This window comes from Syntrophales bacterium (genome assembly GCA_030018935.1).
In the GTDB taxonomy this organism is placed as follows: Bacteria; Desulfobacterota; Syntrophia; order Syntrophales; family CG2-30-49-12; genus CG2-30-49-12.
In genome coordinates this window covers 1-57,671 of sequence record JASEGZ010000006.1, presented here as the reverse complement: position 1 = coordinate 57,671, position 57,671 = coordinate 1, and the positions used below count along the sequence as shown (strand labels likewise).

Genomic DNA, 57,671 nt, shown 5'->3' with positions numbered 1-57,671 from the left:
TCATGATCAATATTACCTTGGGAACACCGACCTTCACCAGGTTCCTGAGAGCATCCATCGTCCTCTGGAAAGACCCTTCCCCTCTATTCCAGTCATGATTCTTTTCCATACCATCCACGCTAATCTTTACCTGGGAAAGACCAGCCCTTGCCAAATCCCGGCAGAGACGCTCATCTAAAAGATAACCGTTACTGTTCATCGCCACACGTATCCGGCTGGATGCATATCTCACTATCTCAACCAGATCTTCCCTCAAGGTTGGTTCCCCCCCGGCAAACATCACTATCTCAGTGCCCGCTTCGGCAATATTATCAATAATACTAAATACCTCTTCTGTACTCAATTCATGATGAGGGGGGTCTGGGGAACCCGGAGGATAGTACTTGGCATCGGTAAAACAATACTTGCAGTTCAGGTTACAGGCATCGGTGAGACTAAACCAGGCAAAGAGGGGCTTACACTCCGCCACTGCCCGGTAAAACTTCTCCCGCGTGATATCTACAAAATTGCCTCTTTCATCTTCCATCTGGCTTGCTCGGTCAGTAAAAATTTGAGGCAAGGGGCTATCACCTATCGCCTCTGGTGAAAATTCGCGGTCTTCCGTAGAGCACAAACTACTGGTTATCCGGCCTTACATCCAGAATCTGTACCTCATAGTGAAGTTCCATTCCTGCCCATGGTACTCTCCAACACCCTTCCGCTCTGGTCCTTCAGGGTAAGATGCATACTAACAACGGTGCTCTCCCCAATCACCATGGCCTCACCACCACCTTAATGCAAGCATTCAGCCATCAGCGATCAGCAATCAATAAATTGTAGCCGCAGGCTTTAGCCTGCGCCTTAACTTACGCAGGAAAACTTGCCCCCGGAGTTGTGGACTTCCCCTTGTATCTTTCTGCTTTTGCTGATAGCTGATAGCTGAACGCCTATTGATTGCTAATGTTACTTCTTTAAGAGCCTGTCCCGAAAAAGATTTTCCAGACCTTCCGGTAAGTTCCGAATGTCATCCATCAGATAAACCGTCCCCCGGGGATACCGTTCCAGTAGAAACTGTCTTGTCTGGAGATTACACCCGCACCCGATAGTTATGAGTTCGATCCTGTTTTTCTGGCAGTACTCCAGGGCATCAACCACGTTCAGCCCGCAATTTGCAGCCCCATCGGTAATATGAATGATCAACTTTCTTTTATCGTTCCTTTTCATGAGCATGGCGGCGGCTATGATTGCCTGACCCGTCGGGGTCTGGCCTGTAGGAATTATGGTGTATAATTCACCTCCCTGGTATAGCCGTACGAGATTGCACTGGCGGGTCTGTTCCTGATAACCGAAAACCTCCAGACGATTAAAGAAACCCTTTGCCGCTTCCGTAAGGGAGACAAAGGTCTGCTCCGCCACCGTCCACGCTCTATCGGTTATTCCCCTTCCTGCCATGGAGGCTGAGGCATCTGCTACAATACTGATGTTCCATGAGTAGTCAGAACCTGAAATGTCTTTCCTTTTAAATATCTTACCATCCAGAGGTACTCGATATAGTCTCCGGGCATCTATCTTTCCCATATCCACGCCCCTTATAATACCTTTTATTCTCGCTCTTCTGATCAGGGCCTTCTGTCTCTGGAATATTCTCTTTAAACGTTCCACCTGTGATTGATCTGCACTTACATTGCATTTGGCAACTGCCCGGGTGAAGCTTGTATTCATTGCCTTTGCCTGAGGATCCTCAACAGCCACCGATATATGCTGGGTTAAATCAGACTCTCCCTCATCCAGCTTGAAACTGATCTGAGCGGCAAGTTCCTCATCAAGCCCCGCTGGCTCCTCTTCTTTATTATCATCCCGGTCAGGATTCTCTTCCTTTTCTTCTCTCAAGGCCTCGGGCGTTTTGACCTTGGGGGCGGCCTCATCCTGAATATTCACCCCATCGGGAGAGGGGACAAACTTTTCCCACTCTTCAATGATCGAGCAAATGCGGTCCCACATCTCAAGGTATATCTCGACTCTTCTATTTCTCCTCTCGGCCAGTGTGGAAAGACCCTTTAGCTCTCTAATGGTCTGAGAATATTCCAGCAAGATTTCTATCAGATCGTCATAGTAATGGTGAAGATTATCGGGCAAGGTTTGAAAGAACACCATTCCCCGCCAGATACTCGCCAGACTTGCTGCGGTTGGCGGGAGTGAAGGATCCCTTTCCCTTTTGCGGATAAGAAATCCCCAATATTTTGAGAGGTAAAGGTGCCAGACGGTGGGGCGGACCAGTTCAGCGATGTACAGGTCTTCCACGACAGAGATAAAACTACTCAGATAATCTTTTAGCCCTTCCGGTAATGGGGAGCGCCGTTGTTTGACCTGGTCTTTTACCCAGTCACCCCATTCAATACACCCAAAGGCCTCGCGGACAACCTGCCCCACCAGAAGGTCAATTTTTCGGAAAGGAACGGGATACATTCCCCTGACTTCAGCCGGCTCCAAGACAATAGAATTATCTGGAGAAGCGGACATGCCCCGCCAGAAAACAGGTTTGACATTAATGCCGATGTGACCGGCTACCTTGCGCATGGCAGTCAGAACTGTAGCCAGCTCAGTAGCCTCATGACGGGAATAATTCTTCCGCCAGTATCTGGAGTACGCCTTTTGAGGGCCTTCTGGAGCTATGTAATTCTTGGCTGGTGCATTATTACTCTCGGCAATTTTGATATTCACCGGTATCAACCTCCCTGCGACGGAATATAGCCTGGTGGAACATATCGTTCGTAACGACGGGGTTCTACCTCCGTATCACCCGTTTCCACATGGATGGAAAGGAGCAACGATTCGAGGATATCCATTGATATCTGAAGGCTATAGATAATGGCCTCCCGTAAAGGCGCCCCCGTGGCGGCAAGTTCCGCAATCATCAGGCTGTGCCTTATAGAGATATCAATAGGTGACTGTTTGTTGCTTCTCAATTTATTCACTATGTTGAGAATGTCACCCGCCACAGACGGGGAAACGCCAGTTTTAAGGACAAGGATCTCCTTTTCTATACTTACAGGAGGGTATTCAAGACGGATGCGGTAAAACCGGTCCTTCAGGGCGGCATCCAGTTCATCCGTACCTGAAAATTCTACACCTTCATTCATGGTGGCAAAAAAGATCACCCGGGGAGCTACCTCAACAAGGCCAAGCTCATCAATCCAGATGCTTCGCTCCTCTGACAGTACCGAAAAGAGCTCATTCAAGGCATGGGGGTTCTCAGACCTGTTGATCTCTTCCAGATGGATGACACACCCTGGGACACGAATGACCCTGGGAAATAAGAAACTCTGATAAAAGGTTTCACCATCTTTCAACCTCTGCTGCCCAAAAAGCTGCCCGGCCTCTAAAAGGAGCCCTACCTGAAAGATGGCCATAGGTCTCTGATAATAACTGGCAAACTGTCTTATTAGAGAGGATTTACCGCACCCCTGATTACCAGTTATGAGGATGTTAATCGGATGCCTCTCCGAGAGCTTCTCCAGCCTGTCCATGTTAATCCTGTCCTCCTCGAGGACAAAAAAGTAGGGGTCCAGTGATGGAACCTTCAACTGTTTTGCAAAGTCAACCATGTTCCCTCCCTTAAGATTTCAAATACCACACCGTTTATCTTCACTGTGCCCAAGGGGAAAAGATCTCGTCGGGGTGATCAAAAATATAACCCAGGCTTGTTCCTGCATCCTCCCGGGTAGCCCTGGCCTCCTCTTCATCGAGATTCATTGAGGCAATCCACCGTTCCAACAGTACTCCGCCGGGTTTCCACATCTCCATCGTCTCCCGTTCCGAGACCCAGGCCTTGATCCTTACCCCATGCTGCCGGAGTATCTGCCAGATCTCCTCACTTTTGCGCCTGTCGCAGTACACCATCATGACAGCTTCTGCCAGACCAAGGTTCACAGAAGGGTTGCGATCATATTTGATACAGGGGATTACCTCCTCTTCTACGTACCGGTCAAGCTTTCGGGCCAATTCATCAAGCCATGGCCTTTCTCCCAGGACAATCCACTTCCCCCAGTATTGAAGAACCTCACCGTTGGTGAGCTCTTTGCCCTCATATACCGTGTACTTCTTGCCCTCGAAGATTTTTGGGTGGAAGACAAAGATAAAATGGGACTCCGGTTTGTCTACAATCATCTTTTTTTTATCACCCCCCTGCCGCAAAAGGAATAATGCTTACCTCATCGCCATCCTTCACAGGAGTGGCCAGCCCGTCCAGTGATCGGAGGTTCTGTCCATCAAGGAAGATCATGACAGAACTACTGATCCCCCCTTTTTCATCAACCACTCTGCGTCTAAAGCCGGGGAATTTACTGTCAAGATCATCAATGCACTCCCCCATGGTTTTCCCCTCACAGGTAGCCTGATCACTGCTACCGAACCAGTCTTTCAATGAACCCGGAATTATTACCGTAATGCTCATTTTCCTTCACCATAATTCCAAAATGTTATTAGCCATAGCGCCTGTCCCCAGAATAGTTGCACCCGTCTATCAGACGAAATAAAACTATTAAAATTACTCCTGCTTTTTCTGAATTTTCAAGCAATAAATCATACGGCGTTTAATTCTTTATAAGCTGGAGCCTCTTTTGAACATTGGCTGCTTTTTCCATCTCTTTTTTTGCTTCGTAGATGGACTGAAGCTTTTCGAGATAGGCCACGAGGGCCTTCTTCCACCCGTTCGCTGAAGCCGTATCGGCAGCGACCTGCAAAATCATCTCAGGGCACCTGTGATGTCGCACAAGCAAACCGGTGGCAATGAGTTTCGAGAGGGGATCCTCTATGTTGGCAATTTCCTGTTCCATTGCACCCTCCCTCCCATGCCTGAGAGTCTTGAGGAAATTCCTGTACTCCCCGGGAAGCAACCTTTCATCAACCTGATCAAAGACACCTTTTAAAAAGTTGTAAAAGTTCTTGTTCTTAGGATCATGTTGCACAGAGTCTATCTGTAAATAATCACGATCATCGAAATCCTCAAGGACAGCGACGTTTACGGCGTATTTTGTCAGGTAAGCCATGGCCAGGATGTTCAGATCGCCGCTTTTCTTTATCTCTTCTATGGCTTTAGAGAAGTGGAGTTCGGCGATCCTCACCTTGCCGATTAAATAGCTCTTTTTATAACTTTCCAGTTGATGGAAGCTCACATTTTTCCAGTTAGGGACAGGCTTTGCTCCGCACCCGACAAGCAAGATAGAAAAAGCGAATAAACATAAAAATATCTTCATGGAAGTTTTATCTCAGGTTTCTCTTTAAAGGGTATCTTTCTGTTCAATTCCTTTACCATGTCGTTAATAGAATTCACGGTCGCCTCGATCTCGCTTCTCAATAGTCTAAGATCCGTTGTGGCGTCAGCCGTATCAGCGCTGATCTTGACGACATTATCAAGGGCGGCATCTATTCTCCCAAGCTTAACAAGCAAGTCTTCAAGGATTTTGCGCACCAGGGACAGAAGTCCCTCTTTCCCGTACATCGTTTCATCAGTCTTTGCCGCCATCGTATCCACCTTTTGAAGGATGGAATCAACCCGGACGGTGACTTGCTCGGAGTTTTTCAAAATTTCTCGCACATCGTCTTTAAGGATGGAATCAACTTGAGCGGTGATTTGCTCGGAGTTTCTCAGAATTTTCCGCACGTCGCCCTGGGGATCAGCCAGATTCGCCGTCACTTTTTCGACATTTGCCGTTATCTTATTCACTTCTTCAAAGATTGGCTGGAGTTTCTTTATCGCCTCGTTGATGTCACTGGCTGTGGTCACCTCTGGCACTTTTTCCTTTGACAACACAGGACTGCCCAAGTCATCCGTCAAGACGACAATACGGGAGGAACCGATGAAAGGTTTATTGACGATGAACCTGCTGTCTGACCTTATCCACTTGACGTGACGTTCCGGTACCCTGATCTTGATAATAACACTTCCGTTCTCACTGAGCTCTAAGCTATGGACAACACCTATCTTGAAACCCGCAAAAACGACGGGCATCCCCTCTGTCAGTTCTTCGCCCGATTTCGACGAGAGGGTAAAGGTATGTACTTCCTCAAAGATTCCCTTTTTATAGGCTACATACCCTAAGGAGCCAATGATCAATAGTGTCGTCACAATGATAAACAACCCAACTTTGAATTCAATTTTTTTAGCAGGCATCACTCATCCTGTAACGGTCTTTGTTCCATGTATAGTCGAAAATATGGCACTGTGTAAACAGATCGTCGCTCGTTTTTATGGCCTCGTCAATAAAGGAGGCATCTTTAAGATCCGGTATTATCGTAAAAGGTCTGTCAATCACGATGACGGCATCCGCGACCATCGCGGCCCTCAAAAGCATCGCACAAAACCGCTCTCTGTTAGTTAAAGCAGAGTTTCTTTTATATGCCGTGTTTTCCATGCCATATCTTCGCAGATATTCAAAGACCATATCCTCCGCTTCCGTTCTCGGTAGATTCTGGTGATACTCCCTGATCAGGGCAATATTGATCCATACATCAAGGTTCGAGATGAGAGGCGCATCAAGGGAAACCAAACCCAGCCGCCCTTTGTTTTCTGTGATAAATTCTTCCAACTCTCTGTTGAGTATATCTCTGTCTTCAAAGAGCCTTAAATAGACCTTGCGATTAATGTCAGCACCTCAATGATCACGATAGAGATAAAGACCTTTACCATCCCATTTAAGACCGAAACGGGGATACTTGTCAACTCGTTGGAAGCAGTCATACCGCATCGTATGGGAAGTAATGTAATAAAAAAGCCAAAGGTGGCACATTTTAAAATGAGAATAATTATATCAGAAAAATCAACCGAAGTTAATAGAACACGGGTATAAGCGTCCAGACTCATCCCCAGTATAATCCTGGAGAATAATAAACCGCTTGTCAAAACCACAATGGAAAAAAGGCTGCTCAATAAGATAAGTGATATCATACCATTGATGATCCTTGGTAAGAACAGGTAGTTGATAACATCAATATTAAACACTTCCAACGTTTTTAATTCCTTATTGACTTTCATCACGGCAACTTCGGTATTAATGGCAGAACTTGACCGCAGGGCAATCAGCATTACAGTAATAAAGGGGGACATTTCTGTAACCACAAAACCCATCAAGATGCGCCCTAAGTATTCTACCAAACCCAAATCTTTAATAACTTTAAAAACGATGCCGGTCAAAAGTGAACCAAAGATAACCGAAGCAGTTATAAATAAAGGTAAAATCTGGACAGAGGTAAAATATATCTGATCGATGAGAACCATCTTCATGGCGCTGTTGTAAGTTTTTCTGTCAAACATCCTTAAAATGACCCGCATGGCAAAGGAAATGGTATCCCGTAATGATCTGGTTGTGTTGAGAGAGGCATCGCCTAAACGTTCTATGGCAGCAATCATGATGATTTCGTAAAATTCTGGTTTACAAAGCTTAGTTGATAAATTTAAGAAATAGAGAACAGCTTATCACCGGAAATTATGAAGGCATAAGCGGTAAACTTGCCGTCATGACTTAGACTGATATCAATCCCGGCAGGCTTATCTTTTAAGTATACGAAGGGGGGGCCTAAGGCGCCTTCGGAACGCCGTATCTCAATTTCTTCTGGAGTCCGATTCAGAAATACCGAGAGATGTCTTCTGATAGTTTCACGCAGAAAGGCCGATTCATCTTCATATTCCGCTATAGCTTCCGCGACTGGAGGAAGAAGGTCTACCTTCCAGACGACTGAATCTATTCCTCCTGAAAGATCCATGGTTCCGATACAGTGTATGTAATCGCAGGTAATGAAGATTCTTATTGTAACTTTACCCCACGGTGTATCAGTAATTCCAGGAATATGGTCATTTTCGAGGGGAAACCTGCCTGCCCTTTTACAATTTTCTGGGCAGCTTACTTTATAAAGTAACGGTATGAAAGGAGCGCCAGAGATAGATTTTCTTATAATCTTATACGCAGTTTCCTTACCGGCCCACAAAGCCCAGAGTACGATATCGGGATGCGAAGAGTCAAATATTTGCCTCTGCTCATCTGGAATAAAAACGCGGTTGACGAAGCGTATATTCCGGCTCTTTCCCCTCGCACCGGCATCGGTCAAGTCCACTATATCGTTGCCCACGTAAGACAAAGTAATCTTCCTCCAGTTGCGCCAAGCGTTTTATAATTTCCTCGGCATAGTATCGTTGCGCGCGGAGACCACTATGCTCCGTCTTTTGTGGTTCGAGGACACTCACGAGCGCGGTAAAACGTTCACCAAACTTAGGAATTGTCCCGTAGGTCTCCTGACCGTCACCCCGGAGATAAATACACATAACCTTACAATTATCAACATCCTTGATAAAACGGCCCACGCCGTAAGAGAAATTTTCCGCATCCACACGGCCGGTACGGGAACGCCCCCCCTCCGGGAAAATCATCAGAGGCTGCTTCTTCCTCAAGAGGTAGGCACACTTATCGAGTGTCTTTTTCATTTCTTTGCGATCGCCGCCGCGATTGATAGGAATACATTTGGCCAGGTAACAGAACACCGTCAGGAAGATGCTCCGCTGAAAATTATCCCGTTCCGGTAAATTCCACGGAAGCACTCGATAATGCCTGAGGTGGGTGCATAACGATGCAATTGAATAGGTTAAGAGCATAGAATCAACCATCGTCAGGTGATTGGCACAGATGATCCATGGACCTTCATGCTTTTTGAGTTGCAGGGAAAATTCCCGCCTGAGTTCCTTGAGGCCCCTCACCCGGTATCTCATCAGTTTGATGGCAGTGAAATATAGTGGGCCAAGGATAAAGATTGCCATCCAACCCAGAATATATTGAAGTTGTAAAAGCCCTTTGGTTACACTTGTCATCATCACCCATTCTCCGAACTTATCGGAAACAAACTATCCTTCAAAGAATTATGATACCTGCTTAATAACATTTTTGGAGACATCGAAAAACTTTCGCCTTAATTATACCCTGATATTAAGCAGTCACTTCTACTTTACCCTTTATAATCTCCAGTGCATCTCCTATGGTTCTTATTTTATCCGCCTCATCGTCTTCTATGCTGATACCAAAAACATCCTCGCATTTGATAATAACATCTACGAGACGTGCGGAATTTACCTTGAGATCATTTAAGATATGGGTATCTCTCGTAGCTTTTTCAAGCTCTTCTGGATTTTTTGCGTAAAGTCTCAAAATATTTGTTAATTCTTCATAGATTTTCTTTTCGTCCATACTTTTCTCCTCGTAAAAATTTTTTTAAATTATCCTTCCCATTTCTTAAAAATCAAGCAACTGTTGACATCACCAAAACCGAAAGCCGCCTTGGCAATGATTCGCAACGCTGGAAACTCCATACATGTCCGCGGTACCTTCTCCGAGAAAGAAGCGATGTCTGGGTGGATATCCTCACAATTAAGTGATGGATGAAGGAATCCTTTGTAAAGCTGCAAAACAACCGCCACACTTTCTATAGCCCCGGCTGCTCCCAGGCAATGGCCGATTACTGACTTGGTGGCATTGATATAGGGAAAGTCTCCGGGGCCGCGTCCCAGGACCTCTGACCAGTTCTTCACCTCGAGGGGATCGGCAAAGGTGGCAGTCAGGTGACCGTTAATACTGTCTATCTGACGGGCATCAATGCCTGCATCAGCGATAGCGCCTCTGATACAGCGCCTTACCCCATCTGGATTGGGAGCTGTCATAGAACCACCGGTCCTCTGTCCGCCACAGTTAACATATCCTCCAATAACCTCTGCGTATATGCGCGCCCCACGCTGCAAAGCGCACTCTAATTCTTCAAGCATAAGAATAGCCGCCCCGGCGCTGGGGACAAAACCGTTTGCCGTTGCACTCATGGGTCGTGAAGCCTCTTGCGGCCGGTCGTTAAACTTGCGGGCGATGACGCGCATCGCATCAAAACCGGCCCATATATAGGGAGACGCCCCTTCAGATCCGCCGGCCAGGATACGTTTGGCCAACCCTACACGGATCCTCCACGTGGCATCTATTATCGCCTCGTTTCCTGTACTACAGGCGGAGGAATTTGAGGTTACCTGGTTTCCCAATGCCAGTAAGCCGGCAATACGGGCGCTGGTTCCGCTGTGCATGACCTGTTCCGCAACGGTGCTTCCCAGACGGCGGCTCTTACCCTCGTTAACCATGGGAACAAGTATCTTGGCAATCGTATCCATGCCGCCGATGCCGGAGCCGACGATTACACCCGTGTCCCAATCCACTACTTCACCTTCAGGGTCGGGTACGATAAGACCTGCATCATTCCAGGCATCCACGGAGGCAACGGAGGCATACCCAATATTGTCATTCATCGAGAGCAGTTTTTCCTCGTCAAAATATCTCTGCCGGATACTCTCAAAATCCTGGGGAATACCACCTATCTGACAGGAGAAATTTAATGCCGCAAGCTCCAGCAAAAATCGAATGCCTGAGCGACCCTCCCGGAGAGCCGCCTCAAAGTTATCTAAACCATGGGCATTGGGGGCCACAACCCCCATGCCTGTTACGACAACTCTGTTTCTCATCTATAAATAACTCCCTAACCCGGACAAGCCGGAACCAAATCCTCAGCCACCGTACAGCCCCCCGTTTACATGGATAACACTACCGGTAATGTAAGAGGCGCCTGTCGCGAGAAAGGCTACCACCTCGGCCACTTCCTCGGGACGTCCCATACGGCCCAGAGGGATGCCGGCAAGGACCCTTTCCCGCACCTCTTTCGGCAGATGTTCCGTCATGCCCGTATCAATAAACCCCGGAGCAACTGAATTTACCAGGATATTGCGCCCGACCAACTCCTTGGCCAGGGATTTTGTAAAGGCATCGAGGGCTGCCTTTTCCATCGTGTAGGGGATCTGACCGGCGTTACCCGTGTGTCCCACGACACTGGATATATTTATGATACGTCCCCTGTTCTTCCGGAGCAAGAATAAACGCAATATTCGTTTGGTAAGGTACCAGACGCCCCGTACCATGGCGCGTTGCGCGTCGAATTCCGCAATTTTCATCCCGTTGATTGCGCTATTGATGGTAATTCCCGCATTGTTGACTAAAACTTCAACCTCCTCTGATGCCCCTTTTAAATGGGAAACCATCGCTTCCACCTGATCGAGATCTGTCAGGTCTGCCTGGAGAAGAAAACTATCCCTGACTTCAGAAAGAACGGCCTTTGCCCCCTCCTCATCCTCACTGCCCCGGTAGTGAATGCATACCCGGAATCCCACCTTTCCAAGGGCTCGACAGCATGTAGCGCCGATACCCGTGCCACCGCCGGTTACAATGGCGACCGGTTTCTCGCTCATAAACCACCTCCTATTGCGTCTCTTCTTCCACCCTCAGCATTAGAGGAGACCAGGAAAGTCCCGCTCCTACCACAATAATGGCGATATAATCCCCGGGGCGGAGTTCATGCCAGTGTTGGCTCAAGACACCGGGGGCGCCGGCCGCCGCCGTATTGCCGAAATCCACCACATTGGACCAGTGATTATCTTCCTCGATACCCGTAAGCTCACAGACAGTACGCAGCATACCCCAATTTGCCTGATGGCCGATAAATTTTAAGCGCTCCGCCTTTACAGGAAAAGACGGTAACAACTGACGTAACAATTCCGCCGTCTTACGAATGGCAAATTTCTGCACTGCATTCCCGTCCTGCCGGAAGTAGTCCAGCCGGGGGACATTCACCTTGTCCCAGTCTGAGGGTTTCGCACCAAAATCAGATGTAATACAGGCTATCCGTGAAGGGACGGTAGTGGATACGACAGCAGCGGCGCTCGCATCACCGAAAAGCACGGCGCTACTTCGATCAGAATAATTCATACAAAGAGTGCTGGTTTCCGGGACAACCACTAAGGTGAAAGGGGGCAACGCCTCCGGCTTCATCTTATTAAGGAAATTGATCTGCATGCCGAAAGTCGAACAGGCCGAGTGCATATCAAAGCCGGGGACTTCGATTTCCAATTCCGCCGCGATGACAGATGCCTCTGCAGGGGAGACATTATCGGGAGCGGAACTCCCCGAGATGAGAAGCCCGATATCTTCTTTTTTGATTCCAGCCTGCTCAAGGGCCATCCGGGCAGCAGCGGCTCCTATCTGGGCATGATTATACATGCTGGCTTCAAGCGCCGCCCGTATATCGCGGTTTTTTGTCATCTTTATATAATCCAGAGGAAGAACCGTGTGGCGGGTGCGGATACCGACCCTCTCGAGAATCCACTCATCGGTCGTTCCTATATCCAGCTCTTCGAGAAACTGATTGGTAATGATGTTTTCTGGGAAAAAATGACCTAGACCATGAAGATAGAGCATAAATTACACGATCTCCCTTCCGATGATCATATCTTGGACCTCCCGGACACCCTCATAAATATCAATAATATGAACATCCCTTGCCAGTTTTGAGATCTCATATTCTGAGATGAAACCATAACCGCCATGGAGATGGAGACCCTCGTTAGCACAGAAGAGGGCTGCTTCTGCGGCGACATTCTTGGCAAAAGAGGCGTAGATACCTCTGTCCGGGGCATTTTCCTGAACCTTGCAGGCTGCCCTTATCAGCGCCAGATCTGCCAGTTCAACTTTTTTCCACATCTTAACTAAAGTATCCCGTGCGATGGGCAGGTCACAGATCCTCTGTCCAAATTGTCTTCGTTCTTTTGTGTATGCCAGTGTGATGTCCAGGGCCCTCCGGGCAAGGCCTGCACCAATTGCCGCTACCATTGGCCGGGCGTAGTCAAGAACATCTATGATATACTTGAACCCCAATCTCCTGTCGCCTATTATCTGGTCATTCTCGATGACAACATCTTCAAAGGTCACACTGGCAGTATTTGAGAGACGCTGACCTAATTTATCTTCCGGTTTGCCGATGAGTATCTTCCCGCCATAGGGAAGAGCGATCTCTTTACTTTCGAGAACAGGGGAAGTTGCATCATGGCGGGATGTTGGTGGTAAAGGAACGATCGCACAGGCCATAAAATTACCGGTAGGCTTCCCGACTTTGCACAAAACGGTGAATTGTGAGGCATAGGAGGCATTGGTAATGAAGCATTTTGCACCGTTGAGGAGGTACGTCCCCTCGTCCCTTTTCCTGATGAAAGTCGTCATGGCAGAGTTATCGGAACCGGCCCCCGGTTCTGTCAGACAGAAAGAGGCAAGAAGGGGACTCTCCACAAAAGGTTTCAGAAAAGCCTCTTTTTGTTCATCCGTACCATGTTGCGCAACAACCGCATTTGCCAGATCGTTACACATTACTGATGTTGCGATACCTGTATCTCCGTAAGACAATTCCTTGACAATCATTGCGGTGGAGATAACATCCACCTCATATCCCTTGACGGACTCAGGGATGGAGAGGTTCATGATCCCGATCTCCCACGCCTTGGCGATGATCTCCATGGGAAATACATGATCCCTTTCCAGGACCATTGCGCAAGGGATTATCTCGTTCCTGACAAACTTACTTACCAGTTCGACATACATTTGTTGGCTATCCGTGAGATTGAAATCCATCTGGCCCCCTGAAATTAAGTCGTAAGTCGTAAGTCATAAGTCATAAGTCATAAGACGTATGACTTAATATCTTATTCCCTATTTTCCTCAAACAATCGCTCTGCTGCGGAAAGGGTCGTCACTGATGAACAGGTTACATTGATTGTCCGGAAAAACTCCCGGAGAGGACGGCCGGGACCAACCTCATAGATCGTATCTGCTTGCCGGGCAAGTGTCTTCATGTTTTCCTTCCATTGGACGGTGTTACTTAATTGAGACACCATGCTTCTTAGGATTTCCTCGTGATGGGCAGAATGAAATCCCCCCTTATAATTGGAGGTTACCTTCCCTGCCTTTTCGGGATTTAAACCCCTTCCATAAGTCCGGAACGCCTCCTCAAAGGGCCCCTCAATCGGTTTCATAAAACGGCTGTGAAAGGGGGCGCTCACATTGAGGGGAACGAAGCGAAACGGCCGATCCCCGCCCAGTGTCTTCCGTAGCCTTGCCTCCGCCTCGGGCATGGCTTTTAGTTTACCACTGATCACTACCTGATTGGCGGAATTGACATTCGCCACATCAAGCGGGAGCTCCACCAAGGTACGACGGATAATATCTACATCTAAATCCTCCGCAATAACCGCCGACATACCTCCGAGACCTAAAGGTACCGCCTCCTGCATCAAACGACCACGAATCTGGACAATCCGTAAGGTTTCCGCCAACGGAAGGACACCAGCACAGACCAGGGCGGTAAATTCACCGAGACTGTGACCCCCGAAAAGAGCCGGTGAAAAACCGTAAAGGGCATACAGGCCACGAACCATGGCAATTTCAGTTGTAAGGATACAGGGTTGGGTATATTCAGTAAGATTGAGCCGCTCATCTTCTCCAAAGCACATGGCAGCCACATCCCACCTTAGGGCATCGGAAGCCTCCCGGTAAGTGTCCCGGCTGACTTGAATATTATCGTGAAAGTCTTTCCCCATGCCGGGTCGTTGAGACCCCTGACCGGGGAAAACGATCGCTGTACCCTTCTCTTCCATAATTTTGCTGTTCTCTAATATCACAGTTCAACGAAAAATCAAGAGAAAATGCTTGTCTCATAAATAATATGATGTTAGGTATAATAATACGACTTATGACTTATGACTTATGACTTATGACTTATGACTTATGACTTATGACTTACGACTTATGACTTACGACTTATGACTATTATTTGCTCAGGAGTACAATCATGAAATTGATTCGCTTTCTCTCCGAAGATGATCAAGTATTATGCGGGCTCTATGAACCAGAGCTATCGGGAAAGGCCCGAATCATCAGGGGGGGCCTGTTTGGTGATTTTGACGTCACACCAGAGTCGGCAAGGATAAAACATCTCCTGTCTCCCCTTTTACCCTGTAACATTTTAGCGCTCGGCCTCAACTACAGAAAACACGCCGATGAGACAAAGACTTCATACCCTGCAATCCCTGTGATTTTCATGAAGGCTACGACCAGTGTCATAGGACACATGGCGCCGATCCTGCTTCCCATGGCAGGTCCCGATAAGGTTGATTACGAGGCGGAACTGGCCGTGATTATCGGTAAAAAGGCAAAAAACATCTCCCCCTCTGATGCCATGAACTATATCCTGGGATATACCTGTGCTAACGATGTCAGTGCACGAGACTGGCAGATTGAAAAACAAAAAAAGCAGTGGGTCAGGGGGAAGAGTTTTGATACCTTTTGTCCTCTTGGTCCATGCTTAGTTACAAGGGATGAAATTCCAGACCCTCATAATCTGCGTATCCGTACAATCATCAATGGTATTACCCTCCAGGATTCCAACACATCCGACATGGTCTTCGATATACCTGCAATCGTCAGTGATTTGAGCAGGTCTATGACGTTGCTGCCCGGCACGGTGATTTTAACAGGTACCCCGGAAGGTGTTGGCTTTACAAGAGAACCACCCATATTTCTCCGGGAGGGTGACATGATAACCATCGCCATTGAAAAAATAGGCCAACTGACCAACCCTGTAAAAATGGAGGAATATGACACAGGATAGCGGCAGGACCCTCTTTACGATCTGAGTTCGCAGGAGTGATCACAGTTTTTGGTATTGACAATAACGCCTTGATGTTTAAAATGAGTTACAAGAAATTTTAACACGGTGAGGATAAAAATATGGAGGATTATATGAAAAAGGAAAACAGAAAAACTTTTATCATGTTTCTGCTGGCTTTTTTAATCGGCTTTTTCGTCGTTTCTCTCGTAGAGGTGTTACGTTCCTCTTTTAGCCCTGTAGGACCGGATATACAGATGGCCTCGGCTGTTTCTTCAACGGGGGGAAGCCTGCCTGCCCCTGTCTCGTTTGCTGAACTTGCTGAGAGATTAAAACCTGCAGTTGTAAACATCAGCACTACCAAGACAATTCGGGCAGGTGGTGCATTCAGGTCCCCCTTTGGTGGAGGTTCTCCCTTTGATCGCTATTTTGGGGGAGACGATTTTTTCGAGAGATTTTTCGGCGATGTACCACGGAGGGAATTCAAGCAGAAAAGCCTCGGCTCCGGTTTTATTATCAGCCATGATGGTTACATCTTTACAAACAATCACGTGGTGGAACGAGCTGAGAAAATACTGGTAAAACTCTCCGATGGAAAAGAATATGAGGCGAAGATCATCGGTAAGGATGCGAAAACAGACATCGCCCTGATTAAAATAAAACCGGACAACTCTCTACCTGTAGTAGAGATCGGTGATTCAGAAAAATTGCGTGTAGGTGACTGGGTTCTTGCCATTGGTAATCCATTCGGACTCGAACAGACGGTTACAGCCGGCATAGTCAGCGCCAAGGGTCGTGTGATTGGCGCAGGTCCCTACGACAACTTTATTCAGACAGACGCCTCCATCAATCCAGGAAATAGTGGTGGGCCGCTATTCAATATGGAAGGCAAGGTGATAGGAATCAATACCGCTATTGTTGCCCAGGGACAGGGCATCGGATTTGCCATCCCGGTCAACATGGCTAAAGATATTCTGCCCGACCTGAAGACAAAAGGAAAGGTGTCCCGGGGCTGGATTGGTGTTTCCGTCCAGGAGATCACAGAAGATATTGCCCAGAGCCTTAAACTGAAAACTAAAAATGGCGCCCTGATTGCTGAAGTCTTCGAGGGGGATCCTGCCGACAGGGCCGGCCTGAAGACAGGTGACATTGTGATCGAGGTAAATGGCAAAAAGACAAAAGATACCCACGAATTATTAATGATTATCGCCTCATCTCATGTGGGAGATAATATCTCGGTAAAAGTCCTGCGCGATGGCAAGGAAAATACTTTTCAGGTTGTCGTGGCAGAAAGGAAAGAACAGTCAGAATTAGCGGCGGTAAGGGAAAAAAGTGAAGGCTTCGGGATGACCGTCCAGGAGATCACACCGGAAATTGCCCGACATCTCGATGTTTCCCCAAAAACCGGCGTTATTGTGGCGGAGGTGCAAGAGGGAAGTCCCGCGGATGAGGCCGGTATCCGTCCCATGGACATCATCCTCCAGGTCAACAAAGTGAAAATATACTCCCTAAAGGACTATTTCCGGGAAATATCAAAGGGAAAGGCAAAAAATGGTATCCTGCTTTTGCTCAAGCGAGGGAAGGCAACTTTTTTTGTACCCCTCCGTAAATAAAGTCCCCTAGGCAACAAATTAAACTTCCTACCATCTGATAGAGGGGACTTTCCGGCAGGTAATATGGCTGATGCGATTGTGCCCCGTGAAATCATCTGGAAGCCTGGATCTGTATGTACGCACGTACTGTCGGTCAATGCCTATTTTCGCTCTATGATTCACTAAATATTTACTTTGGTGATCTGCACTGGTGGCCTGGTGAGTCTCCTTTCGAGGTGATTGTTGGTGCAATACTAACCCAGAACACGGCCTGGCACAATGTTGAAATCGCCATAGATAAGCTGAAATCAAAAGGACTTCTCCATCCAGAAAGGATTCTGGAGACAGAGAACGAGATTCTGGCAGAACTCATCAGACCTTCAGGATATTACCGTATCAAAACCAGAAGACTAAAGTCTTTTGTCCAGTATCTGCATGAGGAATACGATGGAAGCCTTGAGAGGATGTTTTTGGAAGACTTCCGGCACCTGAGAGAGAAACTGTTGCGCGTCAAGGGTATTGGAGAAGAGACGGCGGATAGTATTCTCCTCTATGCAGGGGAAAAGCCGATATTTGTCGTTGATGCATATACGCGAAGGATTCTGCAGAGGCATGATATCATCTGTGAAGGTGCAAGCTATGGAGAAATTCAGAAACTCTTCATGACACATCTTCCCCACAGCGTTCCTCTGTACAAGCAGTATCACGCCCTCCTGGTCAATACGGGAAAGACTTTCTGTACCAAAACCCCTCGCTGTGAAGGGTGTCCACTCCACAAATTTAATTATACGAATATGGGAACAGAGAAGCCGAAATGTTTCACGTGAAACACATCCCCGGTTAAACCGCATATTCAGAGGAGATTGCTCCTATGATCAAACGCCTGGCCATAAAATTTGGCATTATACCGTTCCTCTATTACCTCATCCGTTTATACTTCTTGCTGGTCAGGATCAGTGTGCGGGATGAGGATTGGCTCGTTGACCATCTCAACGGCGGGGGCAGGGCGATCATTGCCGCGTGGCACCAGCGTATTTTCCTGTTCATGAGCTATGCAAAGAGGCTCGGTGTTTTTTCACCTTCCGTAATGATCAGCCAGAGCCGTGATGGAGAAATGATTGCAAGCATAATGAGCCGTCTGAATATTCGGCCTGTCAGGGGGTCCAGTTCCCGTAATGGTAGGAAGGCCCTTGCCGCCATGGTGACAGACATAGCACATCATCAGCTTGCCGCTCATGTAGTGGACGGTCCCCAGGGGCCGAGGGGAGTGGTTAAGGAGGGGCTTATTACGATGGCTCAGTTGTCCGGGGCAGCGATTTTCCCACTCTACGCATCTGTTGACCGAGCCTGGATCCTGAAGAGCTGGGATCGTTTCCTGATCCCCAAACCTTTCAGCCAGGTTCTCATCCGCTGGGACAGACCCCTTTACATACCGGAACACCTGGATGCGGAGAGCTTTGAAACTATCCGGCTCCAGGTGGAAGAGCAGATGAGGGAAAACCAGGACGCAGATGATCGCTGTTGGGGATGGGCCGAAGGCCTGTTGCAGGACACTCCTGTACCCTCCTGACCCTTGAATCGCGCCCATCGCCCATAGCCTATCACCTCTTGCCCATAGCCTATGTAGTGACTCTTCATCACGCCTCATTCCCCGTGGAGAACACCTTCACCGTTTCGCCAGCATCCATAGGTATACATCTTGGCCAGGGCCTTGACTGCCCGTTCAGGTGTGAGAAAGGAAACTCCTTTGTAAGGACTTCCCTCGATGTCGGTTATCGTTCGGCTAGTTTCGTCGGAAATCATACTCACGCCCACCACAGGCTTTTCGTACTTTTCCATCATTCTCACCACATGTTCGATTAAACTCCGTTCCACTCGAGCCTGCTGCCGGGGGAGATTTTCGAGGGCGGCAAGGTCATAGTCTTGTTCAACAATCCTCATCGAGTTGACCTGCCACCTGACAAAAAAAACATGTCCCAGAATCCCCATGTAAATAAGGGCATCACAACCATCCCACTTTAACAATTCTTCTATGACCATGATCGGGATCTTGGGATCACGTTCCCCCACCAGATCAATGGGATTAGAATGACTCCAGTAAGGGGGGAGGATCTGATTGATCTGTGAGATGATTTCTGACGACAGGTCAGGCACTTCCAATCCATATTCGACACACAAGTCGGCGGTAACGACCCCCCAGCCGCCACCCATGGTCACAATGGCTACCCTTTTACTCTTCAATAACGGCAAGGAAGTAAAAGCGGCAGCCAGATCCAGGAGATCCATTGGTTGTTCCACCAGGACAATCCCCGCTTGACGGCAAGCGGCCCCAAAGACCTTGAGGTCGGAAGCCAGCGCCCCCGTATGGCTGGCAGCAGCCTGTTCTCCTGCACGGGTGCGTCCTCCTTTGAGCACCACAACAGGTTTTTGGAGACCTACTCGGCAGGCCGTTTCAAAGAAGCGGCGGCCATCTTTGATACTTTCGATGTATAAAACCACCGTCCTCGTCAGATCATCCACGTCAAAAGCGTCCATACAATCTTCTATCGTGACCATTGTCTCATTTCCCGAGCCACAGAAGGCGCGTATACCGATTCCTTCTCTCTCGGCAAAGGCCAAAAGCTGCACCCCCAGATTACCGGATTGGGTAACAAGCGCCATTGAGCCGGGCTTCGGACGCACATGGGCGCCCGTAGCGTACAGGCTGTAATGGGGGTTACAGATCCCCATCGTGTTTGGTCCAAGCACCAAGATACCCGCCTCACGGGCCTCCCTGACAAGTTGCTCCTCAAGATGTCGGCCCTGTTCACCGGTTTCACTGAAACCGGAGGTAATGACGAGCATACTTTTAATACCTTTTACCTTAAGCTGCGGAATTAGTTCCAGTACCCTGTCGGCGGGAATCATGACGATCGCAAGATCAACCTGACCCGGAATCTCAGTAACAGATTTGAACACATGTCTCCCGGCGATCTTGCCACCCTTCGCGTTAACAAGATAGAGTTCCCCTTTAAAATCCCCTCCTGCAATATTGGTAAAAATCCTGTGTCCCCACTTGCCAAATCTGGGAGATGCACCGACAATAGCGATAGAGTTTGGATAAAACAGATCCCGCATTGCCCTTGCTCCCACAGGAGGATAAACGGTCTTTGTACCGGTTTTTTCACCAAGTATGACCAGTGCATCTACAGCTCTCACTTTACCATCCGGACTGATCAGCAGGGGATTGACATCAACTTCCGTCACTTCTGGATAGTCCAGCCCCAGGCGAGACAAGCCTAACAGTGTTTGGACAATCTGCTCTCGTTCAACTGCCCGCTCACCACGAAAGGGACCAAGGAGAGGAGCAGCACGAAGTTCATCCAGCATATAAGCGGCATGAACCTCGTTGAGGGGAGCCAGGCGGAAAACAACGTCATCCAGGGCCTCGGTAAAGACACCACCTAAACCGAACATGACGACCGGTCCGAATTGGACGTCACGAAACAGGCCGGCCACAAACTCCCGTCTTCCCAAAAGCATGGGCTGGATAAGAAAGCCTTCGAGGTCATCACCAGCAGCATCCAATATCTCCCGTGCAGCGCTACGGACATCATCTGTATCCTTCAGGTTAAGTCTTACAAGCCCCCGCTCTGTCTTGTGTGTCAGCCGAGAGCCAAGCCCTTTCAGCACCACAGGAAAGCCTGTGATCCGTGCCTGCGCCACGGTATCATCGAGAGTTTCTACAACAGTTTCCTCCACCACAGGCACACCGTAACATTTCAACAACTGTTTCGCTTCCGCCTCGTTGAGAGCCGTCCTTCCCTCCGATTTTGCCCTCTCTATCAGTTCAACTGCTTTCATCGGAACTCCTCTCATTTGTTTAAGATTTTGGTACGTTTATCACACGTTAAAACTGAATGCAAACAACAACCCTACGGTTTGGAACGGGTCAACGGCTTTTCATATTGACACAGATTTCCCATCGTGTTAGGTAGCCGTTGAAAATGGAAAACCTAAGATGAGCGATTCCCCCTCCTTTTTTTTATTCCGGTTCCTGAATTCTGGCTCCTGAGAGAGCTTTGCAAAACTGAAAATTGGCTTCGTGAAGGGCGAAGCAAAGATTTTTTCGGGGAGGGGGGCTCTGCCATCGCAGCGAAGCGCCCGCCAGGGCAACTGTTTGAAGGCGAAGCCTGAGTTTTGCCCTGGCAGCGAAACTAAATGATGCATGGTCGAAAAAAGATTTTGAAGCCCTGATGAAGGCAATTTTCAAAGCTCTCCCTGAGTAATTACAAATCGGCTCTGATCGTACAAGAAGTGGCACATTTGTGAAGGGACTGACCATGTCGCGTAAGCGTTTTATTGATCTCAGTATAGCTATTGAATCAGGCCTGCCCAGCGATCCTCCTATGATGATCCCAAAGATAGACTACCGTGACCATATGGAGGGTGCCGAGCAGATGAAGGATTTTTTCCCGGGGATCAAAAAGGAACAGTTGCCGGGAGGTCTCGGATGGGCATTTGAAATGCTATGGCTTACTACTCACTCGGGCACACACCTCGATGCCCCCTACCATTATCACCCTACGATGGATCATGGCAATCGAGCCTTGACTATTGATGAGATACCTCTGGAATGGTGTTTCAACGATGGGGTGGTCCTCGATTTCCGCCACATGGCGGACGGCGAAAGGATAAGAGTAAAGGACATAAAACAGGAACTTGAGCGGATACAGTACACCATCAAGCCTCTGGACATAGTGCTTATTCAAACCGGAGCTGACGAGGCCTGGGGGGAAAGAGGAGTATCTTGTGAAGGGGGCGGGGATGGACAGGGAAAGCACCCTCTTTCTTGTGGAGCAAGGGGTAAAGGTGGTGGGGATAGATGCCTGGAGCTGGGACCGTCCACTTCCGTATTTGGCCAAGGAGTTCCAGTATACAGGCGATCCAAAGGTCGTCTGGGAAGCGCATTTCGCGGGAATTGAGGCCTGTTACTGCCATATGGAAAAGATGGCGAACCTGTCGGCCATCAACATGCCTTTTGGATTCACCGTTTGCTGTTTCCCGATAAAGATAAAAGGGGCCAGTGCCGGTTGGGTTCGTCCCATCGCGATCGTGGATGAGGAATAACTCGCGGTAACTATGAAGGAAAGAGATACATCATGGAAAAACTGATTATTACAGCCGCAATTACCGGCGGGGCTACCGTGCCCTCGCTAACCCCTTATCTGCCGATAACACCAAGGCAGATTGCCGACTCCGCAATCGAGGCGACAGAAGCGGGAGCGGCAATTGTCCACATCCATGCCAGGAGGCCTGCCGACGGTCTTCCTTCCTCTGATCCTGAGCACTTTCGGGAGATCATTACCCCCATCAAAGAAAAAAGCGATGCGGTCGTTTGCATCTCCACAGGCGGTTCCGCACTCATGACCATTGAAGAACGGGCAGCCACCATTCCTCTCTTTAGGCCGGAGATGTGCTCCTTCAATTTGGGTTCCATAAATTTTGCCCTCCATCCTGTACTCCCTTCCATAAAGGAGTTTAAATACTCATGGGAACAAGAGTACCTGGAGATGAGCAAGGATTTTGTCTTTAAGAACACTTTCAAAGACCTGGAATATCTTTGCTCGATCGTAAAGGAGAATGATACGAAGCCGGAATTGGAGGTCTACGATGTAGGGCATCTTTACAATCTTGACTACCTGGTACAGAAAGGCCTGATGAGTCCTCCATTTCATATCCAATTTGTTATGGGTGTTCTGGGAGGGATTCGGGGGACACCTGAGGATCTGACCTATCTGAAAACAAAGGCTGATGTCCTCTTCGGGGAGGCCAATTATTCATGGTCTGTAATCGGTGTGGGAGTTGCAGAGATCAACCTTTCCACCATGGCTATCCACATGGGGGGACACGTCAGGGTTGGTCTCGAGGACAACATCTATATAAAGAAAAATGTATTGGCGAAGAGCAATGCCGAACTGGTGGAAAAGGTAGTAAAACTGGCAGAGATGTTGAACCGTGATGTTGCCGGACCCGATGATGCACGTAAAATCCTCGGCCTGAAGGGAAAAACAGAGACGGCTTTTTAAAAACCTCTTCCTTAAGTTACGAACTACACGATGCCGGAAGCTGGTTTGTTCCCGATCGCATAAGACTCATGAGAATTGTAGGGTTTGTCAAGAGAGGTTTTCTGTTACAGCCTTTATCTTACCATTCATCTGTTTAAGATTCTGATAAGCTGACCGCAAGCGGTCAGCTTATCGTCGGCTGTTGAGCCCTTTGGGCTCTAATGCCCTTGAGGCGTCGCTCGCGCTCCGCCTATCAAGGGCGTTAGAGCTGAAAATTCTCTGGCTTGATGAACTACGTTCATCCCGCCTCCGAATTTCCGCTCAACAGCCGACGTTAGCTGGCAACCTTCGAAGAATCTCGCTCATCTGCTTGAAAGCGACCACAAATCCTTTACCAGGAATTGCTGAAAGTCATATATTTGCTCGCGTAGCCGTTCATTGGTAACCATTTCTGGCCTGGGGTCAACGTAATAGACGCCATCCAGTTTGTTCAACGCGACCGTATAGCCCAAGAAGTGGTTACTCTTAAAGGTGGAGTTAATCCCGAAGATACTTTTCCCTCTACGGGCACGCTGAACGTCATGCAGGAAGATTCCCACTACAGGTACGTCTCTACCGAGCAGCTTCGTCAAGAGGTACTTATCGAGGAACACTTTGTCTATCCGGTCTTTGCTCGTGGTCTTCACTGAGCCGACGATCTCTGAGACGTGTATGAACTTGGTCTCAGAAGCCACAATTGCCTTATTGTGAGAGAATACCAAATCCAACTCGTAGGACATTTCATAACCAGGATATCCAGGGATTGGGATACTGATAGTGCGTGGTTCACACACCAAACCCACTTCTTGGATGATGAGTTTGACCAGCGTCTCGAAGAGTTGCCCCACCCGCTTTCTGGACTGATTGGGGCTATCGAAGGAGTCACCGACGGCACCAACAGCCTGCTGGACAGTATAGACGACTTTATTGATTTCTTTCGACTCAATATAACTATTGCGGCCCCTTCGGCCAGCGGCTGCTTCCTGGTTCTGCCTTAGGTCGGCAAGAAAGGCGATGAACCTCTCAAACGCTACCCTGAAATCGCCGGCTGACTCGATGAACAGATCAACGTTCAGAGGACGGGTGATTCTGTGAGCGTAAGTTTCATCGTACTGGTAGAAAATGTAATTCTGGTGCGAAGGTGAAACAATGCGCGTGGGCTGCGTGCTTTGGACGAGCCTGAGAAAGGCCTCGCATAAGGTAAAGTAGTCGGATAGAGTGCCAAAGGCCGATCTATCCTGGACACTTGCTTGCAGGTCTGCTAATGTAACTTCTGTCATCGAATGGACTTCCTTCGTTCGGCGTTCTCAAGGTCGTATTGGATCCATTTCTCAACCGGCCAATCCTCCACGAGTTCAATTCTTCGGGCAGCCCATTGACAGTATTCAAGGGAGATGTCGCACCCTTTCCACTTTCGACCAAGTTGCTCAGCCACGACAGTAGTCGTTCCCGACCCGAGGAACGGGTCGATCACCGAATCGTCCTCGTTTGATGATGCCAGGACGATCCTTCTCAAGAGCTCTTCAGGCTTCTGAGTAGGATGAGGCGTCTTTTCGTGCATTCCGTTGCACGTCGTGGGGATTTCAATCACATCTCTGGGCTTGGCCCCTTTAGGATGTGGCCGCCAAAGCCTGTCCTTACCGCTGTGGCCTTTCCCGTATTGGCTGGTCTCAGCCTGCGGATGTTCGGGGTATTTCAATGTGTGATTGCCGTAGGGAAGCCGCACATCGTCCACATTGAAAGTGAACTGTTGGCTCTTTCTGAAGTGGAGAATGCTTTCATGTGAACGTCCCCAATCAGAACCAAGGTTGGCTTTGTTCTTGTAGTGCCAAACCAGCCACTTGCATCCTTTAAAGAAGCGTGACGCAGGAAGTTTCATATCGGCCAGGATTTCGGAGAACCCACAGACGTAGAGCGTGCCGGTTGGCTTCAAGGCGCGTGCTGCTTGTTCTATCCACTGCAACGACCACTTAACGTACTCTTCTTGTGACTCGAAACTATCCCACTCTGCCTTCTTGATGTTGTAAGGTGGGTCAGCAAAGATCAGGTCAACCGACTCACTTTTCAGAGAGCGAAGCCAGGCAACAGCGTCTCCGATCCAAATTTCCCCGTTCGGATGTCTGTAGAACAAAGTTGGAATATCTGGGGCCATTTGAGCGGCATCGATTTGAGTAAAAGAACCCTTGACCAACGGCTGGCCAAAGAAAGTCGGAATGTCCTTGTTGCGGGCGTACTCTCCCGATGGTTCCCGAACTTCTAACTCCTCCGCCATGGCTTCATGGCTCGGGCGTTTCCTCTCGATCACCTTTTACCTCCCATGTGATTTTGTGTTGCCAGCTAACCCGCCGTGCTTTTCACGGTCGGCTTGAGCCGGTGGTTGAACAATGGATTGAAAACGACCTTGCAGGTCGTATCAATCCTTATAGGTTAGGCGGCTTTTAGACAGATTTAATCTCACTCTGAAATGTAATTATAAGCCTGCATTATCAGTATCATGGCGTAGTCAAATTCTTCCTTTTTCGATAGCTCAAATTGGGTATTGAGAAGACCATACCCATAAGTAGATGGAACTGCTTTGCATATATTCTGAGGGTCATTAGCCTTTTTATTCCCCATCTTAATCAGGATTTTTAACTTTTGTTTTTGAACTTGAACGCTAGTGAAAGTTGAGATGGTACGATAATCACAATAGAATGCACCCACCTTTTCCCATACAGCCTCTGATATTCCGAGAATCCTGTCCCTTAATGTCGAGAATAACTCGCGAATCTCTGGACTAGCTTTCTTCATTAATGCTTCAACTGTATATTTTTCAACTTCAGTTTCTTCTAAAGTTGCTTTGGGAACAGATTTACTTTTGATGATATTCACATTCTCAATATTGAATAAGCCTTCATACAAGGAATATTTGATAAGTTCTACACTTGGTCCCATCTGGTTTATAGCAGCCAATTCCTTGATGTCAAAAACTTGAGCAATGATAAGCAAACGTGGCTGAGTTGACCAGTTCACATTTACGTCTTTTCCCAGTTTGTCTTTTACAATAGACTCGAAGGGTCTTTTATTTTGCATCACCCAATCCAAGTAAAATAGACCTTGGACAATGGCACTCAAATCTTTTTTCCACTTATATTCGATGATAACTGGAATTTCATCCTCATCAAGGCCCAGAGTATCAATTCTCCCATTTGGAATTGGGTATTCGGTAGCAATTATTCTAATACCCATCACATACATGAGATTCTTCTCGATCAAACGATGAAGTTCTTCTTCATTGTCAAACTCCTGGCGTTCAATCTTTTCTAGTATCAGATCTGAAAGGACTTTAAATAACGGCATAAACTATCTCATGAATATATACAAACCAGAAAATTTGTTGACATATGATCCAGGCAACTACCCCACATGTGCCGAGGGCAATCGGCATATGTCTACGGTTCTAATGTCAACTATTTTATTGGACTCCATATAGTTGTTATCCTGAATATGGGCGGAAATTTATGCAAATGCGCTCCTACTATCGAGGAACCCTTGTTTATCAGGCCGATATGCCCTGATAAACCACTTATTAGATTGAATGATTTTTCTGGTAAATTTGCCCCACTCCTGTTATCAATAAAACGCAATTATTTTAACAGGGGACAGGAACAGATGTCAACAGCAAAAAGACTTAGGAAAAATTAAAAATTATCTCTTCCATGCAAAATTCAATTTTTACCGGAGGCTTAAGTTGACCTTTCAGGAATTGATCTTTGCCCTCGAAAAATACTGGGCCAGCCAGGGATGTATCATCCAGCAGCCCTACGATATTGAGGTAGGAGCGGGCACCTTCAATCCGGCAACGTTCCTCAGGGTTCTGGGACCGGAACCATGGAATGTGGCTTACGTTGAGCCATCCCGGAGACCCACAGACGGCAGGTATGGCGAAAACCCGAACAGGTTGCAGCACTACTACCAGTATCAGGTGATCATGAAGCCCTCACCCCCGGACATTCAGGATCTTTACCTCGACTCCCTGAAGAGCTTCGGCATAGACCCCCTTGATCACGACATCCGTTTTGTGGAAGACGACTGGGAATCACCGACACTGGGCGCCTGGGGTCTGGGCTGGGAGGTATGGCTCGATGGGATGGAGATAACGCAGTTCACATACTTCCAGCAGGTCGGTGGATTCGATCTCAATCCCGTGTGTGTTGAACTGACATACGGTATTGAGCGTATAGCCATGTATATCCAGGAAATAGATAATGTATTCGACCTGAAATGGAATGATAATATCAGATACGGGGATGTCCACCACCGGAGTGAGGTGGAATTTTCCACCTATAATTTTGCAACAGCGGATATTGAAATGCTGCGGGATCTCTTTGGGATGTATGAAAAAGAATCCCTGAGAACAGCCGAAAAGGGCCTTATCCTGCCCGCCTATGATTATTGCCTCAAGTGTTCCCATACCTTTAACCTTCTCGATGCGCGGGGGGCGATCAGTGTCGCCGAGCGCACGAGCTATATCGGGAGGGTGAGAAATCTGGCCAGGATTTGTGCGGAAGGTTATCTCAGGCAGCGGGAGGAAATGGGATACCCCTTGAGAGAAAAAATCTTAGGGGGCGCAAAATCATGATCTTCAACCTGGAGACCTTTGATGGCCAAGGACTTGATACTTGAGATAGGAACGGAAGAAATCCCCGCCGCCTTTTTACCTAAGGCGATGAGAGATATGGATGAAATGATCCGGAAAGAGCTTCTCTCCCAACGGCTCCGACACGGCAAGGTCGTCACCATGGCCACACCGCGGAGGCTTTGCCTCTATGTTGCCGATATTTCGGAAAAGCAGGAAGACCAGATTGTCGTCAAACTCGGACCGGTCAGGGGTGTTTCTTTCGATGACCGGGGAAACCCCTCGCAGGCCGCCATCGGTTTTGCAAAGAATCAGGGAGTTACCATTTCGGAGCTAAAGATGGTTACCACGGAAAAAGGTGAATACATCTCTTCACGGAAGGAAATCCCCGGTGAGGAGACAAAAACCCTCTTGCCCCATATCTTATCGGAATTCATCACCTCCCTCCCCTTTAAAAAAACGATGCGCTGGTTGAATCTGGAACTTCGCTTTGCCCGGCCGATTCACTGGATACTTGCCCTTTACGGCGGCCGGACGGTGCCGTTTAAAATCGGAAATATAGAAAGCGGCAACAGGACCTGCGGCCATCGCTTCATGAGCCCCGCTTATTTTGCCGTGGGGAACATGGATGAATACCTGACAAAAACAAGAGAAAACTTTGTGATTGTAAACCATCAGGAACGAAAGAGGACCATCATCGAAGAGGCGGAAAAGATTGCAAGGTCTCTTTCCGGGCGGGCCCTCCTTAACGACGAACTTCTCGAGACAGTGACCTTTCTCGTTGAATATCCGACAGTTGTCAGCGGTAGCTTTGACCGGGAATACCTGAAACTCCCCCAGGAGGTTCTCATCACCTCCATGATCTCCCATCAAAAGTACATCCCTCTTGTAGATGAGAAGGGTGAACTGATGCCCCATTTTATCGTCATTAACAATACCCTGGCCCGCGATCCAACAGTTGTTAGCAGGGGAAACGAAAAGGTTATCCGTGCCAGGCTGGCCGATGCAAAGTTCTTCTTCGATGAAGACCAGAAGATTTCCCTTGCGCGTCGCGTCGAGAATTTGCAGTACGTTGTATTTCACACCCTCCTCGGCACCTCTTATGACAAGGTACAGCGTTTCCGAAAACTTGCCGCCTATATGGCAGAGCAGATAAATCCTGCCCTTAAGGAAACGGTGGACCGCGTGGCTGTCCTTGCCAAGGCCGATTTAGACACCCAGATGGTCGGTGAATTTGCAGAGCTTCAGGGGGTCATGGGCCGGGAATATGCCCTGCTTGCCGGTGAAAATCCTGTGGTGGCAAAGGCGATCTATGAGCATTACCTCCCCGTGGCAGCCGGTTCCGACCTGCCGGAAACGGATGAGGGCGCCATCGTCAGCATGGCAGACAAGATGGACACCATCGTGGGGTTCTTCGGTGTAAACCTGATCCCCACGGGAGATACGGACCCATACGCCTTACGACGTCAGGCCCTCGGTATTATTAACATTATTCTCCATAAGCGTTACTCCTTCCTGCTGGAAGAGATGGTCAGTGAAAGCCTCTCGCTTCTCGGCGGTAAACTAAAAAGACCCTCAGAGACAAAGGCCGATGTCCTGGAGTTTTTTAAGGGAAGATTGGAAAACCGGCTCCTCTCCCAGGGGTACCCCTACGATGTCGTTGATGCCGTCCTCACCTCGGGTGTATCAGACATAGTCAGGTCTGTAAAAAAAATTGAAGCCCTGAAAACATTCAAGTCTCACGCAGATTTTGAACCACTGGTGATTGCCTTCAAGCGGGTGGGTAACATTATCGGAGATTTTAAAGAAGGTTCCGTAGACCCTGCCCTGTTTGAGATGGATGAAGAGAAGAATCTCTACGATGCCTTCCTGAAAAGAAAGGAAAGGGTACTCACCTATACTAACAGCGACGATTATCGTCCCGCGCTGATTGAACTGGCATGCCTGAGAAAACCGGTGGACGATTTTTTTGATTCTGTATTGGTCATGACAGAGGACGAAAAGACAAGGTATAACCGGCTTTCCCTCCTCAGAGAGATATTCATGCTGTTCCACAGAATCGCCGATTTCTCTAAAATTGTCGTAGATGCATGAGGGGTATTTGTATGTCCCGTACTAAAAAACCCCCCATACTCTGTCCGAATTGCCGGAAGCTGATCAGCACAGATGAACCTGTCTGTCCTTACTGTGGCCTATCCAGGCCTGGCTTGCGAAGAATAATCCATTTCTTCAGCGGTTCTTCAGGCAAAAGAGGATCAGTTGATATTGTGAGGGCCATTATTTATACCAATATCTCCTTCTACATCCTTTCCCTTCTCTTAAGTTCTTCTGCTGTTGGTCTGTCGGCAAATCCGCTGACTTTTTTATCCCCCGGGAGCAGGAGTCTTTTCCTCCTGGGGGCAACGGGAACCATACCCATAGCCGGATTTAATCGCTGGTGGACCCTTGTTGCGGCTTCCTTTCTCCACGGTGGCATCCTCCATATCTTTTTTAACATGGCCGCCCTGGGACAATTAGGGCCGTTTGTATTACGTGAATTCGGGTTTTATCGTTTTGTGATCATCTATATAGCCACCGGCATAGTTGGATTCTTTATATCCTGCCTGGTTCAGATCCCTTTCACCATCGGGGCATCCGGTAGTATCTGCGGCCTCATCGGCGCCATTCTCTATTATGGGAAAAGCAGGGGAGGTTTGTACGGACATGCCATTTACAGGCAGGCTATGGGGTGGGTTGTAGGACTTGTTATCTTTGGCCTGCTGGTTGCGGGAATCAATAACTGGGCACATGGGGGAGGTCTTGTCTCCGGTATTCTGCTCGGTTTCTTGATGGGCTATCGTGAAAAGAAGGGAGAAACAATCATTCACCAAATGCTGGCCATAGGGTGCATTCTTTTAACGGTCGCCATTTTACTCTGGGCTATCATTGCCGCAATATACTACCATTTTCTCCTCTCCCCTTTATCTTAAAATCGCATTGACAGATAGTCCAACTTACCCTAAGATTATTGACAAAATACGCATTCATCGGTGTTAAGGCGCAGGCTAAAGCCTGCGGCTACATCAGGGTATTCCCTGCAATTGTAAAAAAGAGTAAGCGTTCAGCTATCAGCCGTCAGCTTTCAGTAAAGACAAAGGCTTACCCCGTCAGATGTTTACTATCTATAAGCATTCAGCTTCTTCCTGACCGCTGAACGCTTACAAAAAGGAGAGGAGCATTATGTCGAAGAGTGTTCAGCAAATAGCAATGATTTTTATCAGCATCCTGCTGATTGCGGGCTGCGATACTGCCTTCGTGGTGGGTGGCAGAACCGTCGGGATCAGTTCGGGACAGTTCATTTACACAGACGGGCTCTTAACGATGGAGTATAACCTTCCCTTCGAGGATATCTGGAAGGCCTGTGAAAAAACCCTCGCCGACATGAAGGCTTCTGGAGTGGAGACGAACCGGAAGATCGCTACGGGCAAGATAACGGCGACTGTCGAGGATGAGAAGGTTGTCATCTCCATTGAATACGTCTCCAGAGAGACAACATTGGTATCCATACGGGTTGGTGTCGGGGGAAACAACCTTGCCTCCCAGCTCATCCACGAAAGGATTGGCCGTAACCTCTGGAAAATTAAGAAAGATAGGGGAGATACCTTATGACCGACAGTCAGTTTGATAAACCACTTTCCCAAGAACTGAAAGAACAGACAGGGCTGTTAGAAAAAAATTTTAAGGAGACGCTCATTGAGGATGAGGAGCTGCATAAGATTCTGATGATCAACTCCCCGATCGGCATCTATGTAGTCCAGAATGGTAGATTTAAGTTCGTGAACCAAAAGTTTAAAGAATATAGTGGTTTCAGCGAGGAAGAATTATTGGGCAGGGAGGCCCTAAGCCTCATCCATCCTGAAGACAGGGAAAGGGTCAGGCAAAATGCCATCCTGATGCTGAAGGGAAAGACTTCGGCATTACGGACGGCGCCGAGAACGATTCTTTCAAAAAGCAGTCTTAAAAATTTAAAGTTCCTTTCCGAAAAATCCAATCAGCAGGAGGAAAGATTACCCCTAATGTATGCAGTGATCATGGCCGGTGGCAAGGGCACACGGTTCTGGCCGAGAAGCAGGGAGTCGAAGCCAAAACATCTATTAGACATCATCAGTGAAAAGACCATCATTCAAGAAACAGTGGACAGGATAAGACCTCTCGTTCCGGTGGAGAACATCCTGATCGTCACAGGTCGAAGCCATGCCGATGAACTGATGAGACAATTGCCCGAAATTCCAAGAGAAAACATTATTGTTGAACCAGTGGGCAGAAATACCGCCCCCTGTATCGGTCTCGCAGCGCTGCATATCAAAAAAAAGGCCGGGGAAGACGTCATGGTAGTTCTGCCGTCAGATCACCTGATTGCCGATGAAGAACGTTTCCTTCACACCTTAGTCGTTGCTGCCAAGATGGCACAGCAGGGAGATTATCTCCTCACCATCGGCATCAAACCAACCGGGCCGGAAACCGGTTATGGCTACATCGAACAGGGTGATTTGAAAGCCACCATAGGAGGAGAAGATATTTATGAGGTCAGGTCTGTCAGGGAAAAACCCTCTTTTGAATTGGCAAAGACTTTTCTTGAGGATGGTGGTTTCTTCTGGAATAGTGGTATGTTTATCTGGAAGGTCTCCACAATTCTTGAGGCCATTAAACAATGGCTTCCCGATCTCTACCGAGGTCTTCTCCATATAGAAAGTGCCGTGGGGACAGACAGGGAGGGTGATATTACCGAACAGGTGTACCGAGAGATCGTCCCTATTTCCATTGATTATGGTGTCATGGAAAAGGCCAACGATGTCCTCCTCCTCAAGGGGGAGTTCAGATGGAACGATCTGGGGAGTTGGGATGCCCTTTGGGAGATAGCGGACAAAGACGAAAGGGGAAATGTGATATGGAGACGGGAAAATTTTATCGGCGTGGATACCAGAAATTCCCTCATCTATAGCCCCCAAAAACTGGTTGTCCTGGTGGGGGTGGAAGACCTGCTGGTAATAGAGACGGAAGATTCCCTCCTGATCTGTAAAAGAGGCTCTTCACAGAACGTCAAGACGGTGGTGAAAACCATCGAGGCAAAAAACATGAGAGAATATCTGTAATACAGGATGAGTGTCCCTTACCTGCACTGGAGGCGTAGATACATGGACCTCTTTATCAACATGGTTGGATTGTTGGCAGCCCTTTTATCAACCATTTCTATGGTGCCACAGGTGGTAAAGATTTATAAAACAAAAAACACAAAAGACCTGTCTCTCATGACGTTTGTCATTCTGTCCTCCGCTATTTTTCTATGGTTCATTTACGGCCTTTTAATCAGGGCCTTCCCGATCATCATCGGAAATGCCATTGGCTTCATATTAACTGCCTTTATCGTGATGATGAAGATCAAAATGGATAAAAAATAAAAGAGGGGTAGGGGAATGGGGATCGTCGCTGCGGGAAGGTTCATCTTAGCCTCTGCCTCCCCCCGTAGAATTGAGCTTTTGAAACTTACGGGATTACACTTTGAGGTCATACCAGGTTGTGTAAATGAGACATACCTGAAGGGCGAAACCCCGGGGGAACATGTTTTAAGGCTATCAGAGGACAAGGTACGGGTCATTGCCAGCCGACATCCCGACGCCTGGGTACTGGGAGCAGATACCATTGTCATCATCCATGGTGAAATATTGGGCAAACCCAGGACAACTGCTGAGGCAAAAGAGATGCTGGGCAAGCTCTCCGGACAGGAGCACAGGGTCTTTACCGGTTTTACTATCGAAAGGAAAACAATAGACGTTCTCATCAGGAATGTTGTCGAATCTCTGGTAATTTTTAAGGAAATCCCGGAGGACGAACTGGCGTGGTACGTAAGATCGGATGAACCGTACGACAAGGCAGGGGGATATGCCGTCCAGGGGATGAGTGCTCTTTTTATTAGGGAGATCCATGGTTCCTATACGAACGTTATGGGTCTTCCCCTCTGCGAGGTTGTGGAAGTACTGAAAAGTATCGGGGCTATTGAATTTTCCTAAGAAAATCATGGAGCGGACAGTCAAGGCTAACATCGAGAAAATCCGAAGCAATATTGCCGAGGCAGCTCTTAGGACCGGACGACATGCCTCTGAGATCAGGCTCATGGCTGTGACCAAAACGGTAGACGAAAACCACATTATGGAGGCTATCGAGGCCGGGGTGGATATTATCGGCGAGAACTATGTCCAGGAGGCAAAGAGAAAAATGGAAAAGTTGGGTAAACCTATCGAGTGGCACATGATAGGCCACCTCCAGACCAACAAGGCCAAATATGCGGTGGGACTTTTCGATATGATCCATTCCTTGGACAGAATGGACCTTGCCATTGAGCTCGACAGAAGGTCAAAAGCCTCAGGGCATCTCACCAAGGTCCTGATCGAGGTCAACATAAGTGGGGAGAAAACGAAAAATGGCGTTTCCCCGAAAGAGGCGATTGATCTGATCCGAAATGTGGCTACCCTTGAGAATCTGTTGGTTTATGGACTGATGACCATGCCTCCCTGGTTTGATGATCCCGAAAAAACAAGGCCGTATTTTGTGGCCCTGCGGAAATTGAGAGACAGGATTATTGAGGAACAAATTGAGCGCGTGGAAATGCGGGAACTCTCCATGGGGATGTCAGTAGACTACCGGGTGGCTGTCGAAGAGGGGGCGACGATCGTAAGGATTGGAAGAGACATCTTCGGGGAAAGGATTCCGGTTCTTTAAAGCTTCCCCGTTTTTCAGGAAGAACTAAATGAAATCAGGGAAAGGAGTACGTACCGATGGATTACGCAAAATATGAGAGAATTTTAACCCGAAGGGACGGAAAGGTTTTGACTTTAACCATGAACAGGCCAGAACAGTTGAACGCCGTGGATGGCCGGTTACATTATGAGCTGGCGGAAATTTTCCGGGATGTCCAGCACGATCCAGAAACAAACGTTGTTGTTCTCACGGGAGCGGGAAGAGCTTTTTGTGCCGGCGGCGACCTCGACTGGCTCAAGAAAATATCCGATAAAGTTATGTTGGGACAGATGCTTTCCGAAGGGAAAAAAATAATTAATGACCTCCTTGAATTGGAAAAACCTATCATCGCCAGAGTAAATGGCCCGGCGATGGGGTTAGGCGCTACCCTAGCGCTTTTCTGTGACATTATCATCGCCTCGGAAAAAGCTAAATTTGCCGATCCGCATGTAAAGGTCGGGATCGCGGCAGGAGACGGCGGCTGCGTGATCTGGCCACTGCTTGTTGGTATTTGCAAGGCCAAGGAGTTATTGCTGACAGGGGATGCTATTTTGGCCGGAGAGGCCGAAAGAATGGGACTGATTAACAGAGCTGTACCCCCCGAAGAACTTGACAAAATAGTTTATGAACTCGCCCAGAGGCTGGCCAATGGGCCTACTCAGGCAATTAATGCCACAAAAGTTGCCATTAACAAAAACGTAAAGTTTTTTACCAACCTGATTCTCGATACTTCGCTGGCACTGGAGGGACATAATTTTTATACCCAGGACATGATTGAAGCAATCAATGCTTTTAAGGAAAAGAGAGAACCATCGTTTAAGGGATTTTAGAAGTCTGCCACGCCCTCCTCAGGCGGAGGGAATTGCCGACCACAGAGAAGGAACTCAAGGCCATGGCCGCGGCGGCAAACTCAGGATTTAAAAGGATACCGGAGAAGGGGTACAATACCCCGGCGGCGATAGGGATTCCCAGGATATTATAGATAAATGCCCAGAAAAGGTTCTGTCTGATCGTCTTCATTGTCCTATGGGAAAGTTTGATAGCTGCCGGCACCGACCGCAGGTCATTGTTTATAAGGGTGATGTCACTCGCCTCTATAGCGACATCTGTCCCGGCCCCGATGGCGATGCCGAGATCAGCGGTTCCCAGAGCAGGCGCATCATTGATGCCGTCTCCTACCATCGCCACGACCTCTCCCTGCTTCTGTATACGTCTGATCTCATCAGCCTTGCCGGCAGGTAAGACCCCCGCCACGACCTTATCAATACCAAGCACCGTCCCGATGGTTATAGCCGTACTGGCATTGTCTCCTGTAATCATGGCAACCTTCAGTCCCATGTCCTTTAAGGTAGAAACAGCTTCCTTCGCCGATGGCCTGGGTACATCGGCAAGGCCGATAAGTCCAATGGCCTGATTCCCCTCAGCGACAAAAACACAGCTCTTCCCCTCACCGGATAGCTGCTCGGCCTCCCTATCGAGATCATTCATCTGTACACCCTCCTTCTCCATAAGCTGCAGGCTGCCCAGTAAACACGGTTGACCTCTCAGGATCGCTTTAGCACCGAGGCCTGACAGTGCCTCAAATTGCTCGGTATGCCCAGGAAGCACCTGCTCACGGCGACCCCTTTCCAAAATAGCCTGAGCGAGAGGGTGTTCAGAAGTGGCCTCTATGGAAACGGCAATGCTTAAAATCTTATCCTGAGAAAAACCCTGTGCCGGAATTACATCTGTAACCCCCGCCTCCCCCTGGTGAGGGTGCCGGTCTTGTCAAATACTACCATCGTGAGTTTGTAAGCTTTTTCAAGGCTCTCCCCACCCTTGATCAGGATACCATTTTCTGCTCCCAGACCCGTACCAACCATAACCGCTGTAGGCGTTGCCAGACCAAGAGCGCAGGGACAGGCAATCACCAGCACGGATACAAAATTCAACAGGGCACGGCTAAAGAGGGGAGGGGAAACAAAAAAGTACCAGACCACAAAAGTGAATATACCAATAATAAATACGGCAGGTACGAATACGGAGGCAACTCTGTCTGCCAGTCTCTGGATTGGAGCTTTAGATCCCTGGGCCTCTTCAACAAGACGGATAATCTGAGCCAGGGTAGTCTCGGCACCTACCTTTGTGGCCTTAAAAGTAAAACTTCCAGTCTTGTTCAATGTAGCAGCGAATACCTGTTGTCCGGGTTCTTTAGTCACCGGCATACTCTCACCGGTCAGCATGGACTCATCTACCGTTGAGGCCCCGGAAACAACTATCCCGTCGGTAGCAATCTTTTCCCCTGGCCGGACGATAAGCAGATCCCCTTCCCTCACCTCATCAATCGGAACATCCATCTCCTGCCCATCCCGGATAACACGGGCTGTTTTGGGTCTGAGTCCCATCAGGCCCTTGATCGCCCGAGAGGTTTTTCCTCGGGCCTTCGCTTCCAGCAAACGCCCGAGAAGGATCAGGGTAATAATCATGGCGGCACTGTCATAGTAACTGTGGGCGGCCATATCTGCATCTGCAAAGACCTGGGGGAAAAAGGTCGCTAAAATAGAGGAGAGATAAGCGGAAAGTGCCCCCACTGCCACCAGCGTGTTCATGTCTGTGGTCTTTTGTCTCAAAGCCTTGATGGCACCAATATAAAACTGGCTTCCCACCCAGAATACCACGGGAGTTGTGAGTACAAACATGGTAATCAGCATGACCTGTCTCGGGACGGCCATAAGAAACGAAAACCAGTGTTGCATGGAGCCTATAAATATGATGATGCTGAGCACCATGCCAAAGCTGAACTTGATTTTTAATTCCTTAATCTCTTTCTCCCGGGCTGCTGTAATGGGATCTTCAGGAACATCGCCAAGAACACCCAAGAACTCGTAGCCATGTCCGGTAATTGCCCCTTTTAGTGCTTCAATACCGGCCCAGTCCCTGTCATGCACAACCGTTGCCCTTGCAGTAGCAAGATTTACAGCCGTATCTCTGACACCAGCAACCGCCTTTAACGCCAGTTCCACCCGCCGAACACAGGCGGCACAGGTCATTCCGCCAATGTGAAGGACCACCTTCTCAGACAATATTGTATCCTGCCTTCCTGATACCTTCATGACACAGGCAATGGGTGATGGGATATTGCCCCTTGCCTCTCGCCTATTGTTTTCATGTTATCCTTTCCCTCGTAAATATTTCTTTAAAAAAATCTTATTTTGTGGTATTAACAAAATTAACCACAATAAGAAACACTAACCCATTTAATTACGACATAAACTTTCGCAGATACACACAAATAGCTGTTTTTCTGGTATTTATCTAACACCTATGAGACCTTTGAAAAACTGAAAATTGGCTTCGTGAAGGGCGAAGCAAAGATTTTTTCGGGGAGGGGGGCTCTGCCATCGCAGCGAAGCGCCCGCCAGGGCAACTGTTTGAAGGCGAAGCCTGAGTTTTGCCCTGGCAGCGAAACTAAATGATGCATAATCGTCAAAAGATTTTGAGCACTTTCGAAGACAATTTTCAAAGGTTCCCCTATTTAATCGTTGCTTTTAATTTAAAAGCTTAAGTTAAATGGTCTGATCGTCTGTGCTCATCATGTCGAGAGAAATTCCTACACTGTTATGCGTAAAATTATCTGTATAGCCAATCAAAAAAGGGGGGGGCAAGACAACAACCGCCCTCAATCTATCTGCGTCCCTGGCAACAGCGGAAAAGAAAACTCTCCTTATAGATTGCGATCCCCAGGGCAATGCCAGTAGTGGCATGGGGATTAACAGGGACTCAGCTCGAGAAAAAAATCTTTATCATACCCTGATCGGTAAAGTTCCTCTAAGGGAAGTGGTTGTAAGTACTATGATACCATATCTCGATATGGTACCGGCCAACCAGGATTTGATCGGAGTAGAAGTTGAATTCATCCCACAATTACCAATACAATCAGGTTGTTAAAACTTCCTTCGGAAGTTAAGGATGCTTTGATTTAGAAAAAAATTACCGCCGGTTATGCAAGACCCCTCCTCACCCTGAATTCGGGGGAAGAACAGATTAGAGTGCTTAGGCTAGGCTAATCGTCGAAAGGGACCTCAGCGTAAGAGAAATGGAAAAATGGGTTAAAAAGATAAAAGAAGGTCCCCCTAAAGGGAAAGCTGTTAACAAGGATTTGACGATTATAGCTTTGGAAAAGGAACTGTCGTCAAAATTGATGACAGTGGTCTGCATAAACCAGAGTAAAAGGGCGGGGAAGATTGAAATTAAGTTTGCCACAAAAGAAGAATTAAACCGGTTGGTGTCAATTTTGATGGTAACTAAAGACTAATTACTGTTGATAAGCCTGTTTATAAGGTGTTTAAATTTGGATATACTCTGGGAAAAAAGCATTAAAATTATTCAAGAAAAGGTTAGTCCACAGAATTTTGAAACCTGGATTAAGCCTATTAAGATCGCTTCTCTTGATAAGAACAATATTAGTTTATCTGTGCCAAATAAGTTTTTCAGGGATTGGGTTGTGGAAAATTATTTTTCTGTAATTAAAACTTCTCTCACCTCTGTTGCAGGTATGAATTTTAATGTTGAGTTTACAATAGAGCCACATGGCAGCGGGAAGGACCAGAATTTAACAGGTCAGACCAGGAATCATGGGCAACAAGTTGATGTTTCTCTTAAGAAGACCCGCAAAACAGGAACTCATCCGTCCCTTAATCCAAACTACACTTTCGATAGGTTTGTAGTTGGTCCATGCAATCGCTTTGCCCACGCAACATCTCTAGCTGTAGCGGAAAAACCGGCGAAGAACTACAATCCTCTGTTTATCTATGGTGGTGTCGGTCTAGGAAAGACACACCTACTTAACGCCATCGGTCTTCTGACACTTTCCCTCCACTCAGAAATGAATGTAATTTATATCTCGGCAGAAGCATTTATGAATGAGCTGATCAACTCAATCAGATATGATAAAATGCAAAAATTCAGGGAAAAATTTAGAAATATTGATTGTTTTCTTATTGATGATATTCAATTTATCGCTGGAAAAGGAAGGACGCAGGAAGAATTTTTTCATACTTTCAATACCCTTCATGATTCAGGTAAACAAATTGTTGTTACAAGTGACAAGTTTCCCAAAGATATCCCGGATCTTGAAGAAAGATTACGATCCAGATTTGAATGGGGTCTCATCGCTGATATACAACCACCTGAAATAGAGACCAAAATCGCCATTATTGAAAAAAAAGCCCAGGAAAATAACATTTCTCTATCGAGTAATGCAGCACATTATATTGCCTCAATTACTCAATCTAGTATTAGGGAATTAGAGGGTTTTCTCATCAGGATCAACGCTTATTCTTCCCTAACTGGTAGAGTAATTAATATAGACCTTATAAAAGAGGTTCTTAGGAAGATACTCAAACAAAACAAAAGAGAAGAAATAACGATTGATGAAATTATCAAAGCAGTAACAGGTAACTTTAACCTTAAGATATCAGATATTAAATCACAAAATAAAAATAAAAGTCTTGTTCTACCAAGACAGGTTATTATGTATCTCTCAAGAAAGCTAACCAATACCTCTTTTCCAGATATTGGGAGAAAAATAGGAGGACGAGATCATTCAACGGTGATTTATGCAAATAATAAGATAAAGAGGTTAATTGAGATAGATGTGAATTTTAGAAAGATTATTGAGGATATTGAGGATTCTTTAAGTAAAGGGAGTTAGGAAATGTTCGGCAAATAACAAATTGGTTTTTAATTTAAATTATTTAGGTCATCTTTTATACAAGTAGTAAACAAAATTGTTCCTTTTATGTAATTATAATTACTATATGATTTACGTGTTTTCACTTATCAACAATTACTATTACTATTACTATAGTTTTTAAAATCTTGAAAAAGAAGTAATAGAATTTGTCTGATGTTAGTAGAATAATTCTTTCATAAAGTCTCAATATGGATTATGTTATTCTATGGGTTACCCCGTATTAAGTATAGGGCTATAGGCAAGAGGTAATAGATTTTAGCCCATAGCCTTATTATTTTACTGGCTACAAAAATATAAAAATTAAATTAAAAGGGAGTGTATAGAATATGGAATTAAGCATACGGAGGGATACTTTCTTGGGTGGGGTTCAAAAAACACTTGGTGTAGTTGAGAAGAGAACAATTCTACCAATTCTCAATAATGTACTTATTAGGGCAAAAGGGGATAAGGTCAGGATTATTGCGACAGACAGGGAAATTAGCTTGATAGCGGATTATGATGCAAAAATTATAGTTGAAGGTGACATTACACTTTCTGCCAGGAAATTATATGAGATGATCAGAGAGCTTTATGGAGATATGATTTATTTAAAAAAGGATGAGCATAATACGGTGACAATGACTTGCGGTAAGGTAGTTTATAAGATACCTGGTGTGCCGGCTGATGATTTCCCGAATATTGGAGATGAGATAGATGTTGGATTATTTAGGATTGAGGGAAATATCCTGTATGAGCTTATTCGTAAGACATTTTCTGCAATGTCTACCGATGAAAAGAAGGGGAACTTAAACGGAGTTTTCTTTAAGGTTGAAAAGGATGGAAGTGCCTGTGTGGCTAAAATGGTAGCGACAGATGGATTTCGGTTGGCTATTAGTTGTGTGGGTGGGGTCTTTGAGGGGGTAGAATTTTGTGAGCTTGATAAGGGAATAATTATACCGCGGAAGGGAGTGGTTGAGATTAGGAGACTTGTTGAGGATGAAACCGGTGGTGTTGTGATGGGGGTTCATCAAGATATGTGTGTTGTTAAGACGAGCAGTGCGACGTTAAAGGTTAGTCTGGTTAATGATGAGTATCCAGATTATCGTAGAGTTATACCAGTAGATACGGGGGAGATAGTTTGCTTTAATAAGGATGTAGTGTTGCGTGCTTTGAGGAGGATGAATGTTGTATCGAGTGAGGGGTGTGATGGGGTTATGATCAGGTTAATAAAGGACATGATGGTGTTTAGTTTAAATAATCCGGATGTGGGTGAGGCAAACGAGGAGATTCCCGTGTCATATAAAGGGGGAGAAGTTGGGGTGGGGTATAGTGTGAATTTCTTGATAGATGCTATAGAGGTTATTGATGAAGACATGGTTAGTTTTGATGTTGGTGTTGGGGTAAGGCCCGGTATTATCAGGCCTTTGGGTAATGATAATTATATCTGTGCTGTTATGCCGCTTAGGTTTTAAGGGGTAAGGCAAGGGGAGCAGCCCATAGCCTATAACCCATAGCCTAATGTTAATATTTGTACGAAAAGGGTAATTATAGGGAGCAGTATGATAGACGATTATGGTGCGGATAGTATAAAAATATTGGAAGGTCTCGAAGCTGTGCGAAAGAGACCTGCTATGTATATTGGTAGTACCGGTAGGGATGGTCTCCATCACATAGTTTACGAGGTTGTTGATAACAGTATTGATGAGGCCTCTGCCGGGTTTTGTGATACTATTTCTGTGTGGATAAGGGTGGATAATAGTGTTGTTGTGGACGATAACGGTCGTGGCATACCAGTAGATATTCACAAAATAGAGGGGGTATCGGCGGTCGAAGTGGTGCTTACCAAGCTTCATTCAGGGGCCAAATTTTCTGATGATAATTACAAAATGTCAGGCGGTCTCCATGGTGTAGGGGTTTCTGTTGTTAATGCCCTCTCAAGTTATCTTGAGTTGGAGATCAGGAGAAACGGATTGGTATATGCGCAATCGTATGTTCGTGGTACTCCCAAGGCTCCTTTGGAGGTAGTCGGAAGGACAGCGGGGAGGGGTACAAAGATCACTTTTAAACCGGATGAAGAGATATTTGAGGAGACCGACTTTAGTTTTGAGATTATCTCTAACCGGCTGAGGGAACTGGCCTTTCTTAATCCTGGTGTCAGGATTAATCTGATTGACGAAAGGACGGATAGGAAAAGCGAGTTTTTTTATCGGGGAGGTATCATCTCGTTTGTTGAATACATTAACAGGAATAAAAAGGTGCTCCATGAAGATCCTATCTATGTGAGTGGTTGTAAAAATGATGGTCATATTGAGGTAGCTTTGCAGTATAACGATACGTATACTGAAAACCTTTTTTCTTTTGCCAATAGTATAAATACTACAGAGGGGGGCACTCACCTGGTCGGTTTCAAGTCTGCTCTAACGAGGGTTTTTAATAACTATGCCATCAGTAACAATATCTTAAAGAATGGAAAAGAGTCCTTGAAAGGTGAAGACTTACGAGAGGGTCTGGCATGTGTTATCAGTGTTAAAGTCAAAAACCCTCAGTTTGAAGGTCAGACCAAGACGAAGCTCGGCAACAGTGAAGTAAGAGGGTTGGTTGAGGGGATTGTCTATGAGAAACTAAGTAATTACCTGGAGGAGAATCCTTCTATTGCCAGGCAATTGTTGGGTAAGTGTCTGGAAGCGGCCAGGGCCAGGGAAGCAGCGAGAAAAGCCAGGGAAATGACACGGAGGAAGAGCGCCCTTGAGGTTGGTTCCTTGCCCGGTAAACTTGCCGATTGCCAGGAGAGAGATCCGGCTAACAGTGAATTATATCTTGTTGAAGGGGACTCTGCCGGCGGTTCCGCCAAGCAGGGACGGGATCGAAAGAATCAGGCTATCTTACCATTAAGGGGAAAAGTATTAAATGTTGAAAAGGCAAGATTCGATAAGATGCTGCAAAATGAGGAGATCAAATTTATCATCACAGCTCTCGGCACAGGTATCGGTAAGGACGATTACGATCCCAGTAAATTGAGGTATCATAAGGTAATTATTATGACCGATGCCGATGTTGATGGTTTGCATATCAGGACGCTTCTCTTAACTTTTTTCTTCAGGCAGATGAGAGAGTTAATAGAGAGGGGACATCTTTATATTGCCCAGCCACCACTTTTTAGGGTGAGTAATCACAAAAATGAAATTTATATTTATGATGAAGAAGGGCTGAAAAGCTATATCCTGGAAAGTGGCGTAAAGAAGGTACTTCTTTCCACGGGAGATGGAAGTGGTTCCACACTGACCGGTAAACGGCTTTTGGAACTCATCAAAAAGGCCATCAAAGTTGAAATGATATTAGACAAGTTTGAAAAGGAGGAAAAGAATAGGGAAATTATAAGGATCCTTGCAGAGGATCCGGTATTTGTGATTGATGATTTTAGAGAGAAGCAGACCCTTGCGTTAGTGGCTGAAAGGGCCACCACGGCGATGGGGGAGGAGCGGCTTAGTTATGTCATAGAGACAGATCAGGAACATGGTGGGTACAACCTGGTTTTTCGCATCAAAAGAAACGGCAATATCCTAATTACCTGTATTGATAAGGATACATTAAAAGCTCCAAAGTTTATGGAAGTAAGAGCTCTTTTAAGGCAGATCGGCACCCTCGGCAAGGTACCCTTTAGAGTTGTTATAAATGATGCAGGGGATGCGAAGGTGAGGGAGACTGTAAGTTTAAGCACCATGGCAGCTCTGATAGATTACGTGATCAGTATGGGTAAAAAAGGGTTTTCCGTGCAGCGATACAAGGGTCTTGGTGAGATGAATCCCGAGCAATTATGGAAAACAACTATGGATCCCGAAAAGAGGACACTCCTTCAGGTTAAGGTTGAAGATGCCCTGCTGGCTGATGAGATTTTTACCACCCTTATGGGAGACCATGTCGAACCCCGTAAGGATTTTATTTATAAAAACGCCCTGTTTGCCTCGAACCTTGATGTATAAGTTAGGAAGACTGAAGGCTGAAGAATTTTAAAATAACCTTCAGTCTTCAGCCTTGATTACAAGGACAGCTTTATGGATCAACAGCGTTATCACCATAAGAACATACCGGTTAATATTGAAGATGAGATGAAGAAGTCCTATCTTGATTATGCGATGAGCGTCATCATCGGCAGGGCTATTCCCGATGTTAGAGATGGTATGAAGCCGGTTCATAGAAGGGTACTCTACGCCATGCATGAGATGGGAAACCGGTGGAATAAACCGTACAAAAAGTCGGCAAGGATCGTCGGTGATATAATCGGTAAATATCATCCCCATGGGGATGTGGCGGCCTATGACACAATAGTCAGAATGGCCCAGGATTTTTCTATGAGATACCCCCTCGTTGACGGGCAGGGAAACTTCGGTTCTATAGATGGTGACCCACCTGCAGCCATGAGGTATACAGAAGTGAGAATGGATAGGATTGCCGAGGAGCTTCTGGCCGATCTGGAAAAGGAGACCGTTGATTTCGTGCCGAATTACGATGAATCTTTGCAGGAACCGACCGTCTTACCGTCCAGGATACCTGTGATTCTCTTAAATGGCAGTTCCGGTATCGCTGTAGGTATGGCCACCAATATCCCCCCCCACAATCTCCGTGAAGTCATTAACGGAACAATTGCACTCATGCGAAACCCGGATCTAACAGTAGAGGGACTGATGCATTACATTCATGGTCCGGACTTCCCCACTTCCGGCTTCATCAACGGGAGAGAGGGCATCATCTCTGCATATAAAACAGGAAGGGGGATCATCAGGATAAGGGCAAGGGTCCTGATTGAGAAGAATGAGAAAAAGGAAAGAGAGAGTATTATCATCACCGAACTTCCCTACCAGGTCAACAAGGCTAATCTCGTAGAGAAGATTTCCGAACTTGTGAGGGAAAAGAAGATAAGCGGTATTGCTGATCTAAGAGATGAATCAGACAGGGAGGGTATCAGGGTTGTCATTGATCTGAAGCGGGATGATCCCGCCGGAGTGGTCCTTAATCAACTTTACAAATATACCCAGATGGAGATTACCTTTGGGGTCATTATGCTGGCTATCGAACATGGTCAGCCGAGGGTTTTTAACCTGAAGGAAATCATAGAGAGTTTTGTCAATTTCAGAAAACAGGTGGCTACCCGGAGGACCTCATTCGAACTGGGCAAGGCCAGGGAAAGGGCCCATATCCTTGAAGGACTTATTACGGCTCTCAACCACATCAATGCAGTGATAGAAGTCATCAAGGGCTCAAAAAATCCACAGGAGGCCGCCGTTGTTCTCTGTGAAAAATTTAATCTCAGTGAGGTGCAGGCCAGAGCTATTCTTGAGATGAGGTTACAGCGTTTGACCGGTCTGGAGCGGGAGAAGATTGATGAGGAATACACCGGTGTATCTGAGACGATTGTAAAGTTACAGGGTATCCTCGATGATCCCCGCAAGATTCTGGATGTGATCGTGGCAGAACTTGAGGAGATCAAAGCACGGTACGGTGACGAGAGACGGACGGAAATCATTGTTAGTTCTGAAGATATTGATATTGAGGACCTGATTGTCGAGGAAGATATGGTAGTTACGGTATCTCATTCGGGATACATTAAAAGAAACCCTGTGAGCCTTTACAAGAGTCAACACCGCGGAGGACGCGGTAAGATGGGCATGGGAACTAGAGAAGAGGATTTCGTCGAGAGGATATTTATTGCTTCCACTCATGCATATGTCCTGATCTTCACGAAACGGGGGAGGCTGTACTGGCTTAAGGTGCACCAGATTCCCCGGGCAGGAAGAGCAGCAAAGGGAAAGGCCATCGTCAATTTGATAAATATATCAGAGGGAGAGCGCATCGCTACTATTGTCCCTGTCAGAGAGTTTACCAATGATAAATCGGTGGTTATGGCCACGAAGAAGGGGATCGTCAAAAAGACCGATCTGGGAGCTTATTCCAATCCAAGAGCGGGGGGAATTATTGCTATCGCTATTGATGAAGATGACGAACTTATTGATGTCCAGCTCACGACGGGTGATCAGGACATTTTTCTTGGCACCAGAAAAGGAAAAGCCATCCGGTTTAAGGAGACGGATATCAGATCTACCGGCAGAACTGCCAGGGGGGTCAGGGGTATCCTGATAGATGCCGACGATGTGGTAGTAGGAATGGAGATACCAACGGAGGGAAGTTCCATTCTTACTATTTCCGAGAATGGCTTTGGCAAGAGGACGGCTGTAGCGAAGTACAGACTTCAGAGCAGAAGAGGCAAAGGGATCATCAACTTCAAGACAGTCCGCAGGGTGGGATACGTTTCCGGAATTCTTCAGGTAAGCGGTGATGAGGATGTTATTCTGATCAGTGATACCGGCAAGATTATACGGTTAAAGGTGGAAGAGGTGCCTCTTATCCACCGTGTTACCCAGGGTGTAAAACTGATTGATCTGGAACCTGAAGAAAGATTGGTCGGTCTTGCCCGGGCCGAGAGGGAGGCTGCATCAGACGAAACTTTGTAGCCGCAGGCTTTAGCCTGCGCCTTTTTTTCAAAGGTCTCAGAACATGAAGAGGTACAGGGTGTTTGACCATACGGCGGATTTAGGGGTGGAGATATATGGCAAAACCGTGGAGGAACTTTTTGTCAATGCCGCCTTTGCCATCTTCGATCTGATGACAGATCTGCAAGATGTCAAGATAACCGAGGTACGGGCAATCGTCACTGAGGGAGCAGACTGGGAGGATCTCCTGGTAAACTATCTACGAGATGTCCTTTATCTATTCAATGGAGAGGGTCTGATCCTTAGCGATTATGCAATTGCGGAAATAAACCCTCATCACCTAATGGGGGAGGTGAGGGGAGAACCTTTTGAGCCTAACAGGCACAGGATAAAAACGGAAATCAAGGCCGTGACCTATCACCAGGCATTGATTAGAGAAAATGGGGAAGGATGGGTCGGAAGGGTAGTTTTCGATGTCTGATATTGTGCTGAAGAGGATAGACGAATATCGCTGGATGATTACACCGGTCGGAGGAATGAGGGTCCCGGGAATCATTTATTCAAGCGAGGAGCTTATCAGAGAAATGGGCGCAGGGGAGAGCCCGAAACAGGTAGCAAATGTAGCACATCTACCGGGAATTGTTAAGTATTCTCTTGCCATGCCTGATATGCACTGGGGTTATGGGTTTCCCATAGGGGGGGTCGCAGCTTTTTGTATGGAAGAGGGGATTATATCTCCGGGTGGGGTAGGCTACGATATCAACTGTGGCTGCCGGCTGATGACAACCCGGCTTAGCCTTGATGATATACAGGATTGTCTTAAGGAACTGGTGGTCACCCTATTTCGGGATATTCCCACTGGTGTCGGATCAAGAGGTGTCCTTAAGCTTTCCGAAAGGGAGGAGAAAAAGGTCCTGGAGGAAGGGGCAAAATGGGCTGTAGATCAGGGATATGGCACACCTGATGATCTCACGGCAACGGAAGACGGGGGGAGGATGGAAGGGGCTGACCCGGAAAAGGTCAGTACAAAGGCATTGGAACGGGGGCGAGAACAGCTCGGTACTCTCGGTTCAGGGAATCATTTTCTCGAGATTGAGATTGTGGAAGAGATATTTGACAAGACTATTGCTGCTGCCTTCGGACTCGAAAAAGATCAGATCGCGGTCCTTATTCACAGCGGCTCCCGTGGCCTTGGTTATCAGGTCTGTGATGATTACCTGGCAAGGATGGTAAAGCATAGCGGTGAGTTGGGGCTTTCCCTTCCCGACAGACAACTGGCCTGTGCCTATCTGAATTCGGCTGAGGGCAGGGATTATCTTTCCGCCATGGCCTGTGCCGCCAATTATGCCTGGGCCAACAGGCAGATGTTGATGCACTGGACAAGAGAAACATTTGAAAGGGTCCTCCACAAAAGTCCCCGCGAGATCGGGATGCGTCTGCTCTACGATGTCTGTCATAATATTGCCAAGATCGAGACGTTTCCTGTAGACGAAAAACAGGTAAAACTCTGTGTCCATCGGAAGGGTGCCACACGGGCCTTTCCCCCTGGTCACCCATCACTGCCGGAGCGGTATATCAAATGGGGGCAACCTGTCTTGATACCGGGAGATATGGGGACAGGTTCCTACGTGCTGGTTGGTACAGATAAGGCATTTAATGATACCTTTGGGAGTACCTGTCATGGCGCCGGGCGAGTGATGAGCCGTAACCAGGCCACAAAGGCAAGCAGCGGCAGATCAATTGCAAAAGAGATGGCTGCAAAGGGTATCATCGTCATGGCCAGCGGGAAGGGGACCCTGCGGGAGGAGATACCGGAGGCATATAAGAATTTGGATCAGGTTGTCCATGTGGTACACGAAGCTGGTATCTCTAAAAAGGTGGCGAGGCTGCGTTCCCTTGGGTGTATCAAGGGTTAGAGGTGTGTATCTGTAGAAGGAATGAAGCTGACAATAAACACCAAGTTGCTTTTAAGTTATCTGGCCATGGCCTTGTTGACCGTGGTGGCAAGTGCCTATGCCTTTATAAGTCTGCAAAATCTCAATAAATTGGCCTATGCCATCATCACCCATGATTTTATCGTCCTGGATACCAGTAAGAAGATGATAGATACCCTTCTCGCCCAGGAAAGTGTGGAAAAGAAATATCTTATCCTTAAAGATCCTTCCCTTGCCGCGATATTCTGGACACGAAGTAGAGAATTTAAGGAAAGCCTGAAGGCTCTCGAAAAAAATCGGATTGGCGGCCAGGAGAAGACGCTATCCCGGGTATCGTTGCTGCACGAGCGGTATGGCAATATCTTTTCCCGGGAGATATCGCTAATTCAGGAAAATCTTACCGAAGAAGCCAACACCCTGTCGGAGAATTCCGGGAAAAAAAACATAGAAGCTATAGCTTCGTCTCTACATGCTATCGAGAGGAATGCCCAAAAGAGCATTGATACCCGGATGAACCTGATTAAGGCACAGAGTATAGAGGCATCCAGGATAACAGTTATTCTCAGTTCGGTAAGCCTCATTGTAGGATTTTCTCTTGCCCTACTCATTACCTATAATATTGCCAGGCCCCTCAGGAAGTTAGAAAGGGCAACGGCTCTTATTGCTGAGGGGCAGTTTGATCATAGCTTCAACATGAACCACCCGGATGCAATTGGCAGCCTGGCCCGCGCTTTTCTTATTATGGGTGAACGTCTCAAGGCGCTTGAGGTTCTAAACCTTGATGCGAGCCCATTGACCGGTCTTCCTGGCAATATGGCGATCGAGAGAGAGATTGAAAGACGGCTGTCAGAAAAAATTGTGTTTTCCCTCTGCCATGTTGATCTTGATAATTTTAAACCTTTTGCCGATAAATATGGATATGCATGGGGTAGTGAGGTCATCAAAGAAGTAGCCGATATCCTGATGAGCCATCGTGGGACATCAGGTCAGGACCAGGAAGACGCATTCATCGGCCACATTGGTGGAGATGATTTTGTGATTATTTCCGAACCCGGGCGGGCAGAACACCTGAGCAGGCAACTTATCGCAGATTTTGATCGCCGTATTTTAAAGTTTTACCGTGAAGAAGACAGACTGAATGGATTTATTATGGGGAGAGACAGGAGGGGTACCCAACAAAAATTCCCCCTCATTACCTTGACCGTTGCCATCGTGACCGACGATGGGAGACGTTTTAAAAGTCCTCTCGAAATGGCGATGGCGGCTGCAGAGTTAAAGGAGTATGCGAAAGAACTACCGGGCAGTAACTGTGTTAAGCAGGAAGACATAGATAAAGAGAACAGAGATACTTAAAGCAATGGGCTGCTATATGAAGAGAATACAGAATTTTATCCTCTGGCTGTTTATTGTCCTCTTGGGAGCCTGTGCCCATACTTTACCCCCCCCTATTGATAGGACATCTCCTCCGGGCATCATTTCTCCGTTAAAAGAAAAAACAGACTCAGCCCTCTTTAATGAGGGGATGTTTTATTTAGGTGGTCTTGAGCAGATGGCTGACTATACGAAGGCCAGATCAGCATTTGATGCATTACTGAAGGTGCATCCTGAGAGTAAATGGCGTAGTCTGTCTGAGGTTTTGCTCCGTCTCATTGATGAGATGCAATTATGTAAGGCGAAAAATGTCTCCGATCGGAAGCTGATCGAAAAGGCCGATGCTGATATAGGGAGACTTCGTGGGGAGAATGAACAGTTGAAGAGGGAGATTCGGTTGCTGGACGATAAGTTCCAGGCGGAGATGACGAAACTCCGTCAGGAGAATGAACAACTGAGGAAAGATATCCAGCTCTTAAAAAATTTGGAGATTCAACTGGACAAGAGAGAAAAGATGCTCCGGTAATGAGTATTGCAATCAATGGCCCTGATCATTTCCGATTACCAGGGGTACACCGCATTTGCGATATTGTCAAAAGTTTTATGAAAAAAAGGGAAGTTGATATAAAAGATGAAAGTTTATCAATTCCGGTAGGACAGGCGTCTCGCCTGTCAGATATGAACTCTTTGCTGTTGTTGTATTAAATGATCATGTTCATATGATAATAAACCCTATGGATGCATTACCAAAAATAATGCACAGTATCAAAAGCTTTAGTGCACATCAGATTAACAAAATATCAGATAGAAAGGGCAAAGTATGGCAAGATGAGAACTATGACAGGGTTATAAGGGATGAAGGGGAATTTTTGGAGAAGCTTGGCTATATAGCGAATAATCCTATGAAGGCGAATTTATCAAGAGAATACGGAGATTACAAGTGGTTATACATACAAGGCTGGATAGACACCGATAACATGACAGGCGAGACGCCTGTCCTACCATAGGGGGGAGGTAAGTAAAATATACACAACATATTAAAAATCAAGAGTTTTAGGCATTTTTGTTTAAAGACTTTTGACAAAACCAGATTTAGGTTACAGATAATCAATGATCAATAAAAAAGATATGAGGTAAGTGATTATTCATTTAAGGAGGCACTTAAATGGCAAAGATTGATTTAATGGGGCTCCCAAAAAAAACTCTCGTCGATCTTTTAAAGACCTATTCTAAAAATTCCATGACTGTCGATGGGTTATGGTTCGTGAATGTGGAGGAGAAATTCGGGTTGGATACGGCAATAGAGATAGACACAAAAGTCTGGGAGAGATATGGTGCAACAGAGGCGAGGAGAATAAAGAAGGCATTGCATATCACTGATGGGGGTATTCCCGCCCTTGCAAAGGCCCTCAATTTTCAGATATGGGTTCCAGGTATGGATTACGAATTCCCTGAGGTTACGGAGAAGAGCGTAGTATTCAATGTAACTGATTGCACTGTCCAAAGGGCACGGATAAGAAATAACAGACCAGAGTTTAAGTGCAAACCTGTTGGAGAAGCCCTATTTGCTCCTTTTGCAAAGGCAATTGATCCTAGATTAGAAATGGAGTGTTTAATGTGTCCCCCTGATGAGCATCCAGAGGATGTATGGTGTAGCTGGAAGTTCCGGCTCAAAGATGAACCTACTACAGAAATTAAGGGGGAGGCCAAAATTGATTACTTCGATCTTCCAGAAGGAATACTTGTAGAACTAATAAAGATGTATTCTAAGAATATAATTACTATAGATGGTCTGTGGTTCATCGATATTGAAGAACGGTTTGACCTTGATACGGCTATAGATATAGACATAAAGATATGGGAAAGATACGGTGTGACAGAGGCACGAAGGCTCAAGAGGGTACTTAATATTGCCGAAGGGGGTGGTATCCCGGCCCTTGCAAAGGCCCTCAATTTTCAGATATGGGTTCCAGGTATGGATTACGAATTCCCTGAGGTTACGAATGAGAGGGTAGTATTTAATGTAACAGATTGTACCCCCCAAAAGGCAAGGATAAGAGACAAAAGAGGAGAATTTCCCTGTAAACCGGTGGGAGTAGCCCTGTTTAAAAAGTTCGCCGAGACAATAGACCCAAAACTGAAGATGAGGTGTTTGGTATGCCCACCTGACAGTCATCCAGAGGATGTGTGGTGTAGCTGGGAGTTCCGGATAGAAGAAGAGATGTAGAACATTAAAAAGTTGGCTCTTTCTCATCTTGAGTGGGTAATTTTTCAATCCCCTCTCCCCTTAGTGTATTGTATAAGAAATTCCTTTTTTGAGATTGATAGTAGTATTGAACAGGCTCAAATTATCTTTTTATCCTTAGGAGGATTAAAATGATGAAGAAACTATTTTTGTGCGTAGGTATTTCGGCGCTTCTTATGTTTTTTTTCACTTTCGAGTTGGCAAGGGCCAGCGGAATGTACGTAGAAGGCGTGGGTACAAGGGCAATGACCATGGGTGGTGCGTTCACTGGATTAGCAGATGATTCATCTGCAGTTCACTGGAATCCCTCGGGTCTTGCACAATTAAAAGGGGCAGGGTTCGCGGCTAGTCTTTACACAATGAGCTCTTTCTTGCGGGACCGTAATTCTGTAAGCAACCTCGATCCGGCTGAGCAAGATTGGACTAAAGGAGATTATTTTAGCCGAGTCTATCCTACCGAACCCAAACAGTTTGATGATTACAGGGAATTTTGGCCGTTTGCTGCTGCCATGCCTGCTATCACGGCACACAAAAATTTCGGTGATTACACCATTGGAGTAGGCGCTTTCCCCATTGCCGGCGCCTATAGCAGGTGGGAAGATACGATAAAAGACACTACGGATGCAGATATCGATGCATCCCTTTTCTTCATGGTAATGCTTATGGACTTTAATGTTTCCATTGCAAAAAAGATTACTGACAAATTATCGCTGGGTGTCGGTTTAGACCTTGTGTATTTAAAGTTACAAGGAGATATTGAAAAGGATTACAGGAACTCAAACGTCTCCTGGCAACCCGATTACAGCTCCGGGATTGACGCAGAAGCGGATGGAATGGGGGTGCAGGGCGTGATAGGTTTTTTATATAAATTTTCCCCCAAGTGGAGCCTGGGAGCGATCTTCCGCACCGGAGCCAAATTCGATGTTAACGGTGATTTGGGTGCCTGGTTCACAATCCGCGGACCTGATGGCCAACCGATGATGGATCTTGAACAAAAGACCAACTATTATCATGAGTTCGTCTACCCTCCTTCCTGGGGTGTGGGGATAGCTTATAAACCGACGCAAACTCTCACTTTGACGGCTGACTGGCAAAGGATTGACTGGACTAAATTTAAGTGGCCCTTCGCAGATCTACATCTTGAAAAAAAAGAGCCTTTGCTGAAAGAAGATATTGTAAAAGATCCGGATTGGTCTGCCGCCGATTCATATCGCTTCGGATTAGAGTATAAGTACAATAAACGTTTAACTCTAAGGGGAGGGTACATGTCTGATGACTCCGGGGTACCTAATGAAGCAGCAGGTTTTGCTACATCCATCATTGGAGACCCCATCCAGTATGCTAATATTGGCTTTGGTTATCAATGGGATGTATGGAATTTAGACTTCATGGTAGGTACCGCGTGGGGAGAACCCTATCCCGGCGTGAAACATAACTGATATGACCTTGCCTTTACTTTCTCTCGCCAGTTTGGCGGAGGAAGTAAGGAATTGCCCAGGTCTTGGGCAACAGATGAAGGGAAAAAAGTAAAAAGCCATGAGTCATCCTTTTTTTATAAAGAAGTTGTTTTTTCTCCTGAATATCTATTTGATGGGGATAACTTGAGATTCAGGGAGATAGATCCGGCCAACTCTGTGGGGTTTGAATATTTCCGTATCTTTTCCGGGGAATATGGTGATTGGGTTACAACTGATCTGCAGGTGAGATTCCCTATAATGATTCACAGGAAAAAACTTTTTAGGAATGCCAGTGCTAATTTCAATCTAACTAATTTCAATCTAAATACCGATGTTGACCGGAACAAAATGGACGACACCCTTACGACCGAGTGGAGAGTCATGTATGAAATCCATAATGCCTATGCTAATTTCAAATTAAATGATGGAAGATCAAATATTAAGATCGGTCACTTTGATGTACCTTTCGGCCTTGAGCCTCTTATAGATACCCATCCTACCCTTTTGCAAACCCAGGCCTCAAAAAATATCGGTTTTAAGCGGGATTGGGGGTTCTCTGTTAATGGCGCGCTCCCCTCATTTGATTACGAAGTTGCTGCTACTCTTGGTACCGGAGGGATGGAGAAAATATCGAGAGAGGACGGGAGTTACCTTCTGTCCGGAAGGATCGGCACACCTTCCTCGGAAAATTTCCAGTACGGTTTTTCTCTCCTTTATGGGCGTGTTTTTCCGTCAGTGTTTGGAACTGGTGATTATCTTTTTGAAGAGGCTCTCCTCCGGAAGAGAGTGGGCCTGGATAGCCAATATTTGTACCGTCCATATCTCTTCAAGGTGGAAATTGCTTATGGAAAGGATGAAGACCGTCACGTGTTGAGCAGTCTTTTTGAAGTAGATTATACCGTGCCTAAGTATCAAAAATGGCAGCTTGAAGCCCAAATCAAATCATTTATTAACGATCTGGAGAAAGGCGGTTCTGATGATACAACCATGACTTTAGGGGTATCTTACAAAATGACCAATGAAGTTACCTTAAGAGCCAACTATATCCATGACTTCAATCTCAGATTAGGTGGAGAAGAAGATATTCTCGGTTTTCAGTTATATTATTATGGTCAATAACTTTGTTCATCTTATTTTGTAAAACATAGATGACGATAAATGTGCGAAAAGGGATAGGATTTCTGGTGATCCTTATCATCCTCATGGGAGGATTTGTTTGCCCTGCCCTTGCCGCTGTTGGGTGCACATTACGGGATCCAGACCGGGACGTGAGAAGACTCTTTCCCCAATCAACCGGATACAAAACCACTTTCATTGCCATAAAGGAAAGAGGAGGGGAAAAACTCCTCAAAAGGATTGAAGAGAAACTGGGAGAAGGTTTTGAACCGATATATGAAACCATTGATGTTCCTTATGCTTTTTATACGATACTGAAGCAAAAGGAAATAATCGGCTATATTCATGGCGTGAACCAGAAGGGAGAATTTGGAGGATTGCAGCTTATTCTGGCCACTGATTTGGCCGGAAAGATCCTTAGTTTCTATTGCCAGAGAATCACCAATCCCGAAAGTAAGAAATATAGGGACCCAAAATTTACAGATCAATTTAAGGGATTAACATTAGCTGATTTTTATTTCTACGACCCCCAAAAAGGCAACATCTCTGATACTACTAATCCCCTTTCCAGAATCAAAAACCCGGGCCAAAGAAATGATACCGACTTCAAGGCCATCCTGAGGGGCTTGAAGAAAAACCTGATCATCTTTGATGAATTTATCGGTGGCAACCGGTATGATGAAGTTTATGAAAGGATAAAAGCCCATGGAAAACATCATTGAAGCAGAGGGGCTAAGCAAGGTTTACCTTAGGGGAAAGGAAAAGATACCTGCCCTGGGAGGGATTGATTTGAGTATTGTTAAAGGAGAGTTTGTCTCTGTTGTGGGCCCCTCAGGATCTGGAAAAACCACCCTTTTAAACCTTCTCAGTTGCCTTGATACTGCCACTTCCGGAAGTTTAAGAATAAAAAAAAGGGATGTTAGCAGGTTACCTGAAAATAAACTGGTAAAATTCAGACGAGAATATATGGGATTTGTATTCCAACAATTTTTTCTCCTTCCCACCTTAACCGTTCATGAAAATGTCGAATTGCCACTTTTATTCAGAAGAAAAAGAACAGAAAGTTCAAAGATAGGATTGATTCTGAAAACGGTGGGATTAGAAGATAGAGCCGATCACCTTCCGTCCCAGCTCAGCGGAGGAGAGATGCAGAGGGTGGCTATCGGCAGAGCACTGATCAACGAACCAGAAATAATCTTTGCCGATGAACCAACCGGAAACTTAGATTCCATGACCGGTAAAGACATCTTTGATTTATTCAGAAACCTTAATCAAAAGGATATTACGGTGGTTGTTGTCACTCACAATCAGGAGTTGGCGGAAACAGCAGATAGAGTAATCCAGTTATTGGACGGAAAAATCTCAACTGTCCGGGAAAAGAATAAAACGAATACTGTCTGAGAAAAAAATTAGGGGAGATAACCATGCGGTTTTTAACCTTGGCATATAAAAACCTGAAACGAAGAAGGATCAGAACTATTCTTACCATCCTTGGTGTGGGGATAGCGGTAGCCGTCCTGGTGAGTCTTTTGGGTTTCAACACCGGCTATAAGACAGCCCTTAACAGAGACATTGAAAGGATGGGTTACCAGGTGATTGTCACCGCCAAAGGATGTCCTTATGAGGCGGCAACCATGATGCTTAAGGGGGGTGGTGGATTGAGATATATTACTGAAAATCTTTTCTCTCAGATAGCCGGCAATCCTCTGGTAGACGAAATCACACCCCAGTTAATCGAGGTTGTTCATGATCCTGACCTGCCCGAAGGGGGTGGTTTTCGCTATTTCCTCGGTATTGAAATGAAAAGCTTTCATGACCTCAGGCCATGGATAAAATTCAAATCCGGAGGTTGGTTTTCAGGGAATAATGCAGATGAAGTAATTATGGGTTATGAGGCAGCAGAACTGGAGCAGAGGCTGGTGGGTGATAAAATATTCATCCCGGGTGTCGATAAAGTCCTTACAGTAGCGGGTATCTTTGAGCGGGTGGGCACTCAGGATGATGGAATCATGTTCCTCCCCTTAAAGACCTTGCAACGGATCTTTAAAAGAGAGGGAAAACTTACCGGGATGGGACTAAGATTAAAAGATATGGATAGGTATCCGGAATTTGAAGAGGAGATATTCAAAACTCCGGAAATTCAAGTGATCAGTATGTCTAAGGTTAGAATGGTAATCCTGAACCTTATCGGCCGGGCAAGACTTATGGTTATGTCGGTGGCATTCATTGCTATATTTGTAGCTGTCATCGGTGTAATTAATACCATTCTCATGTCTACCTTTGAACGTACCCAGGAAATAGGGATAATGAAAGCCGTGGGCGCTTCTCGATTCCATATTTTTAAACTGATCTGGTTGGAAACCATTCTTATCTGTGCGGCTGGAGGGATCGCCGGTGCAATAATTGCGATTTTTGCCTCAAACATTGTGGAGTATCTGGCAAGAAAGGTTTTACCCTATGTGCCAAGCGGCAAGCTGGTCATGATAACCCCTGATTTACTCTTAATCTGCTTTTTGGGCGCAATAGTTATGGGGCTTTTGGCAGGAATATACCCGGCACTCAGGGCTTCCGGGAAAAGACCGATTGAAGCAATAAACATAGCGTTATGAAGTCTGCATAAGTGCCGCTCTTTTGCAGTTTGATTTTTATATTTTCCTTGCTATACTTACGAACAACGCAACCATAAAAGAAGGGGGGTGTCAAGAACAAATGAATTGTCCGCTTTTGTAGCAAATGAATTGTCCGC

55 protein-coding genes (1 of these 55 running past the window's edge) are annotated in these 57,671 nt (G+C 46.6%); 32 read left to right on the top strand and 23 right to left on the bottom strand.

Annotation, left to right across the window (positions count from 1 at the left end; genetic code table 11):
* The 17 genes from QMD03_02510 to QMD03_02430 form a co-directional block, all read right to left on the bottom strand.
* Positions 1-526, bottom strand: partial view of a radical SAM protein gene (locus QMD03_02510; GenBank protein ID MDI6776105.1) — the 5' end (the start) only. 593 nt of this gene lie to the left of the window's left edge; only the first 526 of its 1,119 coding nucleotides appear in the window; its start codon is at positions 524-526; its stop codon lies off the left edge, out of view.
* A 416-nt stretch (positions 527-942) separates the two neighbouring features.
* Positions 943-2,700, bottom strand: a complete 1,758-nt coding sequence (locus tag QMD03_02505; protein MDI6776104.1) for a vWA domain-containing protein — start codon at positions 2,698-2,700, stop codon at positions 943-945.
* A 5-nt stretch (positions 2,701-2,705) separates the two neighbouring features.
* Positions 2,706-3,584 carry an AAA family ATPase gene (locus QMD03_02500; protein ID MDI6776103.1) on the bottom strand — a complete coding sequence of 293 codons (879 nt, stop codon included), beginning with the start codon at positions 3,582-3,584 and terminating at the stop codon, positions 2,706-2,708.
* A 40-nt stretch (positions 3,585-3,624) separates the two neighbouring features.
* A complete protein-coding gene (locus tag QMD03_02495; GenBank protein MDI6776102.1) occupies positions 3,625-4,146 on the bottom strand; it encodes a hypothetical protein in 522 nt (173 codons plus the stop codon).
* A 10-nt stretch (positions 4,147-4,156) separates the two neighbouring features.
* A complete protein-coding gene (locus QMD03_02490) occupies positions 4,157-4,432 on the bottom strand; it encodes a MoaD family protein (GenBank protein MDI6776101.1) in 276 nt (91 codons plus the stop codon).
* Between the two features lie 139 nt (positions 4,433-4,571).
* Complete coding sequence (locus QMD03_02485; GenBank protein ID MDI6776100.1) at positions 4,572-5,234, bottom strand: hypothetical protein; 663 nt, start codon at positions 5,232-5,234, stop codon at positions 4,572-4,574.
* A complete protein-coding gene (locus QMD03_02480; GenBank protein ID MDI6776099.1) occupies positions 5,231-6,151 on the bottom strand; it encodes a hypothetical protein in 921 nt (306 codons plus the stop codon). The genes QMD03_02485 and QMD03_02480 overlap by 4 nt, the downstream gene beginning before the upstream one ends.
* Positions 6,141-6,566 (bottom strand): hypothetical protein, encoded by a 426-nt coding sequence (locus QMD03_02475; GenBank protein ID MDI6776098.1) that lies wholly within the window; start codon positions 6,564-6,566, stop codon positions 6,141-6,143. Before QMD03_02475 ends, QMD03_02480 begins: the two co-directional genes overlap by 11 nt.
* 35 nt (positions 6,567-6,601) lie before the next feature.
* A complete protein-coding gene (locus tag QMD03_02470; protein ID MDI6776097.1) occupies positions 6,602-7,387 on the bottom strand; it encodes an ABC transporter permease in 786 nt (261 codons plus the stop codon).
* Positions 7,388-7,431: 44 nt separating this feature from the next.
* On the bottom strand, positions 7,432-8,082 hold the full coding sequence (locus QMD03_02465) for a 4'-phosphopantetheinyl transferase superfamily protein (GenBank protein ID MDI6776096.1): 651 nt from the start codon (positions 8,080-8,082) through the stop codon (positions 7,432-7,434).
* Positions 8,012-8,839, bottom strand: coding sequence for a lysophospholipid acyltransferase family protein (locus tag QMD03_02460; GenBank protein ID MDI6776095.1), 828 nt, complete (start codon positions 8,837-8,839; stop codon positions 8,012-8,014). Before QMD03_02460 ends, QMD03_02465 begins: the two co-directional genes overlap by 71 nt.
* Before the next feature lie 112 nt (positions 8,840-8,951).
* Positions 8,952-9,209, bottom strand: a complete 258-nt coding sequence (locus tag QMD03_02455) for a phosphopantetheine-binding protein (protein MDI6776094.1) — start codon at positions 9,207-9,209, stop codon at positions 8,952-8,954.
* Positions 9,210-9,238: 29 nt separating this feature from the next.
* On the bottom strand, positions 9,239-10,516 hold the full coding sequence (locus QMD03_02450) for a beta-ketoacyl-[acyl-carrier-protein] synthase family protein (GenBank protein MDI6776093.1): 1,278 nt from the start codon (positions 10,514-10,516) through the stop codon (positions 9,239-9,241).
* Between the two features lie 42 nt (positions 10,517-10,558).
* Entirely contained in the window at positions 10,559-11,293 is a 735-nt protein-coding gene (locus QMD03_02445; protein ID MDI6776092.1) for an SDR family oxidoreductase, read from the bottom strand.
* Positions 11,294-11,303: 10 nt separating this feature from the next.
* A complete protein-coding gene (locus QMD03_02440; protein ID MDI6776091.1) occupies positions 11,304-12,299 on the bottom strand; it encodes a ketoacyl-ACP synthase III in 996 nt (331 codons plus the stop codon).
* A 3-nt stretch (positions 12,300-12,302) separates the two neighbouring features.
* Complete coding sequence (locus tag QMD03_02435; GenBank protein MDI6776090.1) at positions 12,303-13,502, bottom strand: acyl-CoA dehydrogenase family protein; 1,200 nt, start codon at positions 13,500-13,502, stop codon at positions 12,303-12,305.
* Between the two features lie 71 nt (positions 13,503-13,573).
* Positions 13,574-14,524 carry an ACP S-malonyltransferase gene (locus tag QMD03_02430; GenBank protein MDI6776089.1) on the bottom strand — a complete coding sequence of 317 codons (951 nt, stop codon included), beginning with the start codon at positions 14,522-14,524 and terminating at the stop codon, positions 13,574-13,576.
* Between the two features lie 194 nt (positions 14,525-14,718).
* On the opposite strand from QMD03_02430, the gene QMD03_02425 reads away from it, so the two are divergent.
* The 4 genes from QMD03_02425 to QMD03_02410 all read left to right on the top strand — a co-directional run bounded on the left by QMD03_02425 (position 14,719) and on the right by QMD03_02410 (position 18,696).
* On the top strand, positions 14,719-15,537 hold the full coding sequence (locus tag QMD03_02425) for a fumarylacetoacetate hydrolase family protein (GenBank protein ID MDI6776088.1): 819 nt from the start codon (positions 14,719-14,721) through the stop codon (positions 15,535-15,537).
* Between the two features lie 131 nt (positions 15,538-15,668).
* Entirely contained in the window at positions 15,669-17,147 is a 1,479-nt protein-coding gene (locus QMD03_02420; GenBank protein ID MDI6776087.1) for a DegQ family serine endoprotease, read from the top strand.
* 113 nt (positions 17,148-17,260) lie between these two features.
* Positions 17,261-17,953, top strand: coding sequence for an endonuclease III domain-containing protein (locus QMD03_02415; protein MDI6776086.1), 693 nt, complete (start codon positions 17,261-17,263; stop codon positions 17,951-17,953).
* 44 nt (positions 17,954-17,997) lie between these two features.
* The gene (locus tag QMD03_02410; protein MDI6776085.1) at positions 17,998-18,696 is read left to right on the top strand and encodes a lysophospholipid acyltransferase family protein; all 699 of its coding nucleotides are present in this window, start codon (positions 17,998-18,000) and stop codon (positions 18,694-18,696) included.
* 74 nt (positions 18,697-18,770) lie between these two features.
* Here QMD03_02410 and QMD03_02405 read toward each other — a convergent pair whose 3' ends face one another.
* Positions 18,771-20,969 (bottom strand): acetate--CoA ligase family protein, encoded by a 2,199-nt coding sequence (locus tag QMD03_02405; GenBank protein MDI6776084.1) that lies wholly within the window; start codon positions 20,967-20,969, stop codon positions 18,771-18,773.
* A gap of 479 nt (positions 20,970-21,448) precedes the next feature.
* Between QMD03_02405 and QMD03_02400 the strand changes: the two genes are divergently transcribed.
* Genes QMD03_02400 through QMD03_02390 form a run of 3 tightly spaced genes read left to right on the top strand, consistent with a single transcriptional unit; the run spans position 21,449 to position 23,194 of the window.
* Positions 21,449-22,090, top strand: a complete 642-nt coding sequence (locus QMD03_02400) for a cyclase family protein (GenBank protein ID MDI6776083.1) — start codon at positions 21,449-21,451, stop codon at positions 22,088-22,090.
* A gap of 16 nt (positions 22,091-22,106) precedes the next feature.
* Complete coding sequence (locus QMD03_02395; protein ID MDI6776082.1) at positions 22,107-22,235, top strand: hypothetical protein; 129 nt, start codon at positions 22,107-22,109, stop codon at positions 22,233-22,235.
* Between the two features lie 32 nt (positions 22,236-22,267).
* A complete protein-coding gene (locus tag QMD03_02390) occupies positions 22,268-23,194 on the top strand; it encodes a 3-keto-5-aminohexanoate cleavage protein (protein MDI6776081.1) in 927 nt (308 codons plus the stop codon).
* A gap of 341 nt (positions 23,195-23,535) precedes the next feature.
* Here the strand turns inward: QMD03_02390 and QMD03_02385 are convergent, their stop codons facing one another.
* The 3 genes from QMD03_02385 to QMD03_02375 all read right to left on the bottom strand — a co-directional run bounded on the left by QMD03_02385 (position 23,536) and on the right by QMD03_02375 (position 26,551).
* Entirely contained in the window at positions 23,536-24,492 is a 957-nt protein-coding gene (locus QMD03_02385) for a hypothetical protein (GenBank protein MDI6776080.1), read from the bottom strand.
* Entirely contained in the window at positions 24,489-25,517 is a 1,029-nt protein-coding gene (locus QMD03_02380) for a DNA methyltransferase (GenBank protein MDI6776079.1), read from the bottom strand. Before QMD03_02380 ends, QMD03_02385 begins: the two co-directional genes overlap by 4 nt.
* A 149-nt stretch (positions 25,518-25,666) precedes the next feature.
* Entirely contained in the window at positions 25,667-26,551 is an 885-nt protein-coding gene (locus QMD03_02375; GenBank protein MDI6776078.1) for an endonuclease NucS, read from the bottom strand.
* Positions 26,552-26,942: 391 nt separating this feature from the next.
* On the opposite strand from QMD03_02375, the gene glyQ reads away from it, so the two are divergent.
* The 9 genes from glyQ to QMD03_02330 all read left to right on the top strand — a co-directional run bounded on the left by glyQ (position 26,943) and on the right by QMD03_02330 (position 35,434).
* Entirely contained in the window at positions 26,943-27,833 is an 891-nt protein-coding gene (glyQ, locus tag QMD03_02370) for a glycine--tRNA ligase subunit alpha (protein ID MDI6776077.1), read from the top strand.
* Between the two features lie 21 nt (positions 27,834-27,854).
* Positions 27,855-29,924, top strand: a complete 2,070-nt coding sequence (gene glyS / locus QMD03_02365) for a glycine--tRNA ligase subunit beta (GenBank protein ID MDI6776076.1) — start codon at positions 27,855-27,857, stop codon at positions 29,922-29,924.
* Positions 29,925-29,935: 11 nt separating this feature from the next.
* Positions 29,936-30,799, top strand: coding sequence for a rhomboid family intramembrane serine protease (locus QMD03_02360; protein ID MDI6776075.1), 864 nt, complete (start codon positions 29,936-29,938; stop codon positions 30,797-30,799).
* A 250-nt stretch (positions 30,800-31,049) separates the two neighbouring features.
* Positions 31,050-31,478, top strand: a complete 429-nt coding sequence (locus QMD03_02355; protein MDI6776074.1) for a DUF3568 family protein — start codon at positions 31,050-31,052, stop codon at positions 31,476-31,478.
* The gene (locus tag QMD03_02350; protein ID MDI6776073.1) at positions 31,475-32,962 is read left to right on the top strand and encodes a sugar phosphate nucleotidyltransferase; all 1,488 of its coding nucleotides are present in this window, start codon (positions 31,475-31,477) and stop codon (positions 32,960-32,962) included. The genes QMD03_02355 and QMD03_02350 overlap by 4 nt, the downstream gene beginning before the upstream one ends.
* Positions 32,963-33,004: 42 nt before the next feature.
* Positions 33,005-33,268: a SemiSWEET transporter gene (locus tag QMD03_02345; protein ID MDI6776072.1), complete on the top strand. Its 264-nt coding sequence runs from the start codon at positions 33,005-33,007 to the stop codon at positions 33,266-33,268.
* 15 nt (positions 33,269-33,283) lie between these two features.
* Positions 33,284-33,877, top strand: coding sequence for a Maf family protein (locus QMD03_02340; GenBank protein MDI6776071.1), 594 nt, complete (start codon positions 33,284-33,286; stop codon positions 33,875-33,877).
* Positions 33,878-33,884: 7 nt separating this feature from the next.
* Positions 33,885-34,586: a YggS family pyridoxal phosphate-dependent enzyme gene (locus QMD03_02335; protein ID MDI6776070.1), complete on the top strand. Its 702-nt coding sequence runs from the start codon at positions 33,885-33,887 to the stop codon at positions 34,584-34,586.
* A gap of 56 nt (positions 34,587-34,642) precedes the next feature.
* The gene (locus QMD03_02330) at positions 34,643-35,434 is read left to right on the top strand and encodes an enoyl-CoA hydratase-related protein (GenBank protein MDI6776069.1); all 792 of its coding nucleotides are present in this window, start codon (positions 34,643-34,645) and stop codon (positions 35,432-35,434) included.
* Here the strand turns inward: QMD03_02330 and QMD03_02325 are convergent.
* Both QMD03_02325 and QMD03_02320 read right to left on the bottom strand, forming a co-directional pair.
* On the bottom strand, positions 35,421-36,296 hold the full coding sequence (locus QMD03_02325; GenBank protein MDI6776068.1) for an HAD-IC family P-type ATPase: 876 nt from the start codon (positions 36,294-36,296) through the stop codon (positions 35,421-35,423). The two genes, QMD03_02330 and QMD03_02325, sit on opposite strands and share 14 nt — an antisense overlap.
* 29 nt (positions 36,297-36,325) lie before the next feature.
* The gene (locus QMD03_02320; GenBank protein ID MDI6776067.1) at positions 36,326-37,666 is read right to left on the bottom strand and encodes a heavy metal translocating P-type ATPase; all 1,341 of its coding nucleotides are present in this window, start codon (positions 37,664-37,666) and stop codon (positions 36,326-36,328) included.
* Between the two features lie 1,013 nt (positions 37,667-38,679).
* Here QMD03_02320 and QMD03_02315 point away from each other — a divergent pair.
* The 16 genes from QMD03_02315 to QMD03_02240 all read left to right on the top strand — a co-directional run bounded on the left by QMD03_02315 (position 38,680) and on the right by QMD03_02240 (position 57,534).
* Positions 38,680-38,898 carry a hypothetical protein gene (locus QMD03_02315; protein MDI6776066.1) on the top strand — a complete coding sequence of 73 codons (219 nt, stop codon included), beginning with the start codon at positions 38,680-38,682 and terminating at the stop codon, positions 38,896-38,898.
* Between the two features lie 36 nt (positions 38,899-38,934).
* Entirely contained in the window at positions 38,935-40,296 is a 1,362-nt protein-coding gene (gene dnaA / locus QMD03_02310) for a chromosomal replication initiator protein DnaA (GenBank protein MDI6776065.1), read from the top strand.
* Between the two features lie 368 nt (positions 40,297-40,664).
* On the top strand, positions 40,665-41,789 hold the full coding sequence (gene dnaN, locus QMD03_02305) for a DNA polymerase III subunit beta (GenBank protein MDI6776064.1): 1,125 nt from the start codon (positions 40,665-40,667) through the stop codon (positions 41,787-41,789).
* A gap of 87 nt (positions 41,790-41,876) precedes the next feature.
* A complete protein-coding gene (gene gyrB / locus QMD03_02300; protein MDI6776063.1) occupies positions 41,877-44,297 on the top strand; it encodes a DNA topoisomerase (ATP-hydrolyzing) subunit B in 2,421 nt (806 codons plus the stop codon).
* Between the two features lie 72 nt (positions 44,298-44,369).
* Positions 44,370-46,823, top strand: a complete 2,454-nt coding sequence (gyrA, locus tag QMD03_02295) for a DNA gyrase subunit A (protein MDI6776062.1) — start codon at positions 44,370-44,372, stop codon at positions 46,821-46,823.
* 43 nt (positions 46,824-46,866) lie between these two features.
* Positions 46,867-47,283, top strand: a complete 417-nt coding sequence (locus QMD03_02290; GenBank protein MDI6776061.1) for an archease — start codon at positions 46,867-46,869, stop codon at positions 47,281-47,283.
* Entirely contained in the window at positions 47,276-48,718 is a 1,443-nt protein-coding gene (locus QMD03_02285) for an RtcB family protein (GenBank protein ID MDI6776060.1), read from the top strand. The genes QMD03_02290 and QMD03_02285 overlap by 8 nt, the downstream gene beginning before the upstream one ends.
* A gap of 21 nt (positions 48,719-48,739) precedes the next feature.
* Positions 48,740-50,089 carry a diguanylate cyclase gene (locus QMD03_02280; protein MDI6776059.1) on the top strand — a complete coding sequence of 450 codons (1,350 nt, stop codon included), beginning with the start codon at positions 48,740-48,742 and terminating at the stop codon, positions 50,087-50,089.
* A gap of 16 nt (positions 50,090-50,105) precedes the next feature.
* Entirely contained in the window at positions 50,106-50,633 is a 528-nt protein-coding gene (locus QMD03_02275; GenBank protein MDI6776058.1) for a hypothetical protein, read from the top strand.
* A gap of 115 nt (positions 50,634-50,748) precedes the next feature.
* On the top strand, positions 50,749-51,114 hold the full coding sequence (locus QMD03_02270; protein ID MDI6776057.1) for a transposase: 366 nt from the start codon (positions 50,749-50,751) through the stop codon (positions 51,112-51,114).
* Between the two features lie 158 nt (positions 51,115-51,272).
* The gene (locus QMD03_02265) at positions 51,273-52,334 is read left to right on the top strand and encodes a DUF6125 family protein (protein ID MDI6776056.1); all 1,062 of its coding nucleotides are present in this window, start codon (positions 51,273-51,275) and stop codon (positions 52,332-52,334) included.
* 149 nt (positions 52,335-52,483) lie between these two features.
* Positions 52,484-53,791 (top strand): outer membrane protein transport protein, encoded by a 1,308-nt coding sequence (locus tag QMD03_02260; protein ID MDI6776055.1) that lies wholly within the window; start codon positions 52,484-52,486, stop codon positions 53,789-53,791.
* Between the two features lie 51 nt (positions 53,792-53,842).
* On the top strand, positions 53,843-54,928 hold the full coding sequence (locus QMD03_02255) for a porin (protein ID MDI6776054.1): 1,086 nt from the start codon (positions 53,843-53,845) through the stop codon (positions 54,926-54,928).
* A 41-nt stretch (positions 54,929-54,969) separates the two neighbouring features.
* Complete coding sequence (locus QMD03_02250; protein MDI6776053.1) at positions 54,970-55,647, top strand: hypothetical protein; 678 nt, start codon at positions 54,970-54,972, stop codon at positions 55,645-55,647.
* The gene (locus tag QMD03_02245) at positions 55,631-56,326 is read left to right on the top strand and encodes an ABC transporter ATP-binding protein (protein MDI6776052.1); all 696 of its coding nucleotides are present in this window, start codon (positions 55,631-55,633) and stop codon (positions 56,324-56,326) included. The genes QMD03_02250 and QMD03_02245 overlap by 17 nt, the downstream gene beginning before the upstream one ends.
* Before the next feature lie 23 nt (positions 56,327-56,349).
* A complete protein-coding gene (locus QMD03_02240) occupies positions 56,350-57,534 on the top strand; it encodes an ABC transporter permease (GenBank protein MDI6776051.1) in 1,185 nt (394 codons plus the stop codon).
* Positions 57,535-57,671: the final 137 nt, after the last annotated feature.

Bases quoted from the DNA above. Each gene is read 5' to 3' on its own strand.
- QMD03_02480 (MDI6776099.1), bottom strand. From the start codon at position 6,151: ATGCCTGCTAAAAAAATTGAATTCAAAGTTGGGTTGTTTATCATTGTG.
- QMD03_02445 (MDI6776092.1), bottom strand. From the start codon at position 11,293: ATGAGCGAGAAACCGGTCGCCATTGTAACCGGCGGTGGCACGGGTATC.
- QMD03_02275 (MDI6776058.1), top strand. From the start codon at position 50,106: ATGAAGAGAATACAGAATTTTATCCTCTGGCTGTTTATTGTCCTCTTG.
- QMD03_02405 (MDI6776084.1), bottom strand. From the start codon at position 20,969: ATGAAAGCAGTTGAACTGATAGAGAGGGCAAAATCGGAGGGAAGGACG.
- QMD03_02340 (MDI6776071.1), top strand. From the start codon at position 33,284: ATGGGGATCGTCGCTGCGGGAAGGTTCATCTTAGCCTCTGCCTCCCCC.
- QMD03_02265 (MDI6776056.1), top strand. From the start codon at position 51,273: ATGGCAAAGATTGATTTAATGGGGCTCCCAAAAAAAACTCTCGTCGAT.
- QMD03_02420 (MDI6776087.1), top strand. From the start codon at position 15,669: ATGAAAAAGGAAAACAGAAAAACTTTTATCATGTTTCTGCTGGCTTTT.
- QMD03_02460 (MDI6776095.1), bottom strand. From the start codon at position 8,839: ATGATGACAAGTGTAACCAAAGGGCTTTTACAACTTCAATATATTCTG.
- QMD03_02495 (MDI6776102.1), bottom strand. From the start codon at position 4,146: ATGATTGTAGACAAACCGGAGTCCCATTTTATCTTTGTCTTCCACCCA.
- QMD03_02415 (MDI6776086.1), top strand. From the start codon at position 17,261: ATGTACGCACGTACTGTCGGTCAATGCCTATTTTCGCTCTATGATTCA.
- QMD03_02360 (MDI6776075.1), top strand. From the start codon at position 29,936: ATGTCCCGTACTAAAAAACCCCCCATACTCTGTCCGAATTGCCGGAAG.
- QMD03_02355 (MDI6776074.1), top strand. From the start codon at position 31,050: ATGTCGAAGAGTGTTCAGCAAATAGCAATGATTTTTATCAGCATCCTG.
- QMD03_02385 (MDI6776080.1), bottom strand. From the start codon at position 24,492: ATGACAGAAGTTACATTAGCAGACCTGCAAGCAAGTGTCCAGGATAGA.
- QMD03_02350 (MDI6776073.1), top strand. From the start codon at position 31,475: ATGACCGACAGTCAGTTTGATAAACCACTTTCCCAAGAACTGAAAGAA.
- QMD03_02245 (MDI6776052.1), top strand. From the start codon at position 55,631: ATGGAAAACATCATTGAAGCAGAGGGGCTAAGCAAGGTTTACCTTAGG.
- QMD03_02390 (MDI6776081.1), top strand. From the start codon at position 22,268: ATGGAAAAACTGATTATTACAGCCGCAATTACCGGCGGGGCTACCGTG.
- QMD03_02455 (MDI6776094.1), bottom strand. From the start codon at position 9,209: ATGGACGAAAAGAAAATCTATGAAGAATTAACAAATATTTTGAGACTT.
- QMD03_02410 (MDI6776085.1), top strand. From the start codon at position 17,998: ATGATCAAACGCCTGGCCATAAAATTTGGCATTATACCGTTCCTCTAT.
- QMD03_02450 (MDI6776093.1), bottom strand. From the start codon at position 10,516: ATGAGAAACAGAGTTGTCGTAACAGGCATGGGGGTTGTGGCCCCCAAT.
- QMD03_02395 (MDI6776082.1), top strand. From the start codon at position 22,107: ATGGAAAAGATGGCGAACCTGTCGGCCATCAACATGCCTTTTGGATTC.
- QMD03_02290 (MDI6776061.1), top strand. From the start codon at position 46,867: ATGAAGAGGTACAGGGTGTTTGACCATACGGCGGATTTAGGGGTGGAG.
- gyrB (MDI6776063.1), top strand. From the start codon at position 41,877: ATGATAGACGATTATGGTGCGGATAGTATAAAAATATTGGAAGGTCTC.
- QMD03_02500 (MDI6776103.1), bottom strand. From the start codon at position 3,584: ATGGTTGACTTTGCAAAACAGTTGAAGGTTCCATCACTGGACCCCTAC.
- QMD03_02400 (MDI6776083.1), top strand. From the start codon at position 21,449: ATGTCGCGTAAGCGTTTTATTGATCTCAGTATAGCTATTGAATCAGGC.
- QMD03_02435 (MDI6776090.1), bottom strand. From the start codon at position 13,502: ATGGATTTCAATCTCACGGATAGCCAACAAATGTATGTCGAACTGGTA.
- QMD03_02375 (MDI6776078.1), bottom strand. From the start codon at position 26,551: ATGCCGTTATTTAAAGTCCTTTCAGATCTGATACTAGAAAAGATTGAA.
- QMD03_02260 (MDI6776055.1), top strand. From the start codon at position 52,484: ATGATGAAGAAACTATTTTTGTGCGTAGGTATTTCGGCGCTTCTTATG.
- QMD03_02285 (MDI6776060.1), top strand. From the start codon at position 47,276: ATGTCTGATATTGTGCTGAAGAGGATAGACGAATATCGCTGGATGATT.
- QMD03_02440 (MDI6776091.1), bottom strand. From the start codon at position 12,299: ATGCTCTATCTTCATGGTCTAGGTCATTTTTTCCCAGAAAACATCATT.
- QMD03_02335 (MDI6776070.1), top strand. From the start codon at position 33,885: ATGGAGCGGACAGTCAAGGCTAACATCGAGAAAATCCGAAGCAATATT.
- QMD03_02490 (MDI6776101.1), bottom strand. From the start codon at position 4,432: ATGAGCATTACGGTAATAATTCCGGGTTCATTGAAAGACTGGTTCGGT.
- QMD03_02345 (MDI6776072.1), top strand. From the start codon at position 33,005: ATGGACCTCTTTATCAACATGGTTGGATTGTTGGCAGCCCTTTTATCA.
- QMD03_02485 (MDI6776100.1), bottom strand. From the start codon at position 5,234: ATGAAGATATTTTTATGTTTATTCGCTTTTTCTATCTTGCTTGTCGGG.
- QMD03_02330 (MDI6776069.1), top strand. From the start codon at position 34,643: ATGGATTACGCAAAATATGAGAGAATTTTAACCCGAAGGGACGGAAAG.
- dnaN (MDI6776064.1), top strand. From the start codon at position 40,665: ATGGAATTAAGCATACGGAGGGATACTTTCTTGGGTGGGGTTCAAAAA.
- QMD03_02240 (MDI6776051.1), top strand. From the start codon at position 56,350: ATGCGGTTTTTAACCTTGGCATATAAAAACCTGAAACGAAGAAGGATC.
- QMD03_02315 (MDI6776066.1), top strand. From the start codon at position 38,680: ATGGAAAAATGGGTTAAAAAGATAAAAGAAGGTCCCCCTAAAGGGAAA.
- QMD03_02430 (MDI6776089.1), bottom strand. From the start codon at position 14,524: ATGGAAGAGAAGGGTACAGCGATCGTTTTCCCCGGTCAGGGGTCTCAA.
- QMD03_02280 (MDI6776059.1), top strand. From the start codon at position 48,740: ATGAAGCTGACAATAAACACCAAGTTGCTTTTAAGTTATCTGGCCATG.
- QMD03_02470 (MDI6776097.1), bottom strand. From the start codon at position 7,387: ATGATTGCTGCCATAGAACGTTTAGGCGATGCCTCTCTCAACACAACC.
- gyrA (MDI6776062.1), top strand. From the start codon at position 44,370: ATGGATCAACAGCGTTATCACCATAAGAACATACCGGTTAATATTGAA.
- QMD03_02425 (MDI6776088.1), top strand. From the start codon at position 14,719: ATGAAATTGATTCGCTTTCTCTCCGAAGATGATCAAGTATTATGCGGG.
- glyS (MDI6776076.1), top strand. From the start codon at position 27,855: ATGGCCAAGGACTTGATACTTGAGATAGGAACGGAAGAAATCCCCGCC.